Annotated in this window: 45 protein-coding genes and 9 pseudogenes (1 of these 54 running past the window's edge); 20 read left to right on the forward strand and 34 right to left on the reverse strand. The window is 70.0% G+C overall.

Annotated elements, in window-relative coordinates; translation table 11 throughout:
• The 4 genes from ACI2L3_RS10470 to ACI2L3_RS10485 form a co-directional block, all read right to left on the reverse strand.
• The coding region (locus tag ACI2L3_RS10470) for a hypothetical protein (protein ID WP_404751945.1) at positions 1-665 on the reverse strand (665 nt) is incomplete at its 3' end.
• A 549-nt stretch (positions 666-1,214) separates the two neighbouring features.
• Complete coding sequence (locus ACI2L3_RS10475) at positions 1,215-1,583, reverse strand: hypothetical protein (protein ID WP_404751946.1); 369 nt, start codon at positions 1,581-1,583, stop codon at positions 1,215-1,217.
• A gap of 296 nt (positions 1,584-1,879) precedes the next feature.
• A complete protein-coding gene (locus ACI2L3_RS10480; RefSeq protein WP_404751947.1) occupies positions 1,880-2,725 on the reverse strand; it encodes an ABC transporter permease in 846 nt (281 codons plus the stop codon).
• Complete coding sequence (locus ACI2L3_RS10485; RefSeq protein WP_404751948.1) at positions 2,722-3,630, reverse strand: ABC transporter ATP-binding protein; 909 nt, start codon at positions 3,628-3,630, stop codon at positions 2,722-2,724. Before ACI2L3_RS10485 ends, ACI2L3_RS10480 begins: the two co-directional genes overlap by 4 nt.
• Before the next feature lie 308 nt (positions 3,631-3,938).
• On the opposite strand from ACI2L3_RS10485, the gene ACI2L3_RS10490 reads away from it, so the two are divergent.
• Positions 3,939-4,364, forward strand: coding sequence for a nuclear transport factor 2 family protein (locus tag ACI2L3_RS10490; protein WP_404751949.1), 426 nt, complete (start codon positions 3,939-3,941; stop codon positions 4,362-4,364).
• Positions 4,365-4,406: 42 nt separating this feature from the next.
• On the opposite strand, the pseudogene ACI2L3_RS10495 reads toward ACI2L3_RS10490, so the two are convergent.
• Positions 4,407-4,624 (reverse strand): annotated as a pseudogene (locus ACI2L3_RS10495) (IS630 family transposase); the annotation flags it as partial.
• Between the two features lie 4 nt (positions 4,625-4,628).
• Entirely contained in the window at positions 4,629-4,865 is a 237-nt protein-coding gene (locus tag ACI2L3_RS10500) for a hypothetical protein (RefSeq protein ID WP_404751950.1), read from the reverse strand.
• Between the two features lie 160 nt (positions 4,866-5,025).
• Between ACI2L3_RS10500 and ACI2L3_RS10505 the strand changes: the two genes are divergently transcribed.
• Positions 5,026-5,409 (forward strand): hypothetical protein, encoded by a 384-nt coding sequence (locus ACI2L3_RS10505; RefSeq protein WP_404751951.1) that lies wholly within the window; start codon positions 5,026-5,028, stop codon positions 5,407-5,409.
• Positions 5,345-6,122, forward strand: a pseudogene (locus tag ACI2L3_RS10510) (transcriptional regulator); the annotation flags it as partial. The gene ACI2L3_RS10505 and the pseudogene ACI2L3_RS10510, both read left to right, overlap by 65 nt.
• A gap of 52 nt (positions 6,123-6,174) precedes the next feature.
• Here the strand turns inward: ACI2L3_RS10510 and cutA are convergent.
• From cutA to ACI2L3_RS10545, 7 genes and pseudogenes are all read right to left on the reverse strand, one after another.
• A pseudogene (cutA, locus tag ACI2L3_RS10515) lies at positions 6,175-6,501 on the reverse strand (divalent-cation tolerance protein CutA).
• A gap of 277 nt (positions 6,502-6,778) precedes the next feature.
• Positions 6,779-7,306, reverse strand: a complete 528-nt coding sequence (locus ACI2L3_RS10520; protein ID WP_404751952.1) for a transposase — start codon at positions 7,304-7,306, stop codon at positions 6,779-6,781.
• Positions 7,303-7,812 carry a winged helix-turn-helix domain-containing protein gene (locus ACI2L3_RS10525; RefSeq protein WP_404751953.1) on the reverse strand — a complete coding sequence of 170 codons (510 nt, stop codon included), beginning with the start codon at positions 7,810-7,812 and terminating at the stop codon, positions 7,303-7,305. The genes ACI2L3_RS10520 and ACI2L3_RS10525 overlap by 4 nt, the downstream gene beginning before the upstream one ends.
• Complete coding sequence (locus ACI2L3_RS10530; protein ID WP_404751954.1) at positions 7,809-8,132, reverse strand: STAS domain-containing protein; 324 nt, start codon at positions 8,130-8,132, stop codon at positions 7,809-7,811. The genes ACI2L3_RS10525 and ACI2L3_RS10530 overlap by 4 nt, the downstream gene beginning before the upstream one ends.
• Positions 8,075-8,512 carry a helix-turn-helix transcriptional regulator gene (locus tag ACI2L3_RS10535; protein ID WP_404751955.1) on the reverse strand — a complete coding sequence of 146 codons (438 nt, stop codon included), beginning with the start codon at positions 8,510-8,512 and terminating at the stop codon, positions 8,075-8,077. The genes ACI2L3_RS10530 and ACI2L3_RS10535 overlap by 58 nt, the downstream gene beginning before the upstream one ends.
• 524 nt (positions 8,513-9,036) lie before the next feature.
• Entirely contained in the window at positions 9,037-10,236 is a 1,200-nt protein-coding gene (locus tag ACI2L3_RS10540) for an MFS transporter (protein WP_404751956.1), read from the reverse strand.
• A gap of 100 nt (positions 10,237-10,336) precedes the next feature.
• Positions 10,337-10,891, reverse strand: coding sequence for an SRPBCC domain-containing protein (locus ACI2L3_RS10545; protein WP_404751957.1), 555 nt, complete (start codon positions 10,889-10,891; stop codon positions 10,337-10,339).
• Positions 10,892-10,967: 76 nt separating this feature from the next.
• On the opposite strand from ACI2L3_RS10545, the gene ACI2L3_RS10550 reads away from it, so the two are divergent.
• Positions 10,968-12,935, forward strand: a complete 1,968-nt coding sequence (locus ACI2L3_RS10550; protein WP_404751958.1) for an SIR2 family protein — start codon at positions 10,968-10,970, stop codon at positions 12,933-12,935.
• Between the two features lie 101 nt (positions 12,936-13,036).
• Positions 13,037-13,339, forward strand: coding sequence for a hypothetical protein (locus ACI2L3_RS10555; protein WP_404751959.1), 303 nt, complete (start codon positions 13,037-13,039; stop codon positions 13,337-13,339).
• A gap of 76 nt (positions 13,340-13,415) precedes the next feature.
• Here ACI2L3_RS10555 and ACI2L3_RS10560 read toward each other — a convergent pair whose 3' ends face one another.
• The 11 genes and pseudogenes from ACI2L3_RS10560 to ACI2L3_RS10610 form a co-directional block, all read right to left on the reverse strand.
• Positions 13,416-16,085 carry an NACHT domain-containing protein gene (locus ACI2L3_RS10560; RefSeq protein ID WP_404751960.1) on the reverse strand — a complete coding sequence of 890 codons (2,670 nt, stop codon included), beginning with the start codon at positions 16,083-16,085 and terminating at the stop codon, positions 13,416-13,418.
• Between the two features lie 32 nt (positions 16,086-16,117).
• Positions 16,118-17,359, reverse strand: coding sequence for an FG-GAP repeat domain-containing protein (locus tag ACI2L3_RS10565; protein ID WP_404751961.1), 1,242 nt, complete (start codon positions 17,357-17,359; stop codon positions 16,118-16,120).
• A gap of 36 nt (positions 17,360-17,395) precedes the next feature.
• Positions 17,396-18,337 (reverse strand): myo-inosose-2 dehydratase, encoded by a 942-nt coding sequence (gene iolE / locus ACI2L3_RS10570; protein ID WP_404751962.1) that lies wholly within the window; start codon positions 18,335-18,337, stop codon positions 17,396-17,398.
• Between the two features lie 39 nt (positions 18,338-18,376).
• Positions 18,377-20,125 carry a pyranose oxidase gene (locus tag ACI2L3_RS10575; RefSeq protein WP_404751963.1) on the reverse strand — a complete coding sequence of 583 codons (1,749 nt, stop codon included), beginning with the start codon at positions 20,123-20,125 and terminating at the stop codon, positions 18,377-18,379.
• 267 nt (positions 20,126-20,392) lie between these two features.
• Positions 20,393-20,827: pseudogene (locus ACI2L3_RS10580) on the reverse strand (transposase); the annotation flags it as partial.
• Between the two features lie 25 nt (positions 20,828-20,852).
• Complete coding sequence (locus ACI2L3_RS10585; RefSeq protein ID WP_404751964.1) at positions 20,853-21,452, reverse strand: transposase family protein; 600 nt, start codon at positions 21,450-21,452, stop codon at positions 20,853-20,855.
• A 7-nt stretch (positions 21,453-21,459) separates the two neighbouring features.
• Positions 21,460-22,146, reverse strand: coding sequence for an HAD-IA family hydrolase (locus tag ACI2L3_RS10590; RefSeq protein WP_404751965.1), 687 nt, complete (start codon positions 22,144-22,146; stop codon positions 21,460-21,462).
• A 614-nt stretch (positions 22,147-22,760) separates the two neighbouring features.
• Positions 22,761-23,918, reverse strand: a complete 1,158-nt coding sequence (locus ACI2L3_RS10595; protein ID WP_404751966.1) for an amidase domain-containing protein — start codon at positions 23,916-23,918, stop codon at positions 22,761-22,763.
• Positions 23,919-24,634: 716 nt separating this feature from the next.
• Positions 24,635-24,931, reverse strand: a pseudogene (locus tag ACI2L3_RS10600) (DUF4158 domain-containing protein); the annotation flags it as partial.
• Between the two features lie 486 nt (positions 24,932-25,417).
• Complete coding sequence (locus ACI2L3_RS10605) at positions 25,418-26,188, reverse strand: methyltransferase domain-containing protein (RefSeq protein WP_404751967.1); 771 nt, start codon at positions 26,186-26,188, stop codon at positions 25,418-25,420.
• Between the two features lie 322 nt (positions 26,189-26,510).
• Positions 26,511-27,134 carry a hypothetical protein gene (locus tag ACI2L3_RS10610; RefSeq protein ID WP_404751968.1) on the reverse strand — a complete coding sequence of 208 codons (624 nt, stop codon included), beginning with the start codon at positions 27,132-27,134 and terminating at the stop codon, positions 26,511-26,513.
• Between the two features lie 359 nt (positions 27,135-27,493).
• Here ACI2L3_RS10610 and ACI2L3_RS10615 point away from each other — a divergent pair, with 359 nt between their 5' ends.
• Complete coding sequence (locus ACI2L3_RS10615) at positions 27,494-27,730, forward strand: LPXTG cell wall anchor domain-containing protein (RefSeq protein WP_404751969.1); 237 nt, start codon at positions 27,494-27,496, stop codon at positions 27,728-27,730.
• A gap of 110 nt (positions 27,731-27,840) precedes the next feature.
• Here ACI2L3_RS10615 and ACI2L3_RS10620 read toward each other — a convergent pair whose 3' ends face one another.
• A complete protein-coding gene (locus ACI2L3_RS10620; protein ID WP_404751970.1) occupies positions 27,841-28,200 on the reverse strand; it encodes an ArsR/SmtB family transcription factor in 360 nt (119 codons plus the stop codon).
• A gap of 134 nt (positions 28,201-28,334) precedes the next feature.
• Here ACI2L3_RS10620 and ACI2L3_RS10625 point away from each other — a divergent pair, with 134 nt between their 5' ends.
• On the forward strand, positions 28,335-29,735 hold the full coding sequence (locus ACI2L3_RS10625; RefSeq protein WP_404751971.1) for an MFS transporter: 1,401 nt from the start codon (positions 28,335-28,337) through the stop codon (positions 29,733-29,735).
• A 13-nt stretch (positions 29,736-29,748) separates the two neighbouring features.
• Here ACI2L3_RS10625 and ACI2L3_RS10630 read toward each other — a convergent pair whose 3' ends face one another.
• The 4 genes and pseudogenes from ACI2L3_RS10630 to ACI2L3_RS10645 all read right to left on the reverse strand — a co-directional run bounded on the left by ACI2L3_RS10630 (position 29,749) and on the right by ACI2L3_RS10645 (position 32,827).
• Positions 29,749-29,910, reverse strand: a complete 162-nt coding sequence (locus ACI2L3_RS10630) for a hypothetical protein (protein ID WP_404751972.1) — start codon at positions 29,908-29,910, stop codon at positions 29,749-29,751.
• Positions 29,911-30,181: 271 nt separating this feature from the next.
• Entirely contained in the window at positions 30,182-30,928 is a 747-nt protein-coding gene (locus tag ACI2L3_RS10635) for a hypothetical protein (protein WP_404751973.1), read from the reverse strand.
• A gap of 45 nt (positions 30,929-30,973) precedes the next feature.
• Positions 30,974-31,129, reverse strand: coding sequence for a hypothetical protein (locus ACI2L3_RS10640; RefSeq protein ID WP_404751974.1), 156 nt, complete (start codon positions 31,127-31,129; stop codon positions 30,974-30,976).
• Between the two features lie 1,375 nt (positions 31,130-32,504).
• Positions 32,505-32,827: pseudogene (locus ACI2L3_RS10645) on the reverse strand (hypothetical protein).
• A gap of 284 nt (positions 32,828-33,111) precedes the next feature.
• Between ACI2L3_RS10645 and ACI2L3_RS10650 the strand changes: the two are divergent.
• The 4 genes and pseudogenes from ACI2L3_RS10650 to ACI2L3_RS10665 all read left to right on the forward strand — a co-directional run.
• Positions 33,112-34,977 carry a potassium transporter TrkA gene (locus ACI2L3_RS10650; protein ID WP_404751975.1) on the forward strand — a complete coding sequence of 622 codons (1,866 nt, stop codon included), beginning with the start codon at positions 33,112-33,114 and terminating at the stop codon, positions 34,975-34,977.
• A 125-nt stretch (positions 34,978-35,102) separates the two neighbouring features.
• Positions 35,103-37,016 carry a flavin monoamine oxidase family protein gene (locus ACI2L3_RS10655; protein ID WP_404751976.1) on the forward strand — a complete coding sequence of 638 codons (1,914 nt, stop codon included), beginning with the start codon at positions 35,103-35,105 and terminating at the stop codon, positions 37,014-37,016.
• A gap of 55 nt (positions 37,017-37,071) precedes the next feature.
• The gene (locus ACI2L3_RS10660; RefSeq protein ID WP_404751977.1) at positions 37,072-37,602 is read left to right on the forward strand and encodes an alpha/beta fold hydrolase; all 531 of its coding nucleotides are present in this window, start codon (positions 37,072-37,074) and stop codon (positions 37,600-37,602) included.
• Positions 37,602-38,094: pseudogene (locus ACI2L3_RS10665) on the forward strand (histidine kinase); the annotation flags it as partial. The gene ACI2L3_RS10660 and the pseudogene ACI2L3_RS10665, both read left to right, overlap by 1 nt.
• Positions 38,095-38,151: 57 nt before the next feature.
• Here the strand turns inward: ACI2L3_RS10665 and ACI2L3_RS10670 are convergent.
• Positions 38,152-40,416: an Ig-like domain-containing protein gene (locus ACI2L3_RS10670; protein ID WP_404751978.1), complete on the reverse strand. Its 2,265-nt coding sequence runs from the start codon at positions 40,414-40,416 to the stop codon at positions 38,152-38,154.
• Positions 40,417-40,961: 545 nt separating this feature from the next.
• Between ACI2L3_RS10670 and ACI2L3_RS10675 the strand changes: the two genes are divergently transcribed.
• The gene (locus tag ACI2L3_RS10675) at positions 40,962-43,505 is read left to right on the forward strand and encodes a discoidin domain-containing protein (protein ID WP_404751979.1); all 2,544 of its coding nucleotides are present in this window, start codon (positions 40,962-40,964) and stop codon (positions 43,503-43,505) included.
• Positions 43,506-43,822: 317 nt separating this feature from the next.
• Positions 43,823-47,248: an AAA family ATPase gene (locus ACI2L3_RS10680; protein WP_404751980.1), complete on the forward strand. Its 3,426-nt coding sequence runs from the start codon at positions 43,823-43,825 to the stop codon at positions 47,246-47,248.
• A 144-nt stretch (positions 47,249-47,392) separates the two neighbouring features.
• On the opposite strand, the pseudogene ACI2L3_RS10685 reads toward ACI2L3_RS10680, so the two are convergent.
• Positions 47,393-47,491, reverse strand: a pseudogene (locus ACI2L3_RS10685) (AAA family ATPase); the annotation flags it as partial.
• 217 nt (positions 47,492-47,708) lie between these two features.
• On the opposite strand from ACI2L3_RS10685, the gene ACI2L3_RS10690 reads away from it, so the two are divergent.
• Both ACI2L3_RS10690 and ACI2L3_RS10695 read left to right on the forward strand, forming a co-directional pair.
• Complete coding sequence (locus ACI2L3_RS10690; protein WP_030778304.1) at positions 47,709-47,921, forward strand: DUF6243 family protein; 213 nt, start codon at positions 47,709-47,711, stop codon at positions 47,919-47,921.
• A gap of 98 nt (positions 47,922-48,019) precedes the next feature.
• Positions 48,020-48,123: pseudogene (locus ACI2L3_RS10695) on the forward strand (pirin family protein); the annotation flags it as partial.
• A gap of 35 nt (positions 48,124-48,158) precedes the next feature.
• Here ACI2L3_RS10695 and thpR read toward each other — a convergent pair.
• Entirely contained in the window at positions 48,159-48,791 is a 633-nt protein-coding gene (thpR, locus tag ACI2L3_RS10700) for an RNA 2',3'-cyclic phosphodiesterase (RefSeq protein ID WP_404751981.1), read from the reverse strand.
• 90 nt (positions 48,792-48,881) lie between these two features.
• On the reverse strand, positions 48,882-49,109 hold the full coding sequence (locus ACI2L3_RS10705) for a hypothetical protein (protein ID WP_404751982.1): 228 nt from the start codon (positions 49,107-49,109) through the stop codon (positions 48,882-48,884).
• Positions 49,110-49,667: 558 nt separating this feature from the next.
• Here ACI2L3_RS10705 and ACI2L3_RS10710 point away from each other — a divergent pair.
• From ACI2L3_RS10710 to xdhC, 3 genes are read left to right on the forward strand one after another with little or no spacing between them, the layout of a single operon-like run.
• The gene (locus ACI2L3_RS10710; RefSeq protein ID WP_404751983.1) at positions 49,668-51,146 is read left to right on the forward strand and encodes a xanthine dehydrogenase small subunit; all 1,479 of its coding nucleotides are present in this window, start codon (positions 49,668-49,670) and stop codon (positions 51,144-51,146) included.
• Positions 51,143-53,590: a xanthine dehydrogenase molybdopterin binding subunit gene (gene xdhB, locus ACI2L3_RS10715; protein ID WP_404751984.1), complete on the forward strand. Its 2,448-nt coding sequence runs from the start codon at positions 51,143-51,145 to the stop codon at positions 53,588-53,590. Before ACI2L3_RS10710 ends, xdhB begins: the two co-directional genes overlap by 4 nt.
• A 1-nt stretch (position 53,591) precedes the next feature.
• Positions 53,592-54,413: a xanthine dehydrogenase accessory protein XdhC gene (gene xdhC / locus ACI2L3_RS10720; RefSeq protein ID WP_404751985.1), complete on the forward strand. Its 822-nt coding sequence runs from the start codon at positions 53,592-53,594 to the stop codon at positions 54,411-54,413.
• A gap of 97 nt (positions 54,414-54,510) precedes the next feature.
• Here the strand turns inward: xdhC and ACI2L3_RS10725 are convergent, their stop codons facing one another.
• Positions 54,511-55,656 carry an acyl-CoA dehydrogenase family protein gene (locus tag ACI2L3_RS10725; RefSeq protein ID WP_404751986.1) on the reverse strand — a complete coding sequence of 382 codons (1,146 nt, stop codon included), beginning with the start codon at positions 55,654-55,656 and terminating at the stop codon, positions 54,511-54,513.
• A 193-nt stretch (positions 55,657-55,849) separates the two neighbouring features.
• Here ACI2L3_RS10725 and ACI2L3_RS10730 point away from each other — a divergent pair, with 193 nt between their 5' ends.
• Together ACI2L3_RS10730 and ACI2L3_RS10735 are read left to right on the forward strand one after the other, a co-directional pair.
• On the forward strand, positions 55,850-56,812 hold the full coding sequence (locus tag ACI2L3_RS10730; RefSeq protein ID WP_404751987.1) for an isopenicillin N synthase family dioxygenase: 963 nt from the start codon (positions 55,850-55,852) through the stop codon (positions 56,810-56,812).
• Between the two features lie 23 nt (positions 56,813-56,835).
• A protein-coding gene (locus ACI2L3_RS10735) for a pyridoxal-phosphate dependent enzyme (RefSeq protein WP_404751988.1) crosses the window boundary here: on the forward strand, positions 56,836-57,671 show its 5' portion. Its footprint extends 295 nt past the window's final position; the window shows 836 of its 1,131 coding nt (coding positions 1-836); it begins with the start codon at positions 56,836-56,838; its stop codon lies beyond the right edge, outside the window.

Consider the following 57,671-nt stretch of genomic DNA (forward strand, 5'->3'; position numbering starts at 1 on the left):
ACCACCGCGGGCAGCTGTCCCTGTTCGACGTCGTCCCGGTCGATCCGGATGCCGAACAGGCAGCCGACGGCCCGATACACGGCCGGCGCCCAGTCCGACAGGCCCATCTCCGACCACGGACGGGCCGGAGGAGCGAGCCGGGCATGGACGGCACCGTAGGCAGCGAGCCTGTCGTCAAGAACGGACAGGCGGGCCGCGGTGTCTTCGGGAAGCGCGGAGTATCCGTCCATGAAGGCCGTGCCGAAATCAGCCGACCATGCCATCCGGTCGTCGGCCGGAGAGGAGTAGACGATCATGGCAGGCGCATCGTGGCGGTTGAGCGTCACGCACACCATCTCCTCTCCTTCACGGGACAGAACGTCATCGTTGTCGAACTGGGACAGGAACACCGTGGCCGCGTCCCCGTCCTCCAGGACAAAGGACCAGTCACCACTGGTTCCGACCATGGCGAGCGACCCTTCGACGTCGTCCGGGACGGTGTAGTCCCGGTACGCGACCGGCGTACCGGTCGTGACAGCGCCCAGGCGGTCGAGCCACACGGACGTGTCAATGCCGCGTATCGCGGTCAACGAGATCCCGTCACGCATATCTGGTGTGTCGCGAGACGGCGTGTCGGCGTAGGCGTGCTCGCCGATCCAGGAGAGGTCGTGGTGGTCGTTGTGCATACCCCCACGGTATCCGCCGGTCCGGGTCAGAAAATCAGCTCGCCGACAGGAAGGCCGCAGGCGACGCCTGTAAGGGCAGCGGCCACGGCCTGGTCTTCAACACCAAGGACGAACGGCTGAAACCGATCATCGACCAACGCAGAGAACAGCAACGGTCGCGACGGCCGTGGCGGGTGTACGAGGTGACCTGCCCCGACTGCGGCCAGGAACCCGAGCAGCGGTGCACCACGTTGGGCGGCCCGCACCGCTCACGGGTCGAACTGGCCAAGGAATACACCCGATTGAAGAAGGCGCACTCAGGTGTTGCGCAGAGCGGAGACGTGCCAGTCGCCGCGTTACCGGCGGCTTCTTTCCCGACGACGCGGGGGCGGGGTGAGCTTCACGCCCGCGAGGACGAGTGGGCGCAGGTCCGCGTCCGACAAGCCGCCGCCAAGGCCCACCGCGAGCCGGCCGCGCAGTCGGCCGACGGCGTCCCGGACGCGCCCGGTGGCGCACTTCTCCAGCCTCAGGGGAAGTTGGCCCGCGGCCATCAGCGCGAAGGGCGGTCCGCTACTCGTCGAGGGTCGCAGGCTCTGGGTCAGGCACGGGCTGGCCGACGTCGGATGACCAATTGGGGCGGAAGCGTTCGACCAAGGCTGTGAAGTCGTTCCGCAGATACCGAGAATCGCACGGCATCAGCCGGATCTGCTGGCGGCTGTCAGCCCACCAGATCTTGAATTCGGCAACCGTGCCTTCCGCTGGCCAGTCCTCGATCTCGCCCGACAGCCACAGGGCATCGACAAACCCTCCGACGCTCAGGCCGATTTCCACGAAGATCCCGATCGTACCGGGCCGGGGAACCTTCACCACGGTGCCTTCAAATACCTGCCCGAAGCGCAGGCCCCTCCGGATCCGAGTCCACTCGGCATCTGTCACCACGAACAGATCATCGCACCTTCGTTCGGGGCGCCGCCATCCGGGACTCAACGTGAACCGAACCAGCGTCCCCTCACGATGGTCGCCTCAGCGACACGGCACTGCCGCTACTTCTCGTGAACATCCACGGGCCAGATGCCGACCAGCCGCTGCTGAAACCCATCAACAAACGCTGCTGCTGAACGTGAACAAAGCCACCCCTGGTGACACGATGAGTTGGCACGATCGGTGGGACGTCATCCTGGTCGCGGCCGCCTTGGCTGGAGTGTCCGTACCTGGGCAGTCGGCCGACCCGCCTCTCACTGGTCCCGCCGTTGTGCGCTGGTGACGGCGGACACGGCTGCGGCGAGCGCCCACACCGCGTAGACGGTCCAGGCTCCGCCGGTCGTCCACGGGAAGTCGGTCTGGGGGGAGCCGACCTCCACGAGCCGCAACCACGCCTGGTAGAGGGTGGCGTGCCCGGCGACCGCCGACCAGTGGCGGCCGTCGGTGAAGATGATGGGCAGCACGAGGATGACCGTCACCGCGGCGATCATGGTGGCCGAGGTGTGCCTGATGATGGAGCCGATGGCCATGCCGACGACCGCGCACACGGGCGCGAGGAGGGCGGACCCCACCACGACCCGCAGGGCACCCGGGTAGCTGATCGAGATGCCTGCGCCCCGGCCGTCGAGGATCGCCTGTGTCAGCCCGAACGAGGCCCCCGCGACAATCGAGCCGAAGACGGTGGCGACTGCCGTGACGACCACCGTTTTGGCGGCCATCACAGATCGGCGGGCCGGAACGGCCGCGAACGTCGTACGAATGGTGCCCGTGCTGTACTCGCCGATGATCGCGACGGCGCCGATGGCACCGAGGGCGAGCATCATGACCATGGCGGCGTTCGCCGTGAACGCCTCCTGCAGCGGAATTCCGGCCCGGACGTAGTCGGCCCGGTCCGCCGCGCTCCGCTCCGGCCAGTAGTTGTAGGTGTCGTAGGCGGTTCCCACGTTGAACGCGATGACGGCCAGGGCGGTGGCCCCGTACGCGATCCAGGTCGAGCGCAGCGACCGAAGCTTGATCCACTCGGCGGCCACCAGGTCGTAAAAGCGGGCGCGGGGTTCGTCGGCGCCAAGGCCGCCAACGGGAGCGTACGTTGTGGTCACTGGGGGCCTCCTGCGAGGTATTGCACGCTGTCCGCGGTGAGCTCCATGAACGCCTCTTCCAATGAGGAGGACCGGGTGCTGAGGTGATGCAGCGGAATACGGTGCTCCATGGCGATCTCACCGATCCGGACCGCGGTCACACCGGTCACAGCAAGCAGGTCGCCCGTCGTGTCCACGGCCGCGCCCTCGGCCGTCAGCAGATCTCTCAGGACAGCAGCGGCGGGCGTGCCCACCGTGACGCTCTGCCCAGTGCCGCGAGCGGAGAACTCCGTGAGGCTCTCGGCCGCGATCAGCTCGCCGCGGCCGATGACGATCAGTTGGTCGGCAGTGTGCTCCATCTCGGACATGAGATGGCTGGAGACGAACACCGTGCGGCCTTCGGCGGCGAGATGCCTGAACAGGTCGCGCACCCACTTCACGCCTTCCGGGTCGAGGCCGTTGAGCGGCTCGTCGAAAAGCAGCACCGGTGGGTCACCCAGCAGGGCGGAAGCGATGCCGAGCCGCTGCTTCATGCCGAGCGAGAATCCGCCGATGCGGCGCCGGGCGACCTCGGCGAGGCCGACCTCCCGCAGCACCTCCTCCACCCGGCGCTGCGGGATGCGGTTGCTGCGGGCCAGAGCGGACAGCTGTGCCATCGCGCTGCGCCCGCCGTGCACGTCGTGCGCGTCGAGAAGGGAGCCGACATGACGCAGGCCGCGGGTGCGGTCGCGAAAGGAACGGCCGTCGACGGTGACGGTGCCGCTGGTGGGCTCATGCAAGCCGAGGATCATCCGCAGCGTGGTGCTCTTGCCGGCGCCGTTCGGACCGAGAAACCCGGTCACCTGGCCGGGCCGCACGGTGAAGGTCAGATCTTTGACGGCCGTCATGCCGCCGTATCGCTTCGTGAGCTCGTTGACTTCGATCACGGGGACAACGGTGCCGGTGGGCGACCCCGTCCGTAATCGGACCACCGACGGCAATCGGAAAGGACGCGTGTCAACTCTGGTTGTACGGCCACGGTCGGATGTGCCGTCAGATGCAGGTGCTCACGATCAAGGCATGTCCGCCTCACCGCCGCTGCCGTTACCACTGCTCAAACGCCTACCGTCGGGCCTGTGGGCGGTACGGCCTCCGGGTGCGGACAGGAGATGGTGGAGTACGAACTCGCTGGCTAAGGGGGTGTTGTCGAGACATCGCCAGCCCCTTCGCCTGTGGTCGCCTAGGGTCGGCGGGCATGTCACAGCAGAGCCGCAGCATCGTCCAGAACGCTTGGAAGGCGTTCGCCAGCCACGACGCTGACCGCATCTCCGCGGTCTTCACCGAGGACGCCGAGTGGCTCGCGCCGCCAGGCAACGCTACTGCCATCGCGCTGGATGCCCCCAGCCACATGGTCGGCAGGAAGGCGATCGTGCGCTTCCTCGCTGAGGATTTCCCCCGCTTGTTCGTGCGTGACGTCACAGTCACCTTCCACGAGTTCCACGCCGTCGGCGAGCGGGTGGTCGTGGAGGAGACCATGACGGCGACTCTGGCCAACGGCAACCACTACGCCAACGACTACTGCTTCGTTTTCGAGCTCCGGGACGAGCTGATCCACCGGGTGCGCGAATACATGGACACAGCCCGCGGGCACCGCATGGTCTTCGGAGAGGTTCCGTCGTAGTCATCCTCTGCCTGGCCGCGGTGCGCTCAGACCCCGCCGAACAGCAGAGTCGGGCCGGGCGGCACGGATCGACTTCAGCGCGGCCAGCGTGTTCCCGGCGCCTTTCTTGCGACGGTTGACACCCCACAGGTTGTCGTCGCCGACCGAGTAGCAGCGGTGGAGTAGCGCACCCCGTGGGTGCGGTGGTAGGTGGCGGGCACCCGGTCGGGGTGTCCCTAGTCAGCCCAGCAGCTACCGCCGGTGGGCCGGATCCGTATGGGGTGCCTACTCCGCCGGGTCCTCGTCAGCGTGCCGCACGGCCTTCTTCACCGCCTGCTCGACTTCGTGGCGCGGCTGGCCGGTGTCGTTGGCATGCGCGGTGACGGCGGACTGGAAGGCGGCCGCTGCCTCGAACCAGCTGCGCCACTGCGCCTGATACTCGTCGCCGACGAGACCCGCGAGCTTCGCTCGCGCTTCCTCACAGGAACGTTCCAGCTTGATCAGTTCATCGGAGTCGGCCACGGACATGGACCTTAGGGCGGGTGCCGTCCGTCCTGTTCGATGAGCTGGTCGTGTCATCGCGCTGGGCGCCGCGGTCTGCCGGTACGACCTTTGCGCTCGCCCGGGTGACGCTCCACCCGAACCAACCCCGGCGGCCGGCGGGCCTCGGTATCAACGGGGCGTGATCAAGAACTGTATGCGGGCGGCGCTGGCCGCAGCGTTCCTCGCCCTGCCCATCAGCAACATGTCCCCGGCTTCGGCCGCTGACGCCGCCCCGGTCGCGCTCCCCACGACGCTCAAGCAGGCGGTCGCCGCCCTGCCGACAGCCGCGGAGTCGCGGGAGGGGTATCAGCGCACCCGTTTCAAGCACTGGATCGACGAGGACCGCGACTCCTGCAACACCCGGAACGAGGTCCTCATCGCCGAATCCCGCACTGCCCCGGTCACCGGCCAGGGCTGCAAGGTCACCGGCGGCCGGTGGTACTCCTACTACGACGGCGAAGGCTCGGGTCGAGTCGCACCTCGACGCGATCACCGCAGCTCTCCCCCGCGCCGGTGCCCATGAGCGAGCGCTGACCATCGCGGCGGGGGAGACAGCAGCTCTTGCCGGGTGGGTCGCCTGGGATCTGGGCCAGCACGATAGGGCCGACGCCTATTACGGGGTGACCTCGGAGTGCGCGCAAAAGGCCGGACACCCTCCTCTGCGCGCCTTGGCGCTGGGCTACGCCAGTTACGGTGCCGCCACTCCGACCAAGGCGCTGGAGATGCTGTCGCAGGCAGCTCAGGATGTGCGTGGGCGAGGCAACGCAACCGCTGCAGCGTGGGTTTTAGGGCGATATACGGAGGAGGCGGCTCAATCAGGGGACGATGCCGGCGCCCTCCGAGCCCTGGACCAGGCGCGATTCGCTTACGACTTTGCCGACCACACGAGCGAGCAGGCGTGGGTCCGGTTCGTGACGCCGTATCGCATGGACTCGCTGACTCTCTCGGTGTACGGAGAACTGCAACGTCAAGAGCTGACGGCCACAGCAGACTCCGCGGTCGAGCGCCTCGGTAAGGAACTGCCTGACTCCGGAGTGGTTGTCCTTGGGGACCTGGCGTCGGCACTTCTGCGTGGCGGCGACGTAGATCGGGGGGCCGACGTCGCGCACCAATTCGCAGCGGCAGCGGAGTCGAAGCCGAACACCATGGGGCGAGCAGCGGGCGGAGGCCATCGCTGCGGGGCTCCCTGACGCGGAGCGCGATCTGGCCAGCCACCTGCTGACGTTCGCGTCGTGAGGCGTTTTCGCGTGCTGGCTCGCTAAGAGCGATGCGCTGGAGGGGCTAGATCTTATTGCGGGTGCGTCTCGTCGACCACCCAGGACAAGTACGCCTCCGACCCTCGGGTTACGGGCAGCGTGACCCACTGGGGGACTTCGTACGGGTGCTTCTCATGCAGCCACGCCTCCAGCGCTGGGAGGCGGTCTGCCGACGTCATGTACGAGATTCGCCACTCCTGTGCCGACTCGACCTTCCCCTTCCATCAGTAGAAGGCGGTGATCGGCGCATCGATGTGGACGCCGGCCGCTAGCTTGCTCTCAACCGCGCCTCGGGCTAGAGCCCAAGCCTGATCTTCGTTGTCACTGGTCGTCTGCGCGATCACGATGTCGTGCTCCATGGGGCTACCTCTCCAGCTCGGGTTACTGTGACCCTACCCAGACGCGCGACAACCGCCGGGCGGTGGTAGTCCTGTGAGGGCTGCGCGAACTCCGCTTCCGCCTCGATCACCTGTCGGTCCCTGCGACCTGCCTTACGACCTCCAGGTATCGGAGGTATGTGTATCTCAAGGGGCCTGCGACGGAGCACTGCCGGTCGGTGCGATGTGTGCATTCGCGGACGGCAGATAGGGAAATGCCCTGAAAAACCTGGTTACTGACCTGCAAAGCGTGATGTCGTCATGATGGTTGGCGTCGAAGGCCAGTGCCGGTGAGGCAGCCATCGAGGACGTCGTGGCGGTACTGAAGCTGACGTAAGCCGCGCCGGACGGCAGTGATCAGGTCGTCGGGGTCGGCGAACGCGCGGTTGGCCGTGGTGGTGCGTCGCAGGACGGACCAGGTGCCCTCGACCGGGTTGAGGTCGGGTGCGTAGGGCGGGAGTTGGTAGACCGTGAGCCAGTCACGTTCGGCGATGTAACGGCGCATCCCCGCGGTGAGGTGGGTGTTGAGGTTGTCCCAGACCAGCACGATCGGGCCGCCGAGCTGCTGGTGGGCGGTCTGGATCAGGTCGCGGTAGTCCTTCCGGGAAAAGCTCTTGCGCCCGTCGGGCCGCGCCTCGGGGCAGGGCCGGTGGATCAGCCGCGATCGTTTGCCGGTCTTGCAGCAGGCCGGGGCAGCCACCGATAAGCGGCGGCGTGAGCGGCCCCGGACGCGGACGACGGGGATGTGGCCGCGGCGGGACCAGGTGCGGGTGGTCGGCGGCGTCATCGAGAACCCGGCTTCGTCCTCGAAGACGGGCCAGGCGCCGAGCGCCGCCGCGGTCCTTCCACCTGGGGCCAGGTCTCCTTCACCCAGCCGGCCACCAGGTTCTCCTCCCGCTCGATCGCACGCCGGGTCGGCACCTGACAGCTCCAGCCGTGCCGCTTGAGCAGGGCGGCCATCCCTTGCACGGTGTAGCTCTTGTGGAACCGGCGTCCGATCAGCGTCTTGATCCGCGCCAGGGTCCAGGTCTGGTCCGGGCCAGCCGTGTGCCACCAACGCTGTACTGACCGGAGGCTGACCCTCAGGTCGTGGGCGATGACCGTGTTCTCATCACCCTGCCTGAACCGCTCGGCCGCTTCCAACCGCAACTTCTCACGGAAGGCCCGCCGTTCGTCGGTCAGCCCGCCCCCTCGCACCGTGCCGCCCTGACAGCCGTGCTCAATCCCCCGCTCTGCGACGCTCGGTGAGTAGAGCAAGATCACGAGCATGCTGAGGGTGGTGGGTGAGGTCACTGCGGTGTGATCGTCAGGACCCTGTGCAGTCCGTTGTGGTGGAGGGCGTTGTGGACCGGGGCGCTGGCGGCGGTGATGGCGAGGCTGCCGCCGACATGGTCGGTGGCGTGCCGGATGCCGAGGATGGTGTAGAGGCTGCCGTTGTCGCAGTAAGTGATGCCGTCGAGGTCGACCATCAGGTGCCGTCCGTCGCTTCGCAGGGTGCGGACGACGATGTCGCAGAACTCGCTGATGCTGCCCACATCCAGTTCGCCGACGAGTGTCAGTGTGACGGAGTGGTGGGCGTCGGGTGAAGTTCGATGGATGACCAGCTGTCCCATGCGCGGGTCCCCTTTTCGTGGGTCTCCGCGTAGCCGGTGCCGGCGGAAGGGGCAGACGGGGGCGTGCCGTCTTTCGAGGAGTCCCCTGCGGGGCCTTCGTCTGCCGGGTGGCTGGTCAGCAGATCGAGCAGTGCTCGGAGAGAGTGGCCAGCCAGGAGCGGATGCCGGAACGGGCCGTCCAGGTGGAGCGTGTAGCGGGTGCGTCGTCCCTCCCGCTCGCGGCTGAGATAGCCGGCGGTTTCGAGGTCGCTGACGAGCGTCTGGGCGGTGCGGTCGCTGACCTGGCAGGCCGTGGCGATGTCCTGTATGCGCGCGGTGGGGTCGCGGGCGATGATCAGCAGCACCCGGGTGTGGTGGGTAACAAAGGTCCACTCTGCCATTGGCGCCAGCCCCTTGGACGCGAACACCTGCAATCTGCTTCACCCATTATGGGGCAGGCTCGGGGTCGGGGGAGGCGATCTGCAGCATCATCGGCATGGCACCGAGGCTGCGCACCGGTATCGAGCATTCCGTTCGCGGCAGTCGGGGCCATCGAGACCATCCGGGGGGCGCCTTTCGCCTCGGGTTGGAACGACCGTGGTGGCGGAGGGAAGCCGTGAGTGCCTGCCTTGCGCCTTGGGATACCCGGGGTGGCGCCCAGGGCCCGGGCCCGCCTGCTCAGCAGGCACCTCGTCGACGGCCCATCAGCGCCCTCTGGGGCAACCTCAGCAAAGCGGCCGAGCCGTGCGTCTCCCGTCACCGCTCGTGCCTCTACGAGACCTTCGCCGAGTTGCCGCCGGAGAAGGCTCCGTCTCCGGCACCGGCCGAGAAAGGGTAGCCATGGCCCTCAGGGCACCGTTTCGCCGCCGCATCCCCGCGTACGGGCTTTGGCATGAAGAAACCCCGCTGAACTGCGGTAACGCGTTCAGGGGGTCTTCTCTGTCGTGCGTACCGGGCGTCGCAGCAGATAGACCCCCGCAGCCGACACCAGCAGAGTCATGCAGGCGATGAACACCAGCCCTGCGCCCTCCAGGCCGATGGGGCTTGCCAGTAGTCCTACGCCGATGACCGGTACCGAGATGCCCGTGTAGGCCACTACGAACAGGGACGAGATCACCGCTGCCCGCTGGTTCGGGTCGGAGGCCTCGGCCACCGCGGTCAGTGAACCGCGGAACGCCAGGCCGTGGCCGATTCCGCCGACGATCGCGCTCAGCACCACCAGTGGCAGCAGCTCCCACCACAGCGCGCCTGCCAGCAGTGCGAGGCCCGCGAGGAGTGCGGCGCAGCCCAGTGGGAGTGATCGGCGCAGGCCGATTCGGCCGACGGCCAGTTGGCCCGCGGTCGAGGCGAAGAAGGCCAGTGCGACGACCGACCCGCTCCCCGCGTGGTTGTGCACGTTCAAGGACTGGGCGAGGAAGGACGGGCTGACCGATGTGAACACACCGAACAGGGCGAACCCTACGAAGGTGGCGGTCGCCGCGGGACCGAAGACTGCCCGCACCCGTGGGGGAAGGCCGGGCCGCTGCGGCCGGACGGTTCTCAGCGGGCGCCGCTCCCGCACGGTCTCCGGAAGCCGCAGCAGGATGACGGCCGAGCAGGCCACCAGGGCGAGATGGACGGCGAACGGCAGGTACAGCGGCCAGTCGGCGTACTGCGACAGCACCCCGGCGAGCAGTGGGCCGCAGCCGAGGCCACCCATGTTGGCGGCGGTCGCGAGGAACGTGGCCCGCGAGGTGCCGCCGTGCGGTGCCAGCTCCAGCACGTACGCCGTGGCGGCTCCGGTGAACAGGCCTGCGGACAGCCCCGACAGCAGTCGCCCCACGTACAGCCAGCCGAGCGTGGTCGCGCACAGGAAGCAGACGGCACTCGCCGTCGCGGCGCCCAGGCCCCACAACAGCACCGGTCGTCTGCCCACGGCGTCCGAGGCGTTGCCCGCGAGCAGCAGCACTCCGATGACGCCGACCGCGTAGACGGCGTACACGACGGTGACCGTGAGCTCGGAGAAGTCGAACTTCTGCTGGTAGAGGCCGTAGAGGGGGGTGGGAAGGGTCGTGCCGGCCATGCATACGGCGAAGACCGCCCCGCTGAGCAGGCACCGGCGCCAGCCTCGAAGATCACCGTCCATACCGCCGACGGTAGCCCCGCCCCGCGTCGCTCGCGGTTTGGCGCCGCCGTCCGTGGGCAGCACGGTGGAGCGCGCGGGCCGGGGGCAGTACAGGGGCCCGTCAGGCGTCCCGTCTGTCGGAGGCCGCCTTGATCAGGCCCGTCAGCCAGGCCTGGTGGCCGTTGAGCATCGGGTTGGGGAGCTGCCGGGCGAGTTCGGCGGCGGGCCGGCCGATCTGTGTCTCCTGGGTGAGGACTCGTACGCGGCCGCCGGGCAGGTCCTCGACCAGCCAGGCGTGCAGCACGTCGAGTCGTTCCTCGGGCGTTCCGTCCTGGTCGGCGGTCCAGGACAGCCGGCCGGGGACGCCTTCTGCCGGGGCCTGGTACTCGACGACGCGGGCGTTCTGGGTGCGCACGGTCTCGAAGCCGACAGGGTCGAAGGTGAAGGTGACGTCGTCCTTGAGGACGGGGCCGCCGCCTGCCGGAAAGGAGATGGCGGTGATGTTGTCGTAGTACGACTCCCACGTGGAGGTGTCGGTCAGATACCGCCAGATGTGGGCGGCGGTGAGGCCTTGGACGATCACCTCGTTCGAGACGAAGTTGTCGCCGGTGCCGGGCAGATATCGCTCGGGCCAATTGATGGCGTTTTGTGTTGTTCGTGACTTTTCTGTAGTCATGGGCTCACTCATACCCGCGGCTGCGAGCGCCGTATCCAAGAGGCGTTCCGGTGGCCCGCGGCGCACAGTGGAGGGCATGCAGGACGACGGCAGGCCGACCGTGGCAGCGGCGGTGCGCGGTCTCGATCCGATGGTCTCGCTCGCCATGTGCGTGCACGCCGGGCCCGGCGTGTACGCGCTGTTGCTGGGTGCGGGCATGTCGCGGGCCGCCGGTGTGCCCACGGGGTGGGAGATCGTCACGGACCTGGTGTACCGGGCCGCCGTCGCGCAGGGCGCGGACGAGGAACTCGCCGTCGCCGATCCGGAGGCCTGGTGGGCCCGGCACGGGGACGGGGGACCGCTCGGCTACTCCGCCCTGCTGGAGGCTCTGGGCGATACCCCCGCTGCCCGGCACAAACTGCTGCGCGGCTACTTCGAGCCGGACGCCGAAGGGCGGGTGAACGAGGAGCGGGAGAACGGGGAGCGGGAGAACGGGGAGCGCGAGGACGGCCGCAAGCGGCCCGGGGCGGCGCATCACGCGGCGGCCCGGCTGGTGGCGCGCGGCTCGGTGCGCGTGGTCCTGACCACCAACTTCGACCGGCTCACCGAGCAGGCGCTGGCAGCCGCGGGCGTGCAGCCGCAGGTCATCCACAGCCCCGACAGCCTCCGCGGGATGACGCCGCTGGCGCACGCGCGGGCCACGGTCGTCAAACTGCACGGCGACGTGACCGACCTGGAGGCCCGCAACACCGAGCGGGAACTGGGCGAGTATCCGGCGGCCTGGGCCGGTCTCGTGGACCAGGTGCTCGACGAGTACGGGCTGATCGTCTGCGGCTGGTCCGCCCAGTGGGACCACGCGCTGGCTGCCTGCTTCGACCGCCGCGCCACCCGCCGGTACCCCCTGTTCTGGGCCGCCCCGCACAGCCCGCAGGGCAAGGCCGCCGAACTCGTCGCCCGGCACGGAGCCGTGGTGGTCCAGGGCGTCACGGCGGAGGAGCTCTTCCCCGGGCTGCTGGCCCGGGTCGAGGCCCTGGAACATCTGACGGAACCCGCGCCGACCCGCGAGCTGTCCGTGGCCCGCCTCAAGCGCGCGCTGCCCGACCCCGTACGCCGTATCGATCTGCACGAGCTGGTGGACGCCGAGGTGACGCGGGTCGTGGAACGCCTCTCGGACGGCGGCAGGTACCCACCTGGCGAAAGCGCCGCGGACCCGGCGGCGTACCGGGAGCGGCTTGAGCGGTACCGGAGCGACTGCGAGACGCTGCTGCACCTACTGGCCGTGGGCGTGTTTCACGACGAGGCCGGGGCGCACGCACGGGTGTGGGTGCGTGTGCTGCAGCGGCTGTCGAACGTACCCGGGGAGGGCGGTGAGGAGGAGGGGGCGGGGGCGACGGGGTCCGGGCTGCACCTCTACCCGGCTCTGCTCGCCCTGTCCGCCGCAGGCAGCGCCGCCGTACTGGCCGACCGCGACGAGCTGCTCGGCCGGCTGCTGCTCGAACCGGTCCTGGCGCGCCCCGCCAATCCGTATCCCTCCGGTCCGTATGCCTCCGGACCGTACCCCTCCGCGCCCCGCCCGGGCTCCGCCCGGGCCGTCACCGAGCCCGAGCCCGCCGTGCTTGCCCTGCGCGCGACGGGCATCCTTGGCTCCGCCGAGCTCCTCAACGCCCTGGTTGCCGTGCCGCATCCGCCGTCGCTCGTCCAGGCGTCGCACAGCACGTGGCTGCGCGAACGGCTGCGGGACGTGCTCGCCGAACCCGGTGCCGACAGCGACCGTACGATCTCCGACGCCTTCGACCGTTACGAGTATCTCTCCGCGCTCCTTCAGAGCGACCTGTCGGAAATCCCCGTAACGCTGGGGCAATTCACTCTTCCGGACCGTTGGGACGGCGAGGGACGGCTCCGGGCCGCGGAGCGGGTGCAGGCCCGTTTCTCCGATTCCTGGCCCATGCTCCGCAGCGGTGCGTTCGGCGGTGAAGTCCAGCGGGCGCACACGGCCGCGGCCGTCGTCGACGTCCTCTGCGCCGAGCGCTACATGGAGGCCGGGGGGCGTCAGCCGTTCCGGTGACGGCCTGTTTGCCTCTGGTGGCGGGGTGTTGAAGGCGGCCTTAGCGTTGGCCAAAGATCCGCCGGGACGAAGCCGTAAAAAGCCGTGAGGAAGGCAGACGCATGACGGACGATGCCGCCGACAACCGTTTCACGATCAGCGTGTGCGACGTCCAGGTGGACCTGCCGCACAGGGACGACGGCGAATGGACTGTGCGGGACATACTCGCCTGGGCCCCCGAGCACTCCGCGTGGCACACGAGGAAGAAGTGCCTCAGAAGCTGCGGGGGCAGCTGTCTGATCGTGCCCGAGGGGACGCTGGTCGAGGTTCCCAAAGGGGACGCCATGCAGGTCACGTTGGTCGCTCCGGCGGAGGTCGCCCGGCGGATCGCGGAGGGCCGCATGTGGGCCGAGAGCGGGACGTGAGCGGAGTGCGGGACGTGAGCGGAGTGCGGGACGTGAGCGGAGTGCGGGACGTGAGGGAAGAGTGGGGCGTGAAGGGTCATGCGCGGGCGGCGTCCGCCCCGGCCGTATCCCCCGCCGCCGTGGCACCAGTGACGATCCGGTCCCTGAACTCCGCATGACAGAACTGGTATACGGGACCGACGCGTCTGAGGACGCTGAGCACCCGGGCGTCCTCCATGAAGGACAACAGGTGGCGCGGCAGCCGTCGGGCCGCTGCGAGGCGTAGACCGGCCTCCCGGTAGGCGAAGTAGGCGGTGCTCGAAGCGGCCACGAGTCCGGCGGCGAGCCCGAGCGCCAGATTCGCTTCCAGGGTCAGCAGCCACTCGCCGACGACCTCCACACCGGGGAGGTCACTGTTCTCCAGATCCCACCGGACCGTGATGACCCACTTGACCAGCGGCGGTACCACCGCGAACACCATGAGCGCGACGGCCACCGTGCGGTCGCCGCGCACGGTGGACTGCGGGGTCTCCTGTTCGAGGTCGGCAGGGACCCGGGCCCAGCGCAGAACCGCCAGGCCCGCCCCGAAGAGGACGCCGAAGAACACGCCGAGGCCGCCTGTCGCGGTGCACCGCACCCACCAGGGCAGATCGGACGTCCAGGGCGCCACAAAGGCGAGCGCGATCCCCAGGCTGATGCCCAGCAGCACCCCTTGGCCCAGACATGCGGGCAGCATGGCCCACAACAGGCGCTTCGGGGCACGGAAGTCGAGACGAGTGGGGCGGGACGAGCTGTCGGTCAGCTGGAGGCCGGCCATGATGACGACGATCAGCAGAAAGACGCAGGCGCGGAAGGCCGCCCGCTGACTGACGAAGGTCACCGCCTCGGACGGGTCGATGAACGAGACGTCCGTGAGCGGCCGCCCGGTCATCTGACGCACCGACAGGTACGAGAGGGAACCGGCGAGTTCGGCGCCCAGCCAGAAGAGCAGGACGAACCCCAGGATTCTCCGCACCCGTTCGGCGCGGTGCCCCGCGGCGCCCGGCCGCCACCTGACCCGTCGGCAGAGCAGTGACAGACACAGCGCGCCGATGGCCAGCAGCGCCATGAAGAGGACCCAGGCGACACTCGCCCTGAGCCCCGTGTACGGCGCCACACCCACCTCGGTCTCCGCGCCCAGGCGTTCGAGTGCCCTCGCCCAGTGCTCGATCACCGCTCCCACCCCTGCGGAGAGCGGAAGGACGAGGGCGCATCCGATACCCAGACGGCGCGCGACGGCGCGGGCATCAGTCCCCGCGCCGGGCGCCCGGGTGAGCCGGATCACCACCGCCGCCGCGACGCCGGTGGTGAGCGTGATGGTCAGGAAGCAGACAAGCCGCGCGAACGGCGAGAGCGCCCAGTGGAAGTACTCGCCCGCCATGCATCCCGCCCCGAGCCCCAGGACCGCACCGGCCACCGGGCCGGACAGCGGACCCGCCGGATCCGGTCTCAGCGTGCGGTGCAGTTCCCACCAGGCGATGTCGTCCGTGCCCTGCCGTTTGATGTGTGCGGCGAGGAAGGCGAGTGCCGTGCGGGCGTCGTCGGGCCGCCAGCGGGCGGCGGCGGTGCGGCGCACGTCGGGGACCGACGGGTCCGCGGCGGTCGGCTCCGCGGAGAAGACCGCGGGGACCAGTGCGTCGAGCAGATGGTGCTGGAGGCTCTTCGCGTCGGTGCAGCGGGTCAGTTCGGCGGGGTCACTGGCCGGTGAGGCGTAGACGGTGCGGGCGAGCCAGATGTTCAGCGGCACCGACAGTGCCTGGGCGACGGCGCCTTCGGGGTGGCGGGTGAGTTCGTCGATCAGCGGTTGCCACGCGGCGCTGCGCCGGGGCGGGACGGCGCAGCGCAGGTAGTCGGCCACGTCCGCCGCCTCCACCGGTTTCGCGATGACGACGGCGGCGGCGGTGATCACATCGCTCTCCGCCACCATCTGGTGGTATTCGGCTTGGCGCGAGGTGAGGATCAGTGGGCCGTGCACGGCGATGGCGTGGTTGAGGGCGGCCAGCGCCTGGGGGTGCGACTGGGCGGGCAGTTCGTCGAGGCCGTCCAGGACGGGCAGGACGCGTCGCTCGGCAACCAGTTTGCGTGCGGCGTCGCGGCCGTACGTCTCGTGGTTGCGCAGCGCCGGATAGTCCTCGTGGATGCGGCGCGCCATCCAGTCCAGGAGCGGCTCCTTGCGGGGGTTCCAGGGGGCCAGGTCCAGCAGGACGGGGACGGGCTCGTCGGGTTCGGGGGCGCGCAGGAGTTCTCGTACGAGCAGGATCGCGAGGGCCGTCTTGCCGGCGCCGGGGTCTCCGAGGATGACGAGGCGCCGGCGTGGCAGGGCACGGAAGGCCTCGGCGAAGGCGTGGATGTTGTCGCTGCGGCCGGAGAGAGTGCGGCCGACCATCCGCGCGTGGTCGCCGGCTTCCGTCTGGCCACTGTGCCAGCGCACGGCCAGCGGGTGGGGGTCCAGCAGGCCCTGTGCGGCGGCTTCCTCCGTGCACTGGCGGCGCACCATGGCGGCGAGCGCCTCAGCGGCCTGTTCCAGCTCCGCCTTGGTGGCGGGCGCGGCGGGGCGCGTCCGGTGCCACGACCAGCTGAGCAGGCCGGCGGTGGCCGAGATCAGGACGCTCAGCGAGGTGGCGGCCGCCTGCGCGCCCGAGCCGACCACGAGCGCGACCACGGTGGCGAGCGCCGCGAAGCCGACCGCTCCGATCAGCCAGGGCCACCACGACCGGTCACTTCTCATCGCTTTCTGTCATTTCTCATGACGGAGAGTATTCACGTGTCGTTGCGGAACAGGCAGAGTTTGGCGTCCTCGGCGAGGAAGTATTTGTCGACCTTGTACGCGATGGTGGCGAAGTCGAGCCGACCGTCTCCGTTGAAGTCGCCGATGGCGATCCGCGCGGCGCTGTCCGAGGACACCCGCCACTTGGTGAACACGCCGGCGGCGATGTCCAGCGCCTTGTAGTAGAAGACGCCCTGCCAGGGGTGCGGCCCGCGCAGGGCCACCAGGAACTCGTCGTCGCCGTCGTTGTCGAAGTCCGCGCAGATGATCTGGTGGCTCGGGCCCTCGCCGAGTTCGTTGGGGTCGCCGAAGACGTCGAGCACGATCCGGCGCCAGGTCGCCTCGGCCACGGGGGTGCCCGGGCGTTCCTTGATGTACGCCGCCACGGTGTTGCCGTGGAAGGGCTCCGTGGCCACGACGTAGGCGTGCGGGTCGTCGCCGATCCTTCCGGCGCCCACGTCGCCGCTGCCCTTGAACCCGGTCTGCTCGAACCGTTCGTGTTCGCCGGTGCCGATGTGCGTGGTGGTGAACCGGTGCTCTCGTACGTCGTAGTGGAGCCAGGTCACGCCCTCCTCGGAGGCGAGCAGGATCGAGTCGAGGTGCTCGCTGCCGGGCAGCGGATTCCGCTGGATCTCCACTCCGTGGATCATGCGGAAGTGGCTGTCGTCGATGACGCGCTTGTCCCAGGGCTGACGTACGTCGTTGTTGGGGCTGAACAGCACGACGGGGACGAGGGCGTGGACGTGTCGGCCCCCCACGGTCGGCAGGGCCATCAGCTCGGGCTTGCGGGTCTGGGTGAAGTGGCCGAGGCGCAGCCGGTGCATGGCTGTCTCACGGCCGATGTAATGCCGCTTCCAGCGTGTCTCGGAGTTGAACTTCCCGGTGTTCTCGATCCAGTCGATCTTGCCGCCGTCGGGGTCGGGGTCGTCGATGCGCCCACGCTCGCCGTACAGCTCGTAACAGACCACGAGGTCCGGATAGCCGTTGCCGGTGATGTCCCCGAAGTGGGCGCCGATCGGCATGTGGAAGCCGTCGGCGACCAGTTGCCGTTGCCAGCCGGGGTTTCTGTACCAGTAGATCTCGCCGAGGTAGAGGCCGTGGCCGACCAGGTCGGGGCGGGTGTCGCCGTCGATGTCGGGGGCCTCCAGCCAGTAGCCCTCGATGAGGTTGTCCTGGAGGACCTCCCGGGTGAACCGGGGGACGCGGATGTTCAGGGAAGAGCTTGCGACGCCCATGAGGGTGCCTTCCGGAAAGGGGGATGGTCGGATACGTCAGCCCAGGGCCTCGGCCAGGTAGGCGCGGGCGGTCCGGGCGTAGTGGAGCGGCGGGTGTCCCCCCTGCGGGTCCTGCTCGGCCTCCACCACCAGCCAGCCGCGGTAGGAGTCACCGGGGCGCAGCACCTTGAGGACGGCGTCGAAGTCGATGTCGCCGTCGCTGTCACCGGGCACCGTGAAGATGCCCGCCTCCACGTACTCACGGAAACTGCCGTCGGCCAGGGTGCGGTCCGCGCGGACGGCGCCGCGGACGTTCTTCAGGTGGATGTGGGTGACGCGGTCGCGGTGCCGTTCGATGATCTCCGTCGGATCGGCGCCCGCCCAGGTGAGGTGGCCGGTGTCCAGGAGGAGGCCGACGTGGTGCGGGTCGGTGTGCCGCATGAGCCGGTCGATGTCCTGCTCGGTCTGTACGCCGGTGCCCATGTGGGGGTGGTACGCCAGCGTGAAGCCCTGGCTCGCGGTGATCTCGCCGAGCTTGTTCAGTCCGTCGCACAGGTCGGCCCACTGCTCGTCGGTGAACTCCGGCTTGTTGCTGCGCAGGCTGAGCGCCTGCAGATGCACGGACTCGCCGAACTCGGCGACGCCGATGGTGCGGGTCCGCACCGGCGGGTCACCCGCGTTGAACCGCTTCAGGAACTCCAGGACCTTCAGCAGCTCGCGGGCGCTGCGCGCGGCGCCGTCGGGCACGGTGAAGTACGTGCTCACCCACGGTTCGCTCACGCTCAGGCCGCGCAGGTGCATCGCGGCGGTCAGCGCGTGGACGTCTGTGGTGAAGGTGTGACCGATGCTGCACCCCTCGAACCCGGCGAGCGCGATCTCGCTGAGGCACTGCTCCATCGGGATGTCGTTGCCGATGAGTGGGAAGTCGTCGTTGGTCCAGCAGGTGGGGGTGATGCCCAGGTGGATGCCGTCCGGGGGCGGGGGGAAGTGTGCCGGCATGGTGAGGTCCAGGGGTGGGTCGGTGACCGGTGTCCGGGGTCAGTGCCCGGGGTGGCCCTTGACGATGGTGTCGGCCGCGTGCACGGCCGTGGCGACGCTGGTGAGTGTGGGGTTGGAGGCGTTGCCGAAGGGGTGCAGGCCGTTGCCGCCGAGGTAGAGGTTGTCGATGTTCCACACCTTGGAGTACTCGTCGACGACGCTGTTCAGCGGATTCGCGCCCATGCGGGTGGCGCCCGCGATGTGCAGCGGCAGGCCGGGGGTGAGGAAGACGGGCTCGGAGCCGGGCATGAAGCCGCCCAGCGCTGAAGCGGTGCGCAGCATGTGCTCGTTCATCCGGTCCGTCTCCTTCCGTTCGGCTTCGTCGAGGCAGAAGTGGAAGGTGGGCTGCGGCATGTCGAAGGTGTCGCGCAGGGAACGGGAGAAGGTGACCTTGTTCTCCGGCCGGGGCCTGGAGATGCCGAACCAGCGCAGATCGACGATCAGCCGGGGGTCGACGTTGGGCGGTACGGCGCCGTAGGTGAAGGCGTCCCGGTGGATCTGGCAGTGCCAGGGGCGCTGTTCGGTCACCAGCAGGGCCAGGTTCGGGTCGCGCTCGTCGGGCGGGAAGGGCACCGGGTCGGCGCACTTGTCGCCGGAGTGCAGGCGCTTCAACTGGGCGGCGCGGTAACGGGCGACGCGGTCGGCAGCCGTCCCGGCCGGATCGTCGCCGCCGCCGGACGCGCTGCCGGTTGCGGTGCCGGGGGTGGCGCCGGATTCGGCGCGCAGGATCTCCTCGATGTGGTCCATGTGCTCCTGCTGCAGCACCACCTGGCAGAAGGACATGGGCTGTTCGGTCAGATAGCGGCCGAGCGCGGGGAGTGTGACGCCGGAGTTGAACAGGAGCTGCGGCGTCGGGATGACGCCGCACGCCACCACGTACGTCTCGGCCCGCAACCGCACCTCTTCGCGTACGTCGCGCAGGTTGCGCACCACGGCGTGCCGGACCTTCTGGTGCTTGCCCGAACCGGTGATCTCAAGGCGTACGCACTGGTGCTCGGGCAGCAGCGTGAACGAGCCCTGCGACGGGGTGTGGGCGGGGTCGGCCAGCTCACCGAGGACGGTGTCGGCGGCCGACCACGTCACCGCCGACGTCTGCGCGGAGTCAGCACGGTCGCTGACCGCGAGCGGCAGCTCGGTCACGTCGTCGAGCCCCTCGCCGGCCCGTTGCAGCACGCGCTTGACCAGCAGGTGCCGGGCGGAGGAGGCGAAGACGGAGGTGTTCCTGGCCAGCAGGGACTCCGCCTCGTCGTAGAGCTTGTCCATCTCCTTCTCGTCGATGGGATAGTCCTGGCCGCCGTACCGCCGTTCCACCTCAGGGTGGAAGCGGGGCACCGCGCAGGTCCAGTGGGTGGCCATGCCGCCCACCGCGTACGTCGCCGCCGCCGCGGGCAGGTTGAGGTGCTTGCGCTGCTCGGGGTTCTGATTGCGCAGCGAGAAACCGGCGTACTTGTCCGGGTCGTACGAGAACGCCGATGGATCGAGCGTGAGCACCGGCTCCCTGTTGGTGGCGGTCGACAGGGGGAGCAGGTTGCCCTTGATGACGGACACGAACAGGTCGATGTTCTTCTGGAACAGGTAGCTGTTCTTGAGGTGTTCGCCGTAGCGGCGGGAGAGCTGGGCTCCGGCGTCGATCATCAGGACGCTCCGGCCGGCCTCCACCAGCTTGCGGGCGAAGGTGCACCCGACCGGTCCGCTGCCGATGATCAGTACGTCGGCCTCGTGGGCGATGGGCCCATCGATCCCGTTCATGGACGTCCTTTCGCCCTGATGCCGACAGCGGCGCAGGTGATGTCCGTCGTACCGCTGAACCTCAGCGGACGGTTGACGAGGCCGAGAGCCGACCATGCTGAAACGGCACGGGAAGGGTTGGGGCAACTGCCCGGAACAGCCCGTCTGCCGGTGCCTCAATCAGCGTGGCACAGAGTGGGGGCAAGCGCGATTTGTCATATGTTCATGGCATGAAAATCCCCGGCAGGATGCGGGCGGGATGCTGCTGGGAGTGCCGGAGGCGGACGGGGGGGCGAGCAGGCCGTACCGGGCACGCGGGCGCCCGCCGCGAAGCGGCTGGTGACACTTCGCCCGGTGGGTGACCTCGGGCGGCACGAGGGTCTTGGCCCGGCGGGCGCTGTCCGAGACCCATTCCCCGGGAAGGAACGGCTGCCATCGCAGCGGGCAGGAGGCGGTGTCGCTTGCCGCGTGGACACGGACGGCGACCTGGCAGTCGGCGCGTTTACCCAGGGCCCCGCAGTGCTGCGGGGCCCTGGCGACCGACATCCGGCCATCCTTGGGTACCGACACATCATCGATCGACTTGCGGCGGCCATCCAGCATCAGGCCCCGCAGATAACAGTCGCCCTTGGCACGCTGGTCCTTGCGCGGCACCGAGGCGAACACATCTGCCACGAACAGCGCCAACGTCGCCCGAACACAAGACTTCGGGCCGAGTTGAATGGGCCGCCAGGGAGGGTCTGCTCGTTCACGCGCCGAGGTTGAGATTGTGCGGCCGGGCGATGCCGAGCATGGCGTGATGGACTCCGTCGCCTTTGAGACGGCAATCGCGGAGGATCTTCCAGGTCTTCATCCGGGCGAAGGTGTGTTCTACGCGAGCACGGACCTGTTTGTGCGAGCGGTTGTGCTCCTGCTGCGAGTTGGGCGGTTCCTCGACCTTGCGGCGCCGGTGAGGCATGACAAGTCCGGTGCCGGGACAGCTGCCGTCGGCGATCGTGTGGTCGCGGGTCGGGAGCAAGGTGCCGTCCACGATGAGTACGGCATCTACGGCGAAGTGGCGCCACGGCTGCAGCGCCAGGAGCGGACCGAGGTGGTCGATGATGCGGTCTGCAGCGGACTTGGAGATACCGAACAGTGGGGCAAGTTGACGCTTCGTCAAGTTGGTGCGCCAGTACGCCGTGACCAGGAGTGTTCGGTCTTCCAGAGACAGGCTCCACGGCCTGCCCCGGCGGGTGGCATCGACTCCCGCGCGACGCAGCGCCGTCACCAGTTTCGTGAACCGGCGCGGGCTCGGCCCGGTGGAAGGGACTATCCAGGACGGCTCCGACGCCGTGATCGCACCGGCCACAGCAAGATCATTCCGTGGTGGTTGATCCCTTCCGCCGGTGAGGGCGGGATCCGGACGCGAAGGCGAGAACGTCTGGGACTGCTTCGCGCAGACTGGCGAAGTGACGATGCACGCCATCGACCGCCACAGGGGTGTTGACGCCCCATACCGTCATCTCGGCACGCAGCCCGGACTGTACCCCGGAGGGGGCGTCCTCGATGACGAGGCAGTCTTCCGGTCGGGCGCCAAGTTGCGCGGCGGCCTGCAGATACGGCACCGGTGACGGCTTGCCTTCCGCTACAGCGGCCGCGTCCACGACAACCTTCGGGACCGGCAAACCTGTCCGCACGAAACGTCCCCGTACCCGGTGCTCGTAGTTCGAGGTCACCAGCGCCCAGGCCCCGGGCTGCAGGGCATTCAGCAGCTCCGAGGCGCCATCGAAGGCTGTATAGGTACCGGAGCGAACGTCTTCGTCCTCCAGTTCGTGCAGTGCAGCCAGGCATTCCCGGGGGTCCTGGACCGGGGCAACCTGCGCGAACGTCTCCATTGGCCTTGTCCGCAGCGCCACTTGGTAGACCTCATCAGGGTCCAGTCCGTATCGCGCTGCCCATGTCCGCCACACCAGGCGCTGGTTGTCCACGGCATCGATCAACGTGCCATCCACATCAAACAGGACATACCTCATCGCACTGGAGTGGTTGGGTTCGCTGATCACTCTTCGATCATGCCATCAGGTCCGAGCAGGCCGTTTGCGGGACAAGCCTTGATCGAGGGCGCTGCTCCATGACCCACGACGGCGCCGCGGGCCTGGTCCCGCGTTTCCTTGATCGTCACTGCAATGCCCTGCCTGGGGCCGTGGTGCACCTCTGCCCCTGCCCAGGTACCGCCGCTTCCGCCTCCCGGGCGGTGATCGACTCCTCGTATGTCCGCACGTCCCCCGACGAGACCCCACAAGGGAGCCCAGCCCCGAGCTGATCTGACGCGCCGAGGCTTTCAGGCCGGCAGGGTAAGACCCGAGGCCGGATAGTCCGTTGCCTCAAGTGCTGTGTGGTTCGGGAGCGCTTCCACCTGGTCAGTCGGACCTGGGCATCAAGTCCTTTCCGGCCACGGCGGCCGGCTGACACCAGGTCCGCGTACGTGTCCATACAAGGGTCCTGCCTGGAACCGGGCACACCACGATCGCCCTGGAAACGATCTCCGCAATCCCCCCAGGAACTATGTCGGCATGCCCAGCCCCACATCGGGCTCTCACCGATACGGACGCGTTTGCTCGCCGCGGCGGGGCGCCCCGAAGCCGCCCGCGCCGCTCTGCGCGGTCACCGGTTTTTCTCAGGTGCGGTACGCGAAGTAGCGCGCGTCGGGGTAGGACGCGACCAGGCTCGCGAGCGACCTGCGGTAGGTGTCGGTGGAGTGGTAGGTCAGGTACGGCATGCCCCGCCTGTCGCGGTACGTCACCAGCATGGTGTGGTCCTTGGACCCGTTCTTGTCGAAGTCCACCTGAAGGACGTCGCCGATGTCCAGCTGGTAGACGCTCGCCAGGTTCGGGGCCCGCCGGTTGGACAGCGTGAACCATGCCCATTCGTTCACCCCGACCCAGGAGGTGCTCTGGCCCGCGCTCTCGTACCACCAGTTGCGGTAGTCGTAGGCGGAACCGGGGACGGGCTTCCAGCCGCCCGCTTTCAGCGCCTGGCTGACGAAGTTGGTGCAGTCGCCGCCGGTTCCGTTGAACTTGCGGTAGGCCGGGTTGTAGCTGCGCCAGTACTTCTCCGCGTACTGCGCCATGGCGGAGTAGCCGTAGGCGCCGGCCGTCTTGCCCGAGGGCATCGGCGTGGTGGGGCGCTTGGTCGAGGCCGGTGTGCCGTCCGGATACTGGTTGCCGTCGTCCTCGACGGTTTTTGTCCGGGCCACCGAGGGCTCGTCGACCGCGACAGGGCCCTGGTTGCGCGAGACGATCGCGGTCAGCTGCCAGCCGCCGTCCTTCGTGCGGGCGAGCTTCAGCTCCTGTCGCGTCGAGAACGCGGTGGTCTGCGGCCCGCCCTCGCGCACCTTCTTGTACGTGAGTGTCGACGACGCGGTGACCTGGACGGTCGCCGTGCTGCCGGTGAGCGTGGCGCGGTCCACGACGACGCGGGTGTTGGCCTTCGTGTAGGCCTCACCGAGCTGGGCAAGGCGTGACTTGCGGGCGCGCAGCGACCGCAGCGCGGCGTCCTCGTCTGTCCGCAGCCGGCCGGACATGCGCGTCGTCACCGCGCCGGCGTCTTGGCCGCCGCGCCCTGCGCGGTCCTCCACCAGGGCCTGGGTGCGCCGGGAGAGGACATCATCGGCGATGCGGGCGAAGGCGGCGAGTGTCCGGTGGTCGGCCTTGCGGGGCACATCACCCGTGTCCGCGTGCGCGGAGGGCGCGAGCAGGCAGCCGGACACCACGGCCGCGGTCACACCGGCGAGGGCGGTGGACCTGTGTCTCTTGGGTATCGCTATGGATATCACTGCGTTTTCCTCTTCCGTTGCCCGATCACCCCGACCGGGACACGGAATCTTGGCACAACTGCAAGCCCTTCCCGAGCCGTTGCCCGCCCCTTTTCGGAACCCGAAGGCTCCCGGACAGGCAGCCGGGGCCCAGCAAGCCGGGCCGCACGCCTCCAACTGCCTCTCATGCGAGGGCCAGAGCGCAGCAGAGGAGGCATACGGGGGCGGGCGCAAGATGGCCGCAGGTCAGGACAGGCGGGAGACGGCGGGTGGCACCGGGGGAGCGCCGCGCGGCGACCGGCCGGCGCGGGAAGCCCAGGCAGCGGACCACGGGCGGCACACCCGGTGCCCTCGCCGGAATGCGCGGACAACTGTGCCCGGCTGCGTCCGGCCTACCCAGGCATCCCGGAAGAAGGCCCAGGCCGGGGGATGCGGCTTGCGCGGTCCCTGACGTCAGCGTTCCTGTCCGGCCGCCGTCAGATGGTGGTTCGCCATGCCTGTGGGCGTGGAATGGCCTGCCAGTCCGGGAAGTTCCGGAAACTGGTATGCGGCCGCGGCTGGTGTTCCGGTGGCAGTGACAGGTGCGTGTTGATCCGCTCGATGTTCACGCGAGGGCGGTGAGGACATGCTGGACATGGGCTTTGTCCTCACCTCGGCAGTGGCAGTGGCAGTGGCAGCGGCAGCGGCCCTCCCAAAGGGGCTGGTCCTTCTGGCAGCTCGCGGTCCAGTACGACCGGCCGCTCGGTGTATCGCTTCACCACCGACGCATCCTGGATGCCGAGCCGCGCGGCCAGGTGCTCGACCACAGGCCACGGCGCATCCCGCAGGTCGTCCGGGAGGAACCGGCCGATGTAGCGCACCGTGCACATCTGAAACGCGAAGCCGAGCTGGTGGTGCGTGGAACGTCGCAGCGCGATCAGATCGCGGTCGACGTCGTTCAGCAAGAAGAACCGCTCGAGCTCGGGGCGGGTCGGCTCCTCGGCGCACTTCCCGTACGCCTCGGTCTGCTCATCAGCCAGAAACTCCACCGGCACGAGCGGACCGTAACCAGCCCCGGCCCTCGCCCGCGGGCCGGATACCGCGGCCGGTGGCAGACCACCGGTGGGGCGGCTTCCCGCAGTTCAAATCTTGCCGCTCATAGGCCGGCTGCTTACAGCGGGCCATTCGGCCGGCACGGAGTACGCGGTCTTGGCCGCGCCCGCTGCCGACGGATGGCCCGCCTGCGTTGGTGATGCGCTGGGCCTCTCCGCCCGTTGGCGGACAACGGAGGCGCTGCGCGAGAGCGCAGGGTCGTCGAGCCGACTCAACTGCTCGGTCTCATGCGGTCTACCGAGGTCGAACAATCTGCCCATGGAGGCAGTCGGAACGCAGCCCTCTACAGACACGCACCGCAGCAGTAGAAGACGCACGCCAGAGGTACCGCAGCCGCTCGGTGACGAAGTCCTGAGCCGTTGGATCGCGGCTGTGGCCCACAGAAGAATGCCGGCGGGGCAGAGGGAGCCGTACTGGCTGACTGCGCGTCAAGCCTCCTTTCGGAAGACGAGCACCTCGGTGGAGGCGACGCCCAGGGGGGCCAGGAAGCCAGCCTGCAGGCTGCAGCCGAGGGTGGCGAAGAGGTCCACGCACGTCCGGCGGGGCATGGCGGCCGGGTAGGAGTCGTGCCCCTCGCCACCCTCCGCCGCCCAGGCGCCCATGGCGGCCGGGTCCAGGCAGGTCTCTGTCATGGCGTCGAAGACGATCCGACCACCGGGCCGCGTGACCCGCGCCATCTCGAAGAAGTAGCGGGTGGTACTGAGGAAGGTCAGCGTGTTGAAGACCTTGTGGGCCTGAACGAGATCGACGCTGCCGTCGGGTGTCGGGGCGAGACTGCATCCCGCGGTCGGCTGGGCCACCACCCCGAACGTGTCCACCAGGTAGTCGGCCCAGGGCGCTGCCGTCTCGTAGATCTCGTAGCGGGCCGGTGAACACTCCTTCAGAGTCTTCTCCAGGTACCGCCCGGACCCGGGGCCGATCTCCAGCACCGTGTTCGGATCGTCGGAGAAGACGCCGAGAGCGCCTAACTCATCGATGGTGGACTGAGTGGCGCCGGGCGTGCCGTTCATGACCTCGTCGAGGTAGTCACCGACCGACAGCCCGGCCGCCCGCGCAGCCCGCATCGTGGCCTCGAACGGTAGGAAATCATCCACTCCGCCCCGGTTGTTGGTGCTGCGCACGATGTCGTACCCGGCACGACCCAGAAGCCTCTTGGCCCCTGACTTCAGCACTGACGTCGCCCTCTCTGCTGTCCTCATCAGGCATGACCTCCCAGGTCGGTTGCACCCTTGGTGCACGAAGCGCAACGTGCTGAGTGATCGATGGAGAGCCGGCGCACGGGCCGTTGGCGGGCGGCAGCGGAGGTGAACAGGGCTGGATGGAGAGAGTCGACGAAGCCACCCTCATGGACAGGTCGGGTCGGCACATCGTGCCGGGGCGGGACGGAGCTCGGCTCCGCGCGCATGTGGGGTGCGGGTAAGGCGAATAAGGCAGGCACAGCAGATACTCCGGTGTCGGTGAGAGCACGCCGAACGCGCAGGCGTGCGTGATGACGTGACGTGGTGGAGGGCGGCCCAGGGGTTACGGGGCGCAGGGCTGCGCGCGGTGCAGCAGGACCATGAGTGCGTGTGGTCTCGGCAGTGCGACAGTTGGCCGCGGCGGTGGCTGCGGGGGCTTCGGTGGCGGTTCGACAGTGCCGTGCAGAACGAGGCTGATGACGTGCAGCAGGCGTGCCCACCAGCGGCGTGTGGTGCCGGCTGCCGCGTAGGCCAGGCGGGCGGGCAGATTGGCCGCGCTGCGGAAGAGCAGGACCAGAGCGAGGCCGACGAGGAAGTTCAATGCGGCCATGGCCACAGGATTGTGGTGCCAGGCGGCCGGGAGCCTGTAGTGATCGTCCAGCTGGGCTGCGGGGAGGTGCGTCCCGGTCAGCTCCAGCCAGCCGGGCAGGAGTCCTTGCACGGCGACGACGGCGAGAGCGCTTGGGCGGGCTGCCCCGGAGCGCCTGGCCGGGTAGGCGCAGGCGGCGAGGGCCACTGCCGCGATGAGCAGAGCGGGCCAGGGGACAGCGGAGTCCGTCGTCGCGTGGTGCAGTCCTGCGGCGAGTGCGGTGCCGGCCAGGGCAAGGACGACCGCACGGGCGGCAGCGCCTACGGCAGGAGTGCGCTGAACCGGGCCGTGGTGATCGAACGTGCGAAAGGCCGACATAGCTGGACCAGCATGACCTACGCACCCTCGGATCTCAGCATGAATGCGGCATTCCGGAAGCCGGGGCAAGGAGTTGGGCCATCGGCCTCCCGGCCCCCACCGCGCCCGCAGACAGTGCACGGCCTCGATAGCCGTCGCGGGAGGAATCCGAGGACCAGGCCCGCACGGTGCGGGGATGGCTCATGATGGGGCAGCCATGTCGTGCAAGGACGGTGTCCGCGCAGCACGCCGCAGCGGCCAGGGGCGGCTGAGCGGTGTGCCGGTCGCGGCTGCGGCCACCGGGACTGCCCAGGCGGCACTCCACCTGGTGCGCCGTCGGGCGGTGCGCACGCGGCATGGCACGCCGGGCGTCACGGTGTGTGGGTGACGGTGGCCCACCGAGCCCCACGGCCGAACCCACGAGTGCTTCCCCGCCCGCCACGGACCCGAGCACGCCCCCGGCCAAGGACGGCAAGGCGGCGGATGACACCGCCGAGGAGAAGGACGACGATTCCTCCTCCACAGCGCTGATCGTCGTCGGGGCGGCCGCGCTGCTGGTGCTGCTCGCGGGCGGCATCTGGTGGTGGAGGCGCCGCGCCGCGGCCGGTCAGGGCTGAGGCCCGGCCACAGCTCCCGCTCTTCGGGTCCCTCCTCGGAGGGGGTGCGTGCGACATCCAGTCCCGCGCGTCCCCTTCCGGGGCGGCCCCCGATCGGCGCGGTCCCAGCGTCAGTCGTGTGCGGCCGCCCCGGTAACCCGGTGATCGGCATGGCTGAGCGCCTCCAGGACGAGCCGGCGCAGATGCCCGTCGCGCAGGCTGTAGTAGATGTGGCGGCCGTCGCGGCGGGTGTCGACCAGTCCCGCGAGGCGTAGTTTCGCCAGATGGTGGCTCACCGCGGTGCGCGAGGCCGAGCAGCGTTCGGCCAGTGAGCCGACGTCGGACTCCTCCTGGGCGAGCAGCCACAGCAGGTGCAGCCGGGTCACATCCGAGAGCATCGTGAACACCTCGGTCGCCTCGGCCAGGCGTGCGCTGTCCGGAGCCCGCAGGTGCGTATCCGGTGCAGGTGATGGGGTCTCGCGAACAGGCATGACCACAGAGTAGAGCGCGCCGGGCCCAGGGAGGCCGAAGCGGCCTCCATATCCGCAATACATGTGCACACATGCGCACCTATGAATACACTGGCAGCGTCGGCCCACACGTCCCGCTGGGGAGAGCGCTCGCCATGTTGACCGTGCTGCGCAACCGCACCTACCGCCACCTGTTCACCGCCCAGGTCATCGCCCTGCTCGGCACGGGCCTGGCCACCGTGGCGCTGGGACTGCTCGCCTACGACATCGCCGGCGCCGACGCCGGGTCGGTCCTCGGGACCGCGCTGGCGATCAAGATGGTGGCGTACGTCGGCATTGCCCCGGTGATCGTGGCGGCGGCCGACCGGTTGCCTCGTCGGGCTCTGATGGCGGGCGCCGATCTGACCCGGGCCGGGGTAGCACTCCTGCTGCCGTTCGTGGACCAGGTCTGGCAGGTGTACGTCCTGATCTTCCTGCTCCAGTCCGCGTCGGCCGCGTTCACCCCGGCCTTCCAGGCGGTCATCCCCGATGTCCTGCCCAAGGAGCGCGACTACACCCAGGCCCTGTCCATGTCGCGGCTCGCCTACGACATGGAGAGCCTGTTCAGTCCCGCGCTCGCGGCCGCGCTGCTGTCCGTGGTCACCTACAACTGGCTGTTCACCGGCACCGTGATCGGCTTCCTCGGCTCGGCCGCCCTCGTGGTGTCCGCCGTGCTGCCCAAGCAGGTCCAGGCCGCCACCGCGCCCGCCGCGAGCGTCAGGTCGTCCAAGACGGGCGCCTACGCGAAGGCCACGGCGGGCACCCGCCTGTTCTTCAGCACCCCACAGCTGCGGTCGCTGCTCGCGATGGACCTCGCGGTCGCCGCCGCAGGCGCCGTCGTCACCGTCAACTCCGTTGTGTACGTACGGGACTTCCTCAGCCTGTCCGCCGACTCCCTCGCTCTCGCTCTCGGGGCCTACGGTGCCGGGTCCATGGGGGTGGCGCTGATGCTGCCGAAAGTCCTGGAGAAGTGCTCGGACCGCCGGGTCATGCTGGGCGGGGCCCTGCTGCTGCCCGTGGTATTCGCCGTGCTCGGCGTGATCACCGCCGCGCACGGCGGCGGTTGGCGCTGGCCCGCGCTGCTCGGCACCTGGGCCGCGTTCGGGGCGGCGTGCTCGCTGGTGCTCACGCCGACCGGCCGCCTCATCCGGCGTGCCGCGCCGGAGCGGGAGCGCACGGCCGCGTTCGCCGCCCAGTTCTCCCTCTCGCACGGCGCCTGGCTGCTGACCTATCCGCTCGCGGGCTGGGTCGGTGCGCGAGCCGGGCTCGGCTGGGCCGTGGCCGCCCTCGGCGTGATCGCGCTCGCGGCGGCGCTCCTGGCCGTGCGCCTGTGGCCGGCCGGGACCCGGCAGAGCACCACCGCCGCGGTGGCATCCCGCCGGGGACATGTTCACGAGCACGAGCACGCCGGGCTGCCCGCCGGGCACCCGCATGTGCGTGGTGCCCGGCGGGCCGGGGCCGGGTGGCGGCACAGCCACCACCATTTCGCGGACGAACTGCACGCCGCCCACAGCTGACCCGTCCCGCCCCTCACACCGTCGCTGGAGCCTCCGCAGAGAGTGCCGTCAGGTGACCGCCCCGGTGCAGCCGGGCCACAAGTCCCGCACAGGCGAAGCCCGACGCCACGAGCACCAGCCACGGCAGCCAGCGGATTCCGTCCACGACGACCAGGTCAATGCTCTCGCCTGGCATCCGGACGGCACGCTTCCAGGTCAGCCATGCCACCGCCGCCCGCTGGGAAGACCGCTACCGGCAGACCGCTGCCGGCAGTCGCCGGTATGCACAGCGCCCGTGCCACTGAGGCTCCGGCCTCACAGGTGGACTGGTCCCGGCGTAGGACGACAGGAGCCATTCGAGTGGTACCGCTCGCATCGCTTCGACCACCGCCTGGGCTACCTGGCCCAAGGCAGGCGGCTGCTTGGCCGTTCGGCCACCGGCCGGCCCGCTTGGACAGGCGCACCGGCTACGCGCCGGGGAAGTACCGGTTGAAAGATGAGGAGTCGACCGCCATGAGGCCGGTGAAAGGCTGGTCCAACTGGTAGACGAGCAGAACAGTCAGGGTGATCAGGCCGGTGAGACCCATCACCATGACGACATGGGAGACGCTGCGCTGGATCCCGAACATGAACATGAAGGCGATGGTGAGCAGTCCGCCGCTCAGCAGGCCGAACCACAGGACCGGTGACAGACCGTTGCGTGCGTCCGCTTCCCGGCCCCGGCGCGCGTCCCCCATGGCCCAGATCTGGTTGGCCACTTCTTGCACGGTGACCTGCTCCATCGCCTTCGCGTCGGCGGGCGCCCGGTTCGTGGTGCGCACATTCTGCAGGAGGCGCCAGCCCTCGTGCCCCGGAGGTTCTCCCGCCGCCATGGCCGGGAGCTCGGTGCGCACCGCGTGGTGTACGTACTGCGTCACGCTCTCGCGCAGGCGCACCGCGTCGGCTCCGGGCAGGCCCCCGGCGAGCTGGTAGATCTCGTGGGCCGCGTTCGCCTCGTTCTGGACGTGTTCCTCCGCGCTGGACCTGCCTTCCCAGACCGACACCAGCGACAGTCCCAGCAGCAACGCGTACAGGACGCCGACCATCATCGCGATGTACTCGGCCACGTCCTCCCGCGGCTCGGCGTCGTCGTTCGGCCAGTAGCGGTGGCGCAGGAGCACGCTCGCGGCCGCGAGCATGGACACACCCAGGACCAGCGCGATCGTTTCGGTCATGAGCGCTCCTTCTGCGTACGGCGCGGTTACCGGGGCGTCCGTGCGTCACTTCAGGCGCGAGCCGAGCAGGACTGCTGCCAGGACCGCCGGAAACACGATGAGGAACAGGAGGGCCACCAGTCCGGTCCCGGTGGGCCCGTGTCCTGGACGATAGAGGCGGTCCAGGAGCTCCACATCTTGGACGGCTTGTGGGGGACGCACCGGTGTCACGCTGGAGGTATTGGGGTCCAGGAGAGGCGGCGGGACCACCGGCCGCAGCAGAGGTGGCCGGACCGCAGCGGCTGGCGGTCGCGCAAGAGCCGGTGGGGGGAGCGGAGCCACACCCGGAGGTGGGGGGAGGAGACCCGGCGGCGCGAACGGAACCGCACCCGGAGGTAGAGGTAAGAGGCCCGGCGGCGCGAACGGGACCGCACCCGGAGGCAGGGGGAAGAGGCCCGGCGGCGCGAGCGGCGGCCCTGGTGGTGCGAGCGGCGCCGCTGGTGGCGCGAGGAAGAGGCCCGGCGGGGTGCGTGGGATCCCCGGGGGCGCGACGAAGAGACGCGGTGGCGCGAGCCGGGCCTCCGGGGGAACGGGGAGCGGGCCGCGCGCGGGCACCACGGGGACAGGTCGCGCGCCAGGAGGAAGAGGAGCGGTCCGCTGCCCGGTCCGTGCTCCGGGCGGAGGGGGAGGCGGCGGCTGAACAGGAACGGCCCGCAGTGTGAACCGCACCGAGGAGTGTGCCGTGAGGCGCGGGGGAGGGACCAGCGCGCCCGTACGTCCCAGTGTTCGGGTGAGGTCATTGGCCTCGGCGAAGCCCCTGCTCTCATAGGTGCCCGGCGCCGCATGAGCGATGGAACGGCATGACGCGGAGCGCCCGGGAGCGATCTGCGGCACCACCGGGCGGCCGGCCCCGCAGTCGACGGCCTTCGCCTCCGGGAGCGCATCGCTGACGCGGACTTGGTGAACGGTGAGGTCTCCCCGGTTCGTCACCGTGTAGTGGATGACGCCCCGCTGCGGGGCCACCTCGACCGTCTGGACGAGGGCCAGGACTCCTCCGACCCCTCGGTATCCCGCCCGTGCGCGGGCCCGGGACTCCGTGTTCATGGCGCGGACAGCACCGACGGCGGTGACGTCCGTTGCCTGGACGCCCGGGCTGGCCCGCGTCTCGGCCGTGCACGTGGCCGAGCTGAGACCACGCAGCATCGCCACCGTGCCCCGTCCCCCGCAGTTGACGGCCATGCCCCGGGGGAGGGCGGGGTCGGCCACCCGCACGTTCAACAGGTCGGCCCCCGTGCGATTGATCAGGTGGTAGACCTTGTGAACGGGGTCACCGACCCGGATGCCGGGATGCAGTGCTCCGGTGCCCGGCCGGGAGTTGACGTTCACTTGCAGTGCCAGGCCGCCGTTTCCCGCGCCGTCGGCCTTCGCGCGTCCTCCACCGGGCACCGCGACAGCGCAGGCCAGAATCAGCAGTGCGGACACGTGCAAGGGCCACACCAACGCCTTCCTCCAGCGGATACGCATGCCGCCATGCTCGGCGAGGACCGCATTTCACACGGAACGGAACGCGCCTGCCGTCTCCGTTGCGGTGTGACAATCACTCTTGTGGCCTCGCGCCGATCTCACCTATCACCTCATCGCCGGGCATCAGGGCGGGGATGCCGGGCGGCGTGACGGTGATCATGGCGGCGGCGATGCGGTCGGCCGCCTCGGGCAGGGCGATGCGTTCGGTGCCCCGCGGATCAGTTGCCGGTAGCAGATCTGGGGCGAGTCGACGGGCCTGGGCAGGTTCTGGAAGGCGGCGTCGAACAGCTCGACAAGGCGCGCCTGCCGCAGGTGGTCGTGCATCGACCGGCACAGTTCCGGCAGGTTCTGGCCGGTGTAGAGCTGGGGGTGAGCGGTGACGATATCGGGCAGCACCTAACCGAGGGCGAGCCGTCTTCACTCTGACGGGTACGCCGACCGTGCGCACTCCTGCCCTCACGGCCTCAACGGGTCGCCACGCGGTCGGCCTCCCGGTCGTCGGCGTGGGGCGGATGGATGAACGACATGGTCCGAGCGGGCGATCGTGCCCATGCCGAATGATCAAGCCTCGGGGTGGGGCGCAAGCTTGGCTGAGCTCGGGTGGCGGAAGAGACGCGGGCCGGGACCGAGGTCGAGGGGCGACGTTGCTTCAGCGGTTGCGGTACAGGTTCGACAATGTCATGGCGCGCGGGACACCGGCACTCATCGGAGTACTGGCCATTGCCTGCTGCGTACTCGTGTTGCTCAATGGGGCGCTGTTGTTGTTGCTCGCTCCGGCGGGGGTGTCTTCGGAGAGTGGGCAGTCGTGGCTCTGGTCCGGTTTCCTGCGGGTCATCAGCCCAGCGGTGATTGCCAGGGACAGGGGGTCGGCTCCGTTCCTGGCCGTTGCGGCGCTGATGGCTTTCGGCGGGATCTTTCTGATGAGCACGCTCATCCCGGTGATCAGCGCGGGGCTCCAGAACCAGTTGGCCCGCCTGCGCCGCGGCCGTTCGGCCGTCGTCGAGAGCGGGCATACGGTGGTGCTGGGCTGGTCCCCCCATGTCTATACGGTGCTCCGCGAGTTGGTGGAGGCCAATCGCAACCAGCGCCGTGCTTGCGTGACCATCCTCGCGGAGAAGGACCGTCCGGAGATGGAAGCCGCGATCCGGGAACGGGTAGGGCATACCGCCACCACCAGGGTTGTGTGCCGCAGCGGTGACCCCACCGACCCGGTCGACATCGCGATCGTCAATCCTTCGAGCGCACGCTCGATCATCGTGGTCCCGCCGGGAGGTGACGATCCTGACATCGCGGTCGTCAAGTCGCTGCTGGCCGTGGGGAGTAGCCAGGCTCCTCGGGGGAGGGGCGGGGTCCGTGCCGCACCGGTGATCGTGGCCAGCGTTCAGGAGGCACAGAACCTGTCCGTGGCGCGCCTGGCCGGCGGTGCCACCTGTCATGTCGTCAGCGCTCAGGGGTTCATCTCCCGGTTGATGGTGCAGATGAGCCTTCAGTGCGGGCTGTCCGCGGTCTATACCGGCCTGTTGGACTTCGAAGGCGACGAGATCTACATGCAGGCGCAGCCCGAGCTGGTCGGACGCACCTTCGGTGAGACGCTGGCGGCCTACCGGACCTCGTGCGTGATCGGATTGATGGACGCGTCCGGCCGCGTACGGCTCAACCCCCCACACGACACAGTGTTCCGCGCGCAGGACCAGATCGTCGCCATCAGCGAGGACGACGGCACAGTGGTGCTGTCCGAAACGGTGCCCGTCGTCGACGAGACGGCGATCTCACCGTCCGATGTCCCCGAGCGGCCGAGCCGCCAAGTACTGCTGGTGGGCTGGAGTCGGCACGCGCCTGACATCGTCCGCCAGCTCCAGACGCAACTACCGGCCGGATCCCGGGTGGACGTGATCGCTGATACCGACCTCACCGGCGCCGAGACGACGCTCACGGGCGCGGGTGACGGTGTCACGGAGGTGTCCTTCCGCCAGGCCGACACCACCCGTCGGGAGGTGCTGGAGTCCGCCGGCCTCGGAGCGTACGACCACGTCATGGTCGTCTGCCCGAATGAGCGGGACCCCCGCGGCTCCGATGCCCGCACCCTCACCACCTTGCTGAAGCTACGCGACCTGGCGGCCCGCCACTCCCACGACTTCTCCCTGGCCACGGAGATCGCCGACGACCGCAACCGCGCCCTGGCCCGGGCGGCGAAGGCGGACGACTTCATCGTGAGCAGTGAGCTGGTGAGCCTGTGCCTCGCCCAGCTCTCCGAGAACCCCCAACTGAGCCAGATCTTCGACGAGCTGTTCGGACCGCGGGGCGTCCAGATCAGCCTGCGCCCCATGGCCGGCTATGTACGGACCGGGGCGGACACCGACTTCTACACGGTGACCGCCGCGGCCGCCCGGTGCGGTGAGATTGCCATCGGCCACCGCATCCACGCGCAGGCCCAACTGCCCCCGGACTACGGGGTTCTGGTCAACCCTGACAAGGCGCGACGCGTCAGCTACACAGAGGGCGACCAGATCATCGTTCTGTCGGCCGGCGCACACGACGAGTCCTGAGCGCCGGGCAGGAGCCTGCTCGGAGTCCGGCCCGTGGAGAAGGGCGTATGGCCGACCGGGTGACCCGCGCTCTCCGGCGCGGTGTCCCGGCCAGGACAACACGGTGGCCGGGCGATGCTCTGACCATGAACGAACAGCCTTCCAGACGCGCCGTCATGGCCGCGGCCGGCAGCACCACCCTGACTGCCGGCCTCGTCGCCTCCGCCCCGCAGGCGGCCGCCGCGTCCGCTTCCGAGCTCCCGGCCGCGCCCTCCGCGCCGGCCGGGGGCGCCGACTGGCAGACCTGCCTGGCAGTCGCCCGGGCCATCCTCGTCCTCGACGAGGACAACAGGCCCCTCACCCCCGCGTACACCGACATCCTGCTCGGCAAGGGCCTGCCCCGGGGGAGAGCGAGCAGGAAGGTTCTGGTCATCGGGGCCGGCCCAGCCGGCATGGTGGCCGCCCACCTCCTGCGCGAGGCCGGGCACGACGTCACCGTGCTCGAAGCCAACGCCAACCGGGTCGGCGGGCGCATCAAGACCTTCCGCACCGGCGGCCACGAGAACGCCGACCAACCCTTCGCCGACCCCGCTCAGTACGCGGAGGCCGGAGCGATGCGGATTCCCGACAGCCACCCTCTGGTCACCGGGCTGATGGAATCGCTCGGACTCGAGCGTCGCCGTTTCCACCTCGTCGACGTCGACGCCTCGGGGAAACCCGCGAACCGCACATGGATCCACGTCAACGGCATCCGGGACCGCCGCGCCGACTACCAGGACAGGCCCCGGCGGATCAACCGGTCCTTCGGTGTGCCCGCGCAGCGCGAGAACACCCCGGCGGCCGACCTGCTGCGCGCCGCACTGGCACCGGCCAGGGCGCTGATCGAGGGCAAGAGCGGCCGCGAACTCGTCGAAGGCTGGGCGAGCGTGCTCCGCACGTACGGGCACTGGTCGATGTACCGCTACCTCAAGGAACGCGCCGGACTCGACGAGAACACCATCGACCTGATCGGCACCGTCCAGAACCTCACCTCGCGCCTGCATCTCTCCTTCCTCCACAGCTTCCTCTCCGCGGCACTGATCAGCCCGAGCACCGCTTTCTACGAGCTGCCCGGAGGCACCGCCACTCTCGTCGACGCCCTCTACGAGCGGGTGAGTGATCTCGTACATCTGGACCGGCGCGCCGTGCGCATCGAACAGCGGCCCGGCAGAGGCGTCACCGTGCACACCGTCTCCGAGAGCCGCACGAGCCGGCCCGTGACCGAAGAGTTCACCGGCGACGAGGCGATCATCACCGTGCCCTTCTCCGGGCTGCGCCACGTCACCTTCACCCCCGCCATCTCCTACCGGAAACGGCGCGCCATCACCGAACTCCACTACGACGCGGCCACCAAGGTGCTCCTGGAGTTCTCACGCCGCTGGTGGGAGTTCAGCGAACACGACTGGAAACGCGAACTCGACGCCGTACGCCCCGGTCTGTACGAGGCATACCGTGCCGGGAAAGCGCCTACGGACGGCTCATTGCTCGGCGCCCACCCCTCCGTCCCCGAAGGCCAGGTCTCCGAGCGCCAGCGCATCCACTACGCAGCGCACCGTTCCCCCCAGCGAAACCAGCCCGAAGCGGCGCGGGTCATCGGCGGCGGCTCGATCACCGACAATCCCAATCGCTTCATCTATGAACCCTCCCACCCCGTTCCCGGCAGCCCGGGGGGAGTTCTGCTCGCTTCCTACAGCTGGTCCGACGACGCCCTGAAGTGGGACGCCTACGACGACGAGGAGCGCTACCCCCTGGCGCTCACCGGTGTTCAGGAGGTCTACGGCCAGCGCACCGAGATCTTCTACACGGGGAAGGGCCGCACCCAGTCATGGATGCGCGACCCCTACGCCTACGGGGAAGCATCCGTCCTCCTTCCCGGTCAGCACACCGAACTCTTCCCCGACATCCCTGCCTCCGAAGGCCCCTTGCACTTCGCGGGCTGCCACACCTCCCTCAAGCCCGCATGGATCGAAGGAGCCCTCGAATCCGCGATCCGCACAGCACTGGAAGTCCACACCAGATGACAAGCGGTTGAAGAGGAGGGGAAGTCAGCACCGCTGCAGGAGTGCCGTCAGCCGGGTGGGACGATGGCCGTCAACGTTCGACTACGTGGGCTCCGGCGGCTCGGACCTCTCGGCCTTCGGCCAAGAGCGGTATTCCTCGCTCGAAGGCTACGCCCGGGACGTGGTGGAGGTCTGCGAAGAGCTCGACCTCACGAGCGCGGTGTTCGTCGGCCATTCGGTCAGCGCCATGGTGGGGGTGCTGGCCGCGCGGATGGCACTGTTGATCATGGGCAACCCGGAGCGACCGGAGCTGGGGGAGGAGCTGACCAACAGTTTCTGCGCCACCGACCCGGACATCGCGGCGATCTTCGCGCGGACCACGTTCCTGTCCGACAGCCGCGAGGACCTGAAGAGCGTGACGGTTCCGACGCTGGTGCTGGAGTGCTCCCAGGACGTGATCGCTCCCCGTGAGGTCGGCGCGTACGTCCACGCAGCGATCCCCTCCTCCCGCTTGGTCACCCTGGATGCGACCGGGCACTGCCCGCAGCTGAGCGCACCCCAAGCCACCAACGAAGCGATCCTGACGTTCTCGGCGGACTTTCGGTGATGTGCCCCGCGGGCGAGGAGCCGGGTCGGATACCGGAGCCGCCAGACGTAGACCCGGACGTACAGGGCGCATCAGCAACGGACGCCGCGTTCACCGCGCTGCTCGAGGACAGCGCCGAGGACCTTCCCCGACCTCCTCACCGTCGGCGGGAAGCTCTACCACGAAACGCACTTCGCGCCCCTGCTGCGTATGCAGGGCGAACTGCGCGGCATCGCACTGGAAATGAAAGCCGCCGAGGGGCGGCGACTGCCGGTGCTGGTCTCCTCCGTGGTCAAGCACGGCAGTGAAGGCGAGCCCCTGCTGATCCGCACGACCGTCTTCGACGCCTCCGACCGCCGCGCCTACGAGAAGGAACTCCTGCGCCGCCGCCAGGACGCCGAGCAGGCCCGCGCCGAGGCAGAGCAGGCCAGGGCAGAGGCGGAAGCAGCTCGCCGGCAGGCCGAGACCGACCGGCAACGGCTGGCCGACGCCCTCGCCGTACTCCAGCAGTCCCGCATATGGCAGCCCCACGTGTGCCGGGTCAGTGTCCGGCCGACTCGCCTCTCGGCGTTACACCCTGGGCCTGAGCAGGGTGATCTTCGAAGCGCCCAGTTCCGTGACGTACAGGGTGCCCTTGGCCGTGTCCTCCGTGACGTCCAGTGGCTGCTGGAATCCGGTGAACCCGGTGATGCCCCTCGTGGGCGCCGACAGCTTCCCCTGCGCGTCGACGCCGAACACCTCGATGTCCTGGCCGCTGCTGTAACGGACCACGAGGAGCTTGCCCTTGAGTGCGCCGCCGAAGGCGTTGCCGCGGTATTCGACGACCCCGTCGGCGGAGGCGTGCAGCCCGGCGTCGTACATCCCGGCAGCGTCCAGGTTGCGGTCGGGCTGGGTGCCCACCGGGTAGCCGGTGACCTCGAAGGGACTGGTGCCCGACGTGGGGTTGCCCCCGGCCAGCACCCACTCGCAGCGTGCCGGATTCGGGTGCCCGTAGTAGCGGTTCTTCTTCACGTCGAAGATGTAGTCGGTCTCCGCCACGGGGTTGGACGTGATCCCCGGCACGGTCGGACCCGTGTAGGCCCCGGCCGTCGCCGCGTCGATCCGGCGGGAGCAGGCGGCGGGCAGCGGTGTGGGCGTGGCGGGCGTGTTGCCGCCGGCCGCGGAGCCGTTGGTGGGTGTGTAGAGGTGGCCGTTGGTGTGCCACACCAGGTCATAGGCGTTGCGTATGCCCGTCGCGTACAGGGTCAGCGGTGCGTCGGCGGCGAAGGGGTCGTACGTTCCCGGGCTCTCGGTCCGCACGTCGATGGCACCGGACGCCGGGAGCTTGGCCGGGTCGAGGCGCAGCACGGCGGCGTTGAGCAGGTGCTCGGGGCGGTTGCCCCACGTCGGGTCGGGGGCGCCCATGGCGTTGTTGGCGCCCTGCGTCACGTAGAGGGCGCCGTCAGGGCCGAAGGCCAGGGAGTTGGTCTCGTGGTCCTTCACGGACCGGGGCAGACGGCTGATCACCTCGGTGTACGTGCCGAGCCCCGGACCGCTCAGCTTGGCGATGCTGCTGGACCAGTCGGGCTCGTTCGGGGTGCCTCCGGCGTACATGGTGTTGGAGGTGATCCACAGGACTGGGGCGGCCGCCGTGGAGGAGGGGTCGAACGCCATCCCGATGATGGAGCGGTTGGGCGCTCCGGGCAGACCGCGGGCCGCCGCGTCCGTGCGCACGGTGGAGATCGTCTCCGCCCCGCTCAGGGTGCCGTCGGCGGCGATGGCGTACCGCATGATGTACCCGTCGAGCGTGGACGCGTACAGCTTGCCGTCGGGGCCCTTCACCACGGAGGCGAAACTCCGGCCCGTCGCCGACGTCGCCACCTTGTCGAAGGCGATGGTGCCCGTGCCGGTGCCCGCCCCGGTGGTGAACACCGAGCTCCATGGCGTGAAGCTCCGCCCGTCCAGGTCCCGGGCGCCGCTGGTGACCGCGAAGCGGTAGCGGGTGTTCGCCTTGAGCCCCGTCGTCGGCGACAGGTTGATGACGTCGCCGCCGCCGCTGGTGATCACGCGGGCGGGCACGGCCGCCCCGGTCGCCGACTCCTTGAGGGTGACCGTGCCGCCGGTGAGGGTCGCGGCGTCGACGCCGGGGCCCACCAGGCGGAGATCCGCCACGACGCTGCCGGTCGGTGCCGCGCCGGTCGCCGTGTTCGCCGGGGTCACCGTCCTGACCTCCGGGTGAACGGCGGAGTCGGCGAGCGGGGCGATGGTCACGTACGCGATCTTCGTGTTGCTGCCCCCGAGCGGACTGATCGTCAACCGGCCGTCCGCCACGGCTGGTTGAACGGTCCTGGTCTGGTACTTGGTGGTGGGTATGGGGACGAACCCGTCGACCGCGTTCTGGTTCTCGACCTGGAGCGCGTGGGAACTGTCCACGCTCGTGGCGTCGCCCACGGCGACCGTCACCGTGTAGGTGCCGTCGGGCACGGCGATCTCCCACCGGCCCGGGGTCTTCACACCGGCCGACGCGGTGGGCAGCTGCATGTGCACGAGGGTGGCGAGGAGCCGGTCGGGCTCGGCGGTGCCTCTGTCCCGGCCGTTGCCCGTCAGGTCCAGCGGGGTGGTGTTGGTCAGTCCCACCCAGCCGTAGGTGAGGCCGGTGCCCTGGTGGGTGCCGGTACGGGCACCGAAGGCCTGCCCGTAGTCGAGTGCGTGGCCGCTCACCGGCACGGTGGTGGCGGTGCCGAAGTCGATCTTCGCTGAGAAGGTGGTGTCCGCCCGCGCCTGCGCGGGAGCCACCAGGACGGCCCCTATGAGGGACAGGGCCAGCAGGAAGCCTGCCGCGCGGAGCGGTGGCACGCTCCGTGCGTGACTGCGTCTTCGAAGGCGTAATACGGTCCGCAATACGGTCACGGTCTTCTCCCGTCGAGAGTCGAGCAGGGAACACGCCCCGTGACGTGCGAGTGGTGCCGGATCCACCGTTGGGCCGGATCCACCGTTGGGCCGGATCCGCCCTTGGGTAGGCGCCGACCGAGAACGCCGGTCACCGCACCCGGGGCCTTGCCGTGCTCATGACTGCCCTGCGCACGGCGGTCCAAGCGGCGGCCGCGCCGGGCCCGCGCTCGGCCGACGGCCCACCTGCCGCGTGGACGCCCGCGACCTGCTGGGTTGCGATGAACCGCGGCCTCCGCAAGCCCATTTGGAGTGCTGTGGGCACGACACCTATGTGTGGGCCCCTACTGATGAGGTATCAGTGCGCATCAGCCTGTGCGCTTCCGCGAGCATGCGCAGCGTCTCGGCGGAGACCGGCCGATTGGCGTGCGAACGCCCTTTACATCCCTGCACCCTATTGACATGGTCATGCCCTCATCTGCGCACCTGTCGCGCACCCCCGGGGGGACTTCATGCTGACCCGTCTGTTCACATCCTTTCCGCACCGCAGACTCAGATCCACCGGCCTCATAGCCTTCGCGCTCGCCGCCGTCGTCGCCGCGCTGCTTCCGTTGACCGGAGGCAGCCCGGTCGTCGCGGCCGCCGGATCCGGCGCCGCCGGAGTTCCCGATCCCCGGCACCCGATGGCGGCGCCGCACGAGCCCGTGGTGCCGGCCGACGCCATGGAACCCACCGCCCCCGTCCTGCCCAGGGACGGCTGGACCGTGTCCGCGAGTGACGAGGAGACCGCATCCGAGAACGGACGCGCCGTCAACGTGCTCGATGGCAGCAACGCCACCATCTGGCACAGCAAATGGAGCGGCACCGCCGCGCCGCTGCCGCACACCCTCACCGTCGACATGCACCGGACGGCTGTCGTATCCGCACTCGTCTACCAGCCGCGCACCACCAGCGCCAACGGCCGGGTGGGCTCGTATCTCATCCATCTGAGCGCCAACGGTACGAGTTGGGGTTCCGCCGTCGCCTCCGGCACCCTCGGCGACGACGCGACCGCCAAGACCCTGAGTTTCGCCGCGCAGGGCGCCCGCTACGTGCGGCTCACCGCGACGAGCGAGGCCGGCAACCGCGGCCCCTGGTCGTCCGCGGCCGAGATCAACCTCCTCGGTGACCCCGGCTCACCCGCCTCCGCCGTCGACCTGTCACGGACCGGGTGGACGGCGACGGCGAGCGACGAGGAGGTGAGCGCCTCGGCGAACGCCGCCGCCAACGTCCTCGACGGCGATCCGGACACCCTCTGGCACAGCCGGTACTCCGGTACCGCCGTGCCCCTGCCGCACAGCATCACCATCGACATGAAGAGCGCCCGCGACGTCTCGGCTCTCACCTACCAGCCGCGCAGGTCCGGAGCCAACGGCCGGGTCGGCGCCTACACCGTCACGACCAGCACGGACGGCACCACGTTCGGAGCACCCGTCGCGAGCGGCACCTGGAAGGACGACGACACCGTCAAGGGGGCCACCTTCACCCGCACCGTCAGCGCACGTTACGTACGCCTGACGGCCACCACGGAGGCGGGCGGGCGCGGGCCGTGGTCCTCGGCGGCGGAGCTGCGTCTCAGCACTCCGGCGAACCCGGCGACCGCCGGCTCCTGGGGCCGGGTCACCGGATTCCCGCTGGTACCCGTGGCCACCGCCGTGCTGCCGAACAACAAGCTGCTCGCCTGGTCCGCGTACGGCGTCGACCGCTTCGGAGGAAGCAACGGCTACACCCAGACCGCGATCATGGATCTCGGCACCGGAGCCGTCACCCAACGACGGGTCGACAACACCCGGCACGACATGTTCTGCCCCGGCATCGCGGTCCTGAAGGACGGCCGTGTGCTGGTCACCGGCGGCAGCAACGCCGAACGGGCCAGTATCTACGATCCGGCCACCGACGCCTGGTCGGCGACCAGCGACATGAACATCGCCCGTGGCTACCAGGCCATGACCCTGCTCTCCAACGGCGACGCCTTCGTGCTCGGCGGCTCCTGGAGCGGTGGCGAGGGCGGAAAGAACGGCGAGGTCTGGTCGCCGTCCACCGGCACCTGGCGCAAGCTGCCCGGCGTGCCGGTGACCAACACCATGACAGCCGACCCGGCAGGCCCCTACCGGGCCGACAACCACCAGTGGCTGCACGCGACTTCGGGCGGCCGGCTCCTCCAGCTGGGACCGAGCAGACAGATGAACTGGATCTCCACCCAGGGGGACGGCTCCGTCACCGCCGCCGGAACACGGGCCGACAGCGCGGACGCCATGAACGGCAACGCCGTCGCGTACGACATCGGCAAACTCCTCACCCTGGGCGGCGCGACCGCCTACGAGAACACGACGGCCACCCGACGCGCGTACACCGTCGACCTCAACGGGGGCGGAACCCCGGCGGCCGCGCGCACCGGCGACATGGACTTCTCCCGCTCCTTCAGCAACAGCGTGGTCATGCCCGACGGCAAGGTCGCCGTGTTCGGCGGGCAGTCCTACCCGGTCCCGTTCAGCGACGCGACCTCCTCGCTCACACCGGAGATATGGGACCCGGCGACGGGGCAGTTCACCCGCATGGCAAGCATGGCCGTGCCGCGCAACTACCACAGCGTGGCCAACCTGCTCCCTGACGGGCGCATCTTCTCCGGGGGCGGCGGCCTGTGCGGCGACTGCGCCACCAACCACGCCGACGGGGCCGTCTTCACCCCGCCCTACCTGCTCAACGCCGACGGCACCGAACGCACCCGGCCCGTCATCACCGGCACGGTGCCCGGCCACGTGACCAACGGGGCGACCGTCCCCGTGACCACTGACTCGGCGGTCACCTCGTTCGCCCTGGTGCGGGCGGGCGCCGCGACCCACTCCACGGACAACGACCAGCGTCGCGTACCGCTCACCTTCACCCGCAACAGCGCGACCTCGTACACCCTCAACATCCCGTCCGACCCGGGGGTGGCGCTGCCCGGCAGCTATCTGCTGTTCGCGCTCAACTCGGCCGGGGTGCCGAGCAAGGCGCGGATGGTCAGGGTGGGCTGACCGCGCACACGACGAAGCCCTGCCGAGCAGACGGCGGGGCTTCGCCGTGCGTGTTTGTGCCAGGGCTCGGACGCCGGCATACAGATATGGCCAACGACGATCCCTGTCCCTGCCTGTACCGCGGAGGGCGAGCATGTAGCGGTCCAGAGATTCGACATCGACCCCGAAAGGTCGGCCGCACGGATCTGCCGCCGTGACCCGCCGACCCCGTGTGGGAGGGGGCTGCTCAGCATGCTCGACGGTAAGGGACACCCGGGAAGTAGGTCTGCCATTCTCCAGGGGTGAGGGGGCTCCGCTGACAGCTAAGTTATTGATCTATGGATCGACGTCCCATCAAGCTCATGGTCGATGTCCTGCTCATGCTGGTCGGAGCCCTGTTGGGTATCGCGACGAACTACGCGACCAGCCAGTCGGACCATGTGCCGCTCGCGCTGCGGCTGTTGCGGGACTGGTCGGTGCCGTTGGTCGGCGTCGCGCTGGTGCTGCTGGTCGGAGGCCAGGTCGCGCTGCACCTCCTCGACCGGCCGACGCCGGTGCGCCGGGTGTGGAACAGGGCCCAGCCGCCGTACCCGGGGCTTGAGGCTTTCGCGGAGGACGACGCGGCCGTCTTCTTCGGGCGGGACCGGGAGATCGCCGAGCTGGTGGGGCGGCTGCATCCGGCGGTGCCAGGGCGGGCACAGCGGTTTGTGACCGTGGTGGGGCCGTCGGGGAGCGGTAAGTCGTCGTTGGTGCGGGCCGGGCTGCTGCCGGCGCTGGCCCGGCGGCGGGGGCGCTGGGCGGTCGCTCCACCGTTCTCGGCCGGTGAGGACCCGGTCGGCACCTTGCACCGGCAGCTGGCCCAACTGCCGGGGGAGAGGCCTGCGTTGCTGGTGGTCGACCAGCTGGAGGAGTTGCTCACCCTGTCCGGCGCCGAGGAGCGGGAAGCGTTCCTCACCGCCGTACGCGACGCGTTGCGGCGTGACTCGCGGCTGTGGTTGGTGGCCACCTTGCGCTCGGACTTCCTCACCGGGTTCCTGGAGTCCGGTTTCGCCGAGCTGGTGCGCAACCCGGTCGTCGTCGGGCCGCTCGCCAGGGACGCGCTGTACGAGGTCATCGAAAAGCCCGCCGAGCAGGCCGGGCTGACCTTCGCACCTGGCGTCGTGGCCCGCATGGTCGACGAATGCGGCGGAGGCGACGCGCTGCCGCTGCTCGCCTATACCCTCCAAGAGCTGTACCTGCGCGCCGGAGGCTCCGGCGGAACGGTGACCGAGGAGGCGTACCGCGCCCTCGGCGGCGTCGCCGGGGCCCTGTCCGAGCGCGCCGACCAGATCACCGGCGAGCTGGCGGACGCACCCGTGATCCCCACCCTGTTGCGGTTCGTCACCATCGACCGCAACGAAGCCACCCGCCGCCGGGTCCGCCGTGCCGACCTCACCCCGCGGGAACGGGAGGTCGCCGACGCCTTTGTCGCCGGACGCCTGCTGACCGGCGGCGACGGGGGCGTCCTGGACGTGGCCCACGAGGCACTGTTCCGTCAGTGGGCTCCGCTGCGTCAAGCGGTCGTCGCCCGGACCGAGGACCTGCGCCGCCGCACCGAGCTGGAGCGCTGGGCGCAGGACTGGGACCACGCCGAGCGCCAGGACGCCTATCTCCTCACCGGGGAGCGGCTGTCTGTCGCCCGGCGGTGGCTGGCGCAGTCCTCGCCGACGGTGGGCGCGACGCCACTGGTCGAGGAGTTTGTGGACTGCTCGCTACGGGCGGACCGGGCGACGATGGAGCGTGCCGCGGACGCGGTGGCCGTCCGGGCCCTCGAAAGCCTCGACACGGAGCCGGAGACCGCCGTGCTCGCCGCCCTCGCGGCAGTCGAGGAGTGCGCGGCCACACCCGGCGCGGTCCAGGCGCTGCACACGGCCCTGGGCGCCTCACGGCTGCGAGCCGTGCTGCGCGGCTTCGAACGCGGCGCGTCCGGGGTGGCCTGGTCGCCGGACGGGGTGCGGCTGGCCGTGTCCAGCGACGACGGCACCGTACGGGTGTGGCGTCCGGACCGCGACGACCAGCCGGTGGTGCTCGCGGGGGACGGTGCCTGGATGCAGGGGGTGGCCTGGTCCCCCGACGGACGCAGGCTCGCGGCCGGCTGCCGGGACACCACCGTGCGCGTCTGGTCCTGCGACACCTGGGCCGAACTGGCCGTCCTGCGCCACACGGAGGCGACCGGCGACCGGGAGGAGGGAGTCGGCGGTGTCGCCTGGTCGCCCGACGGCAGCTACCTCGCGTCGGTCGGCAGCGACTGCGCCGTGCGGATCTGGGACGCCGACACCTACGCCGAATCCGCGGTGCTGCGCGGGCACCGGCGCATGGTATGGAGCGTGACGTGGTCACCTGACGGACAACACGTGGCCAGCGGCGGAGAAGACGGCACGATACGGGTTTGGGCGGTGGCCACAGCGGCCACCGCGGCTGCCGTCACCGTACTCACCGACCACGAGAACAACATCGAGTCGGTCCGCTGGTCGCCGGACGGCGCCCGGCTCGCTTCAGCCTCCGGTGACCGGACCATACGGATCTGGGACACCGGCGGCTGGCAGGTGCAGCGGACTCTGGAGAGCCCGGAGGTCGTCAACTCCCTGGCCTGGTCACCGGACGGCACGCGCCTCGCCGGTGGTGACGCGGACCGTACGGCCTGGGTCTGGAGCGTTGACGGGGCTGCGGGCGAGGACCGGCTCACCGGGCACGCCGACACCATCTACGGCATCGCCTGGTCGCCCGACGGGCAGCGGCTGGCGACCGCCTCCCGCGACCGGACCACGGCCGTGTGGGACGTCACCGAAACCACCAACGTCTTCAGCGGCCACGATGGCGCGGTGCTCCGCGTCGCCTGGTCGCCCGACGGGACGTCCCTCGCCTCCGTCCACCAGGACGGCTCCCTGAGCATCCGGGACTTCGCCTCCGGCCGTACGACCGGAGGGTGGCACGGCGGTGAGGCGTCCGATACGGCCTGGTCCCCTGACGGCACCCGCCTGGTCATCGCCCTGCGCGACGGTGAGGCCGTCGTGTGTCGGGAGGACGGCAGCGACGAAGACATCAACCTGGCAGGCCACACCGAGGCACTGTCCCACGTCTCCTGGTCCCCTGACGGCACCCGCATCGCCACTGGATCCCGCGACGGCACGGCCCGCGTCTGGGACGCCGCCACCGGTGCGGCCGTGCACATCCTGCGGGGCCACGAGGACTGGGTCTGCGGCACGGCCTGGTCACCGGAGAGCCGTTATCTCGTCACCTCCAGCACGGACCGCACCGCCATCGTCTGGGACACCACCGACGGCACCGCCGTCAGCACCCTGCGCGGTCACCTGGACTACGTCTGGAAGGTCCATTGGTCACCCGACGGCCGCCGCCTCGTCACCGGTTCCCGCGACCGCACGATCCGGCTGTGGGACCCCTTCGACGGCACCGAACTCGCCGTCATGGCCGGCCACGAGGAACGGGTCCAGGACGTTGCCTGGTCGCCCGACGGCACCCGCATCGCATCCGTGTCCCAGGACCGCACTGTCCGACTCTGGGATCCGGACAGCGCCACCCAGACCGCGGTACTCGGCATCCACGCCGACCGGGTGAGCGGCCTCGCCTGGCACCCGGACGGCTCACGGCTGGCGACCGCCTCCCACGACCGCACCGTACGCGTCTGGACGATGGCCGATCACGAACATCGACGGCCTGCTGCGCCGCGCCCGCCAGCGGGCCTTCCGGGAACTCAGCACCGATGAACGCCGCTCTTTCCTGCTGCCCGACAGGAACTGACGCCCACCTGCGACGCCCCTGCGTGCGGTACTCGGTGAGGATCTGGCGGAGCGTGAAGTGGCGGACTCTCTGTGACGGTCGGCGGCACCAGGGCGACGGCCATCATCGGCGGCCCGGGCTTGGGTGATGGCGAGGCGACAGGATCCAGTGCCGGTCTGGATCAGGTTGCCGCCGAAGGTGAGCCGGTCGACGACGGCCGCGCAGGGATCAGCCATAACCTCACAGGCTGTGACAGGATGGCGCCGCAGCATCCCGAACAACTTGGTGTGCGGGGCCGACGGAACCGGGTAACGTCTTGGTCATGTTCTTCCAGACGCCGATTTACGAGTGAGAGCGTGACGGGCCCCTGCTGACGCCCTTCGACGTGGCCGCGCCCGTCCCCCACCGATGAATCCGTAGGCATTTCACACCACTTCGGGAGAACCCGTGAGCAAGAACATCAATAACCCTGTCGGCATGGGCGGCGGCAAGCGCAAGAGGCTGTCCCGCGCCGAGCGGCAGAACAACGGTCCGCACCGGAACCTCGACCGCCAGGGTGCCGCCGACCAGAAGGCGGAGCTGGTGCGCAAGATGCGCGAGAAGGTCGGCGCGGCCGAGGGCGATGCCGGGCAGACGAGCGACGACACCGCGCAGAGCTGACGCACCGCCGCCGCGGGGCGGCACGTCATAGACCTTCGCACTTGCTAGAGAATCCGAAGGCTCGGGAGGCATCCTCGACGCTGCCGGTTCCGCCCCGGGTGACGGGTTCCCGCTTCGGCGAGGTGGAGGGCTACGAGGGCGTGCCACTGCCGCACCGGAGCTGCCGCCAGTGGCGCTGAAGCCGCGGGGCCGGGTGCGCTGAACCGGAGGGCGTCCGGTCCCGGTATCCGCAGAGACTCAGGCGGAGGCTGTCGACCGCCCACGGTGCCGGCGCGGATCGGGACGTATTGGGCCGGGGACAAGGCTCCATGCGTCGATGTCCTGATAGCGCCGCGGGCCTGAGTGGCCTCTTACCGTGCTGCCGACCAGGTGGAGGCGTTCGGTCTGCCAGGCGCTACCGGTGAAGCCGTCCAGGGAGGCGGCCGCAGCCGTTACGGACGCGGTGTCGTAGCGGCGAGCGCGGGCCAGCGTGAGGTGGGGACGCAGCGGGCGTTCGACGAACGTGACGTCGCACTCCCTGATCCGCGCCCGTACCGCTTCGGCCAGCTCGTGCAGTCCTTCGAGATCGCCCTCGATGCCGCTCCACAGCACTCGCTCGTCGAAGTGTCCGCCACCGAGCAGTGACAGTTCGAGGCGGGGGCGGGCGGCTGCCAGCTCGGCGAGGGGTGTGCGAAGCCGCTGGACGGCCCGCACCGGCAGCTCGCCCAGGAACGCCAGGGTGATGTGCCAGTCCTCGATGCGGTTCCAGCGCAGGTCGGGGTAGGCGGCGTAGGCCGGGTTCAGGGCGTGCGCCAGCTCGTTCTTCGCGTGGTCGGGCGGGGCGAGGGCGATGAACGCGTGCTGGGTGGCGGGCTGGGGCGGTTCGGTCACGCATGTCTTCTTACCTCATGCGTCCGCGGCACGCGGCACTCCGGCGGCAGGGAAGCGGCCCGGGCCCTTCCCTGCCCCGACGGCGGCCGACTACGAGGCGGCGGTGTACTGCCGCTGGTCGGGAGCCGCATCCACCGTGTCCACGTGCACGACTTCGGCGGAACCGGGTGCGACGACCAAGAAGGCGTCGGTGGCGAGGTCCATGACGACTTCGGCCGCTCGCCCCTGCGAGCGGAGGCGCGCCGCGAGTTCCTCGGCGGGCCAGGAGCCGCGGGGGGATCCTGCCGGAAACCTCCCCAGTACCTGGGCATGCTTCATTGACGCACCTCCACACAGGGTAAGTACGGCCGCTCGGCGCGGCAGCCGTCTCACCAACCGTCTGCCCCTTGATGCGCGCTGCACGCACCCGTGGAGGAAATTCGCGGCGAGCAGCTGGCGGTCGACCATTTGCGCCTCGGGCACCGCAAGTGGTCCCTGCCGCCCCCGGCCCCGAGACCACCCCCTTGACCTGCGTGAAGCAAGTCACTATTTTGCGATGACACTGACCCGCGCCGCGGCACTGACCCACGGCATCGGCCCACGGCACCAAGAGGAGGCGACCAGCAGATGTACACGAGCTCTGATCTCGGTCGCCTCGCCCAGTGCACCGCCTGGGTCCCGGGCCGGATCGCGCACGGCTGCTGAGCACGCCGTCCTGATGTGCCCCTTCGAGGCACGTTCCGGTTTTCTTCTCTTTCTCCTCACCACGTCCCGGCACGTCGCTGTCCCGTGCCTTCCCGCGCCCGCTGCTCCCGCGAGGCGCGTCTGAACACAGAAAGCTGCCTGAAATTGGCGAACACGACATCGACCGATCACGCACCGGAGCGGCTTTCCGGCGTGACAGAAGCACGGATCACGGTCAACGGGGAAGAGACACCGCTCTCGCCGGCCACCCCCCACACCACAGCGCTGGACTTCCTGCGCGAGCGCGGCCTCACCGGTACCAAGGAGGGCTGCGCCGAGGGCGAGTGCGGCGCATGCTCGGTCATGGTGGCCAGGCCAGGAGTGAACAAGCCCACCGACTGGGTCGCCGTCAACGCGTGCCTGGTCCCGGCCGCCGCACTCGACGGCCAGGAGATCATCACCTCCGAGGGCCTCGCCACCGCCGGGGAGCCCGGCACGATGCCCTCCCTGCACCCCGTACAGGAGGAGATGGCGGTCCGGGGCGGCTCCCAGTGCGGCTACTGCACCCCGGGGTTCGTCTGCAGCATGGCCGCGGAGTACTACCGCCCGGGCCGCTGCGAACACAGCACCGAGAGCACCGACAGCACCGACCCCGAGCACGGGCCGAACGGCTTCGACCTGCACGCCCTGAGCGGGAACCTGTGCCGCTGCACCGGCTACCGCCCCATCCGCGACGCCGCGTTCGCCGTCGGCGCGCCGACCGAGGACGACCCGCTGGCCCAACGCCGCGAACAGGCCCCGCCCGTACCGGTCGCCACCGAGTACACCCAAGGCGGCTCCACCTTCCTGCGCAAGCACACCCTGAACGAGACGTTGCAACTGCTGCGTGAGCGGCCCGACGCCGTCGTGGTCGCCGGTTCCACCGACTGGGGTGTCGAGGTCAACATCCGCTCCCGCAGGGCCGATTGCGTGGTCGCCATCGACCGGCTGCCCGAACTGCGGGAGCTGCGCGTCGAATCCGGCCACATCGAGATCGGGGCGGCGCTGACGCTCACGGAGATCGAGCGCAGCCTGGGTACCGGGAACGTACCGGACGTCCCGCTCCTCGCCGACCTCTTCCCGCAGTTCGCGTCCCGGCTCATCCGCAACGGCGCCACCCTCGGCGGCAACCTGGGCACCGGCTCACCCATCGGCGACAGCCCGCCGGTGCTGCTCGCACTCGACGCGTCGCTGGTGCTCGCCGACGCCGACGGCGAGCGCGTGGTCCCGCTCGCGGACTACTTCACCGGATACCGGCAGAGCGTCCGCCGCCCCGACGAGCTGATTCGGGCGGTCCGCATCCCGCTGCCGCTGTCGCCGGTCACGGCCTTCCACAAGATCGCCAAGCGGCGTTTCGACGACATCTCCAGTGTCGCGGTCGCCTTCGCGCTCGACATCGAGGACGGGACCGTACGCAAGGCACGCATCGGTCTGGGTGGCGTGGCGGCGACACCCGTCCGATCCCTCGCCACGGAGGCGGCCCTGGAGGGCGAACCGTGGTCGGCGGAGACCGTCGAGGCCGCGGCCCGGGTGCTGCGAGGGGAGGGCACCCCGATGAGCGATCACCGTGCCAGCGCCCTCTACCGTTCCGCGATGCTCGGCCAGAGCCTGCTCAAGCTGCACGCACAAACCACCGAGGCGGTCTCCTCATGAGTCACCTGTCCGAGCGTCCCGAAAAGCCCGTGGTCGGCGTCTCCATGCCGCACGAGAGTGCCGTCCAGCACGTCACCGGCTCCGCGCTCTACACCGACGACCTGGTCCAGCGCACCAAGGACGTACTGCACGCCTACCCGGTGCAGGTCATGAAGGCCCGCGGCAGGATCACCGCGCTGCGCACCGAGCCCGCGCTCGCCGTGCCCGGTGTGGTCCGCGTGCTGACCGGCGCCGACGTGCCCGGCGTCAACGACGCGGGCATGAAGCACGACGAGCCCCTCTTCCCCGACGAGGTCATGTTCCACGGCCACGCGGTCGCCTGGGTGCTCGGAGAGACCCTGGAGGCAGCGCGTCTCGGCGCGGCGGCCGTCGAGGTCGAATTGGAGGAGCTGCCTTCCCTGGTGACCCTCCAGGAAGCGATCGAGGCCGGCAGTTACCACGGTGCGCGGCCCCTGATGGAGACCGGTGACATCGACGCGGGCTTCGCCGACTCCGCACACGTACTCAGCGGAGAGTTCCAGTTCGCCGGGCAGGAGCACTTCTACCTCGAGACCCACGCGTCGCTGGCCCAGATCGACGAGAACGGGCAGGTGTTCATCCAGAGCAGCACCCAGCACCCGTCGGAGACGCAGGAGATCGTCGCGCACGTGCTCGGCGTTCCGGCTCACGAGGTGACCGTGCAGTGCCTGCGGATGGGCGGCGGCTTCGGCGGCAAGGAGATGCAGCCGCACGGGTTCGCCGCCGTCGCCGCGCTCGGCGCCAAGCTCACCGGCCGCCCGGTCCGCTTCCGGCTCAACCGGACCCAGGACCTGACCATGTCCGGCAAGCGGCACGGATTCCACGCCACGTGGAAGATCGGCTTCGACGCGGAAGGACGTATCCAGGCCCTGGACGCCACCCTCGTCGCCGACGGCGGCTGGAGCCTGGACCTCTCCGAGCCCGTCCTCGCCCGCGCGCTGTGCCACATCGACAACACGTACTGGATCCCCAACGCGCGGGTGGCCGGCCGTATCGCCAGGACCAACACCGTCTCTAACACGGCCTTCCGCGGCTTCGGCGGCCCGCAGGGCATGCTCGTGATCGAGGACATCCTGGGCCGCTGCGCGCCGATGCTCGGCCTGGACCCCATGGAGCTGCGGGAACGCAACTTCTACCGGCCAGGCCAGGGCCAGACGACGCCCTACGGCCAGCCCGTCACGCAGGCCGAGCGGATCTCCACTGTCTGGCAGCAGGTGCGGAAGGACGCCGGCATCGCCGACCGCAGGCGCGAGATCGCCGCGTTCAACGCCGCGCACCCGCACACCAAGCGGGCCGTCGCGGTCACCGGCATCAAGTTCGGCATCTCCTTCAACCTCACCGCCTTCAACCAGGGCGGCGCGCTGGTGCTGATCTACAAGGACGGCTCGGTCCTGATCAACCACGGCGGCACCGAGATGGGCCAGGGCCTGCACACCAAGATGATGCAGGTGGCCGCGACCACGCTCGGCATCCCGCTGCACAAGGTGCGCCTCGCCCCGACCCGTACCGACAAGGTGCCCAACACCTCCGCCACCGCCGCCAGCGCCGGCGCGGACCTCAACGGCGGGGCGATCAAGAACGCCTGCGAGCAGCTGCGCGAGCGCCTGCTCCAGGTGGCCGCCACCCAGCTGGGCGTGAACGCGTCGGACGTACGCATCGTCGAAGGCGTCGCACGCGCCCTGGGCAGCGACAAGGAGGTGGCCTGGGACGACCTGGTGCGCACCGCGTACTTCCAGCGCGTCCAGCTGTCGGCGGCCGGCTTCTACCGCACCGAGGGCCTGCACTGGGACGCGAAGACGTTCCGGGGCTCGCCGTTCAAGTACTTCGCCCACGGCGCCGCCGCGACCGAGGTGGAGGTCGACGGCTTCACCGGTGCCTACCGCATCCGGCGCGTGGACATCGTGCACGACGTCGGCGACAGCCTCTCCCCGATGATCGACATCGGTCAGGTGGAGGGCGGCTTCGTCCAGGGCGCCGGCTGGCTGACGCTCGAGGACCTGCGCTGGGACACCACCGACGGCCCCCACCGCGGCCGGCTGCAGACCCAGGCCGCAAGCACCTACAAGCTGCCGAGCTTCTCCGAAATGCCGGAGGAGTTGAACGTCACGCTGCTCGAACGCGCCACCGAGGAGGGCGCGGTCTACGGCTCCAAGGCGGTGGGCGAGCCTCCGCTGATGCTCGCGTTCTCGGTACGTGAGGCACTGCGGCAGGCAGCCGCGGCGTTCGGACCGGGCGGTATCAGCGTCGAGCTGGCGTCGCCGGCGACACCGGAAGCGGTGTTCTGGGCGATCGAAGAGGCGCGCCGTGCCGCCGCTGCCCGGAACGACGACGCCACCGGCACACCGTCGTCCGACGCTTCCACCGAGCCCGACCGGGCCGCCCCCGCCCCGGCGCGGGCCGACGCGGCAGCGGTCAACGGTGCCTGACATGACGTGGATCGCCGCGGTCGCGCGGTTGCGGGCACGCCGGGAGTCCGGCGTGCTGGTGACCGTCGCGACCGTGCGCGGTCATGCCCCACGCGCGGCCGGGGCCAAGCTCGTCGTCGGGCACGACGAGACGTGGGGTTCGATCGGTGGCGGCAACGTGGAGGCCGTCGCGATCGACCGCGCCAGGGAGATGCTCACCACGATGCCCACCGCGGCCGACGCGGAACCGGAACTGATGGACTTCGCCCTGAACGACAAAGTGACCAACCAGCACGGCGTGCAGTGCTGCGGCGGCACGGTCTCGATCCTGCTCGAACCGCTGCCGGTCGTACGGGCGGTGGCGATCTTCGGCGTGGGCCACGTCGGACTGGAACTGGCGCGCATCCTGGCCCGCCACGACCTGGACCTGCATCTGATCGACAGCCGCGCGGACATGCTCACGGACACCCGGCTCGACTCGCTGTCGGACGCGGTGGCACAGCTGCACGTGCATCACACACCCCTGCTGCCCGAGGAGATCCTCGAGGACCTGCCGCACGGCACCCACGTCCTGATCATGACCCACGACCACGCCGAGGACGCGGCCCTCTGCGACGCGGCCTTGCGCACCACGCACCTCGGCTCCGTGGGGCTGATCGGATCGGCGGCCAAGTGGGCGCGCTTCCGCAAGCGCCTGGCCACGGAGGGCGGCCACGACGACGCCGCCATCGACCGGATCAAGACCCCGATCGGCTTGCCCGACATCACCGGCAAGGAGCCCGCGACGATCGCGGTGAGTGTGGCGGCGGATCTGCTGCGAAGGTTCAAGGACGAGGGGGAGTAGCCCTGGTGCACCGGGCGAGGGTGTCCTCGGCCGGTGCTGGATCGCGAAGTGGACGGCGCCCGACCGGCAAGGTGCCGGGCAGACCCGCGCGGCGCCTTCACCCGGACATGGGGTGCGGGTCGGCGGCCACCGGGCCCAGTGCACGTTCGCCGATCCGGTAGAGCAGGACGTCGTTGGGTGCTCCGACGATCGGCAGTGCCAGCGCGTCGCGGTAGTGCCGTCCCAGGGTGTGGTCGTGTGCGGCGTACCCGGCCCCGCCGCACAGCGACGCCGCGTCCCGCACCACGTCCTGGAGCGCGCTGGTGCAGAACACCTTGGCCGCCGGGGAGGTGATCGGCGTGTAAGGGGCCTGGGGCAGCACCTCGTGCTCGGGTGCCAGGGGCTCGAGAAGGGCCCGCCAGACCGTCCGCATGGCGGTGACCTTGGTGGCCAACTCGCCCACTCGCAGGCGGATGGCGCCCTGGACCTCGGCCGGGCGATGGGCCAGACCCGCCCGCACGAAGCGCACCGCGTGTTCGAGGACGGCGTCGGCCGAGCCCACGGCGCGGGCCGTGTAGCTGGTCACGTCGTGGGCGAGCAGCGAGCCGGTCAGGTCGTGCTCCCAGCCGCCGAGTACGTCCTCCTCGGGGTCGAACTCGTAGTCGGTGAAGGTGATTTCGGCGAGGGAGACACCGAGCAGGCCGGGCCTCGGCAGCTCCGGACCGACCGTCACACCGGGGCGCCCCGGGTCCACGAAGACGCCCACGGTGGCGTCACCGCTGCGGGCGATCGCCAGCACCCGGTCGGCGTGACGCGCGTTGGTCACCCAGCTCTTGCGTCCGTTGAGCACCGCCGAACGGCCATGCGGGGTGGCACGGGTGCGCAGCCCGGTCGGGTCGCCGACGCCCTGCTCGTGGTAAGCACGGGCGAATACCGTCTCGCCCCGGGCCATCGGACCGAGCCACCGCTCGCGCTGCCGCGCAGTGCCGTGCTCTACCAGCTGCCGGCACAGCTTGAGGTGGGTGCCGACCAGACCGGCCAACGGCTGCCAGCCGCGGCCCAGTTCGTATCCGATGACGGCGAGCTCGCGCCGGCTCCGGCCGCCTCCGCCGTACCGCGTCGGCACGGCCGCCCCGAAGGCGCCCAGCTGGGCCAGCCGTCGCACCAGCGTCAGCGGGTAGCGGTCCTCCGGATGGGCGGCCAGATAGGGGCCGATCTCCTGCCGGGCGAACTGTGCGATCCGGTCCAGGCCCGTGCTCTCCATGCCTCCCATGGTGGAGGCGGATCAAGTCGAGGAGGCAGCCGCCTCGCCAACGATCACTCATGCGGGTGAGTTCTGGCCGGGAGTGCCGACAGGAGGCCGGACAGGGCGGTTCGCTGGAACGTGATGACCCGGCGGCGGAAGCGGACCCGGGAACATCAGCGGCGCCGGAACCACCGCGAGCGTGAGGACGACAATGACCACTGTCACCCGATCCAGCGCCGAAGGCGCCGACCTGCTGATCGACCTGGAGCGCTGGCGCACCGGCGAGCGGGCCGAACGCGACCAGGTGGCTCACCGGCTGGACACCGTCTTCGGTTCGCACGGCTTCTGCCTGATCACCGGGCACGGCGTACCGGCCGAGCTGCTCGGGGAACTGCGAACCCTCGCCCGGGAGTTTTTCGCCCTTCCCGAGCAGGTCAAGGCCGGATACCGGACCGGCAGCGCCGGCGCCGGGTGGAGCACCGGTCTGGGGCAGGCCCGGGGCGGTCCGGCCGAGCTCAGGGAGGCATTCACCTTCCGGCGCCGGACCGGCGGTTCCACGGGCTCGGCCGCTTTCGACGAAAGCCGCGCGCACCGCTGGCCGTCGGAGGTGCCCCGGCTGGCGGAGGTGGCCGAGGAGTACCTGAGGGTGATGCACCGGCTCAGCGACGAACTGCTGACACTGTGCGCCCATGCGCTCGGCGCGCCCGCCGACCACTTCACCGCACTGCGGCGCGACCCCACCCATGTCGCCGCGCTCAAGTGGTACCCGTCGCTGCGCCGGCTGGGCACGACCGCGCCGGGCGGGCAGCGGCACGCCCCGCACACCGACCTCGGCGCGCTCACCCTCCTCGACCGCGAGCACGGCCTCGGCGGCCTGCAGTTGCACACCGCCGAGGGCCGCTGGGTCGACGCCCCGTTCCTCCCGGGGACGCTGGCGGCCAACGTCGGTGACCTGCTCGCCAGGTGGACCGGGGACCGCTGGCCCGCCTGCCGGCACCGGGTCGCCCCGCCACCCGCCGCTGCCCCCGAGGAGGACCTGGTCTCACTGCTCTACGTCAGCGGGGCCGACCACGACGCCCTGATCGAGGCGTGCCCGCCGCCCGTCGGCCGTACCGCCTACCCGCCGGTGCGCTGGGGCGAGTACATGCGCGACGCCTTCACTGCCGGACGTTGAGCGGTCGCAGGGACTCCCGGACCATGGAGATCTACGCACAGGACGACGTCGTCCGGCGGTATGCCGCTCACCTGTCGGCCGACCCCGAGCTGATCCGACGGGCGAGCCTCCAGGAGAGCGGGCGCATCGTCCGACTGCCGCCCCAGGGCGAGGTCCTCGCCGACGTGCTGGACCTGTCGACGGCCAATACCACCGGCACCTTCAAGTCCTGGCTGATGTGCCTGGCGGTCGCCCGGTACCTGCGGCAGGAGCGGCCGCTCGTACTCGCCCAGAGCTCGGGGAACACCGCGAACGCCCTCGCCGCCTACGCCGCCCACACCGGCCTGCGCGCGGTGGTCCTCCACCCGCCGGCCTCCCGCCGCCGCATCGCGCCCCGGCTCGCCGACCCCGACACCGTGCAGTTCGTCGAGGTCGACGCATCCGAGCAGCGGATCAAGGCCGTCCTGGCGGCCTGCGCCGAGACCCTGGCCGTCCCGGTCGTCCCTGCCCCGGCAGACCAGGACGAGGGGAACAAGCTGCGCGCCTACTTCCTGCGCGACGCCGGGAACGAGCTGGGCAGGTGGTGGGACTGGCACGTCCAGGCTATGTCCAGCGGTTACGGGCCGCTCGGCTTCTACGCCGGGCTGCGCGAGATCCGACGTACCCGGTCCATGCCCGTGCCCCGCTTCCTCGGCATCCAGCAGGAGGCGGTCGCCCCGTTCGTCCGTGCCCTCGGCGGACGGACCGCCGCGGCCTGCGACGTCCCGATGCTCGAACCCACACTGTTCCGGCAGACCCTCGACGAGGACCTCGTCCGGCGCATGCGGGAGCTGTGCGCCTACAGTCACGGCACCGTCCGCGCCCTCACCAACCACCGCTA

Origin of the sequence: Streptomyces sp. NPDC029674 (assembly GCF_044903205.1) — a bacterium.
In the GTDB taxonomy this organism is placed as follows: domain Bacteria; phylum Actinomycetota; class Actinomycetes; order Streptomycetales; family Streptomycetaceae; genus Streptomyces.

Bases quoted from the DNA above. Each gene is read 5' to 3' on its own strand.
- ACI2L3_RS10520 (WP_404751952.1), bottom strand. From the start codon at position 7,306: ATGACGCCGCCGACCACCCGCACCTGGTCCCGCCGCGGCCACATCCCC.
- xdhB (WP_404751984.1), top strand. From the start codon at position 51,143: ATGAGTCACCTGTCCGAGCGTCCCGAAAAGCCCGTGGTCGGCGTCTCC.
- iolE (WP_404751962.1), bottom strand. From the start codon at position 18,337: ATGCCGGCACACTTCCCCCCGCCCCCGGACGGCATCCACCTGGGCATC.
- xdhC (WP_404751985.1), top strand. From the start codon at position 53,592: ATGACGTGGATCGCCGCGGTCGCGCGGTTGCGGGCACGCCGGGAGTCC.
- ACI2L3_RS10725 (WP_404751986.1), bottom strand. From the start codon at position 55,656: ATGGAGAGCACGGGCCTGGACCGGATCGCACAGTTCGCCCGGCAGGAG.
- ACI2L3_RS10545 (WP_404751957.1), bottom strand. From the start codon at position 10,891: ATGACTACAGAAAAGTCACGAACAACACAAAACGCCATCAATTGGCCC.
- ACI2L3_RS10635 (WP_404751973.1), bottom strand. From the start codon at position 30,928: ATGACCGAAACGATCGCGCTGGTCCTGGGTGTGTCCATGCTCGCGGCC.
- ACI2L3_RS10560 (WP_404751960.1), bottom strand. From the start codon at position 16,085: ATGAGAAGTGACCGGTCGTGGTGGCCCTGGCTGATCGGAGCGGTCGGC.
- ACI2L3_RS10630 (WP_404751972.1), bottom strand. From the start codon at position 29,910: ATGCCAGGCGAGAGCATTGACCTGGTCGTCGTGGACGGAATCCGCTGG.
- ACI2L3_RS10650 (WP_404751975.1), top strand. From the start codon at position 33,112: ATGGCGCGCGGGACACCGGCACTCATCGGAGTACTGGCCATTGCCTGC.
- ACI2L3_RS10550 (WP_404751958.1), top strand. From the start codon at position 10,968: ATGCAGGACGACGGCAGGCCGACCGTGGCAGCGGCGGTGCGCGGTCTC.
- ACI2L3_RS10705 (WP_404751982.1), bottom strand. From the start codon at position 49,109: ATGAAGCATGCCCAGGTACTGGGGAGGTTTCCGGCAGGATCCCCCCGC.
- ACI2L3_RS10730 (WP_404751987.1), top strand. From the start codon at position 55,850: ATGACCACTGTCACCCGATCCAGCGCCGAAGGCGCCGACCTGCTGATC.
- ACI2L3_RS10530 (WP_404751954.1), bottom strand. From the start codon at position 8,132: ATGGGACAGCTGGTCATCCATCGAACTTCACCCGACGCCCACCACTCC.
- ACI2L3_RS10620 (WP_404751970.1), bottom strand. From the start codon at position 28,200: ATGCCTGTTCGCGAGACCCCATCACCTGCACCGGATACGCACCTGCGG.
- ACI2L3_RS10540 (WP_404751956.1), bottom strand. From the start codon at position 10,236: ATGGACGGTGATCTTCGAGGCTGGCGCCGGTGCCTGCTCAGCGGGGCG.
- ACI2L3_RS10605 (WP_404751967.1), bottom strand. From the start codon at position 26,188: ATGAGGACAGCAGAGAGGGCGACGTCAGTGCTGAAGTCAGGGGCCAAG.
- ACI2L3_RS10555 (WP_404751959.1), top strand. From the start codon at position 13,037: ATGACGGACGATGCCGCCGACAACCGTTTCACGATCAGCGTGTGCGAC.
- ACI2L3_RS10675 (WP_404751979.1), top strand. From the start codon at position 40,962: ATGCTGACCCGTCTGTTCACATCCTTTCCGCACCGCAGACTCAGATCC.
- ACI2L3_RS10490 (WP_404751949.1), top strand. From the start codon at position 3,939: ATGTCACAGCAGAGCCGCAGCATCGTCCAGAACGCTTGGAAGGCGTTC.
- ACI2L3_RS10610 (WP_404751968.1), bottom strand. From the start codon at position 27,134: ATGTCGGCCTTTCGCACGTTCGATCACCACGGCCCGGTTCAGCGCACT.
- ACI2L3_RS10625 (WP_404751971.1), top strand. From the start codon at position 28,335: ATGTTGACCGTGCTGCGCAACCGCACCTACCGCCACCTGTTCACCGCC.
- ACI2L3_RS10535 (WP_404751955.1), bottom strand. From the start codon at position 8,512: ATGGCAGAGTGGACCTTTGTTACCCACCACACCCGGGTGCTGCTGATC.
- ACI2L3_RS10680 (WP_404751980.1), top strand. From the start codon at position 43,823: ATGGATCGACGTCCCATCAAGCTCATGGTCGATGTCCTGCTCATGCTG.
- ACI2L3_RS10575 (WP_404751963.1), bottom strand. From the start codon at position 20,125: ATGAACGGGATCGATGGGCCCATCGCCCACGAGGCCGACGTACTGATC.
- ACI2L3_RS10565 (WP_404751961.1), bottom strand. From the start codon at position 17,359: ATGGGCGTCGCAAGCTCTTCCCTGAACATCCGCGTCCCCCGGTTCACC.
- ACI2L3_RS10655 (WP_404751976.1), top strand. From the start codon at position 35,103: ATGAACGAACAGCCTTCCAGACGCGCCGTCATGGCCGCGGCCGGCAGC.